This is a genomic window from Cryobacterium algoricola (assembly GCF_004402485.1).
GTDB lineage: Bacteria > Actinomycetota > Actinomycetes > Actinomycetales > Microbacteriaceae > Cryobacterium > Cryobacterium algoricola.
Map to the genome: position 1 here is coordinate 1 of NZ_SOFG01000016.1, position 57,039 is coordinate 57,039.

61 protein-coding genes (1 of these 61 only partly in view) are annotated in these 57,039 nt (G+C 57.1%); 42 read left to right on the forward strand and 19 right to left on the reverse strand.

Translation table 11 applies throughout. The features are described 5' to 3' along the window. Positions 1-257 precede the first annotated feature (257 nt). Positions 258-1,112 carry an RDD family protein gene (locus E3O44_RS12420; protein ID WP_134535095.1) on the reverse strand — a complete coding sequence of 285 codons (855 nt, stop codon included), beginning with the start codon at positions 1,110-1,112 and terminating at the stop codon, positions 258-260. A gap of 17 nt (positions 1,113-1,129) precedes the next feature. Here E3O44_RS12420 and E3O44_RS12425 point away from each other — a divergent pair, with 17 nt between their 5' ends. After that, a complete protein-coding gene (locus E3O44_RS12425) occupies positions 1,130-2,125 on the forward strand; it encodes a stage II sporulation protein M (RefSeq protein WP_134535096.1) in 996 nt (331 codons plus the stop codon). 149 nt (positions 2,126-2,274) lie between these two features. Here the strand turns inward: E3O44_RS12425 and E3O44_RS12430 are convergent, their stop codons facing one another. Genes E3O44_RS12430 through E3O44_RS12450 form a run of 5 tightly spaced genes read right to left on the reverse strand, consistent with a single transcriptional unit; the run spans position 2,275 to position 7,669 of the window. After that, on the reverse strand, positions 2,275-3,582 hold the full coding sequence (locus E3O44_RS12430; RefSeq protein ID WP_134535097.1) for a DUF58 domain-containing protein: 1,308 nt from the start codon (positions 3,580-3,582) through the stop codon (positions 2,275-2,277). A 1-nt stretch (position 3,583) separates the two neighbouring features. Continuing rightward, positions 3,584-4,555: an AAA family ATPase gene (locus tag E3O44_RS12435; protein WP_134535098.1), complete on the reverse strand. Its 972-nt coding sequence runs from the start codon at positions 4,553-4,555 to the stop codon at positions 3,584-3,586. After that, positions 4,552-5,841: a DUF4350 domain-containing protein gene (locus E3O44_RS12440; RefSeq protein ID WP_134535099.1), complete on the reverse strand. Its 1,290-nt coding sequence runs from the start codon at positions 5,839-5,841 to the stop codon at positions 4,552-4,554. The genes E3O44_RS12435 and E3O44_RS12440 overlap by 4 nt, the downstream gene beginning before the upstream one ends. Continuing rightward, positions 5,838-6,521, reverse strand: a complete 684-nt coding sequence (locus E3O44_RS12445) for a DUF4129 domain-containing protein (protein WP_134535100.1) — start codon at positions 6,519-6,521, stop codon at positions 5,838-5,840. The genes E3O44_RS12440 and E3O44_RS12445 overlap by 4 nt, the downstream gene beginning before the upstream one ends. Further along, complete coding sequence (locus tag E3O44_RS12450) at positions 6,518-7,669, reverse strand: DUF7847 domain-containing protein (RefSeq protein ID WP_134535101.1); 1,152 nt, start codon at positions 7,667-7,669, stop codon at positions 6,518-6,520. Before E3O44_RS12450 ends, E3O44_RS12445 begins: the two co-directional genes overlap by 4 nt. 135 nt (positions 7,670-7,804) lie before the next feature. Between E3O44_RS12450 and mtrA the strand changes: the two genes are divergently transcribed. The 6 genes from mtrA to secA all read left to right on the forward strand — a co-directional run bounded on the left by mtrA (position 7,805) and on the right by secA (position 16,607). Beyond that, the gene (gene mtrA / locus E3O44_RS12455; RefSeq protein ID WP_134535102.1) at positions 7,805-8,485 is read left to right on the forward strand and encodes an MtrAB system response regulator MtrA; all 681 of its coding nucleotides are present in this window, start codon (positions 7,805-7,807) and stop codon (positions 8,483-8,485) included. Between the two features lie 7 nt (positions 8,486-8,492). Next, positions 8,493-10,202, forward strand: coding sequence for an MtrAB system histidine kinase MtrB (gene mtrB, locus E3O44_RS12460; RefSeq protein ID WP_134535103.1), 1,710 nt, complete (start codon positions 8,493-8,495; stop codon positions 10,200-10,202). Continuing rightward, positions 10,195-11,958 (forward strand): LpqB family beta-propeller domain-containing protein, encoded by a 1,764-nt coding sequence (locus tag E3O44_RS12465; RefSeq protein WP_134535104.1) that lies wholly within the window; start codon positions 10,195-10,197, stop codon positions 11,956-11,958. The genes mtrB and E3O44_RS12465 overlap by 8 nt, the downstream gene beginning before the upstream one ends. Before the next feature lie 96 nt (positions 11,959-12,054). Then, positions 12,055-12,804 (forward strand): ComF family protein, encoded by a 750-nt coding sequence (locus E3O44_RS12470; RefSeq protein WP_134535105.1) that lies wholly within the window; start codon positions 12,055-12,057, stop codon positions 12,802-12,804. A gap of 99 nt (positions 12,805-12,903) precedes the next feature. Then, a complete protein-coding gene (gene hpf / locus E3O44_RS12475) occupies positions 12,904-13,611 on the forward strand; it encodes a ribosome hibernation-promoting factor, HPF/YfiA family (protein ID WP_134535106.1) in 708 nt (235 codons plus the stop codon). A 173-nt stretch (positions 13,612-13,784) separates the two neighbouring features. Beyond that, positions 13,785-16,607 carry a preprotein translocase subunit SecA gene (gene secA / locus E3O44_RS12480; RefSeq protein ID WP_134535107.1) on the forward strand — a complete coding sequence of 941 codons (2,823 nt, stop codon included), beginning with the start codon at positions 13,785-13,787 and terminating at the stop codon, positions 16,605-16,607. 275 nt (positions 16,608-16,882) lie between these two features. Here secA and E3O44_RS12485 read toward each other — a convergent pair whose 3' ends face one another. Then, entirely contained in the window at positions 16,883-18,409 is a 1,527-nt protein-coding gene (locus tag E3O44_RS12485; protein WP_134535108.1) for an MFS transporter, read from the reverse strand. 104 nt (positions 18,410-18,513) lie between these two features. On the opposite strand from E3O44_RS12485, the gene E3O44_RS12490 reads away from it, so the two are divergent. Beyond that, complete coding sequence (locus E3O44_RS12490) at positions 18,514-19,236, forward strand: TetR/AcrR family transcriptional regulator (RefSeq protein ID WP_241976304.1); 723 nt, start codon at positions 18,514-18,516, stop codon at positions 19,234-19,236. On the opposite strand, the gene E3O44_RS12495 is transcribed toward E3O44_RS12490, so the two are convergent. Next, positions 19,223-19,660, reverse strand: a complete 438-nt coding sequence (locus E3O44_RS12495) for an Rv3235 family protein (RefSeq protein ID WP_241976305.1) — start codon at positions 19,658-19,660, stop codon at positions 19,223-19,225. The genes E3O44_RS12490 and E3O44_RS12495 overlap by 14 nt on opposite strands. Before the next feature lie 235 nt (positions 19,661-19,895). Between E3O44_RS12495 and E3O44_RS12500 the strand changes: the two genes are divergently transcribed. Together E3O44_RS12500 and E3O44_RS12505 are read left to right on the forward strand one after the other, a co-directional pair. Continuing rightward, entirely contained in the window at positions 19,896-21,341 is a 1,446-nt protein-coding gene (locus E3O44_RS12500; RefSeq protein ID WP_241976312.1) for a recombinase family protein, read from the forward strand. A 262-nt stretch (positions 21,342-21,603) separates the two neighbouring features. Continuing rightward, on the forward strand, positions 21,604-21,891 hold the full coding sequence (locus E3O44_RS12505; RefSeq protein ID WP_134535110.1) for a hypothetical protein: 288 nt from the start codon (positions 21,604-21,606) through the stop codon (positions 21,889-21,891). A gap of 173 nt (positions 21,892-22,064) precedes the next feature. On the opposite strand, the gene E3O44_RS12510 is transcribed toward E3O44_RS12505, so the two are convergent. The 10 genes from E3O44_RS12510 to E3O44_RS12555 form a co-directional block, all read right to left on the reverse strand. Further along, entirely contained in the window at positions 22,065-22,550 is a 486-nt protein-coding gene (locus tag E3O44_RS12510; RefSeq protein ID WP_134535111.1) for a DUF3846 domain-containing protein, read from the reverse strand. Positions 22,551-22,613: 63 nt separating this feature from the next. Beyond that, positions 22,614-22,964, reverse strand: coding sequence for a VRR-NUC domain-containing protein (locus E3O44_RS12515; protein ID WP_166792646.1), 351 nt, complete (start codon positions 22,962-22,964; stop codon positions 22,614-22,616). Between the two features lie 44 nt (positions 22,965-23,008). Then, complete coding sequence (locus tag E3O44_RS12520) at positions 23,009-23,692, reverse strand: HNH endonuclease (RefSeq protein WP_134535113.1); 684 nt, start codon at positions 23,690-23,692, stop codon at positions 23,009-23,011. A gap of 587 nt (positions 23,693-24,279) precedes the next feature. Continuing rightward, complete coding sequence (locus E3O44_RS12525; protein WP_134535114.1) at positions 24,280-24,534, reverse strand: hypothetical protein; 255 nt, start codon at positions 24,532-24,534, stop codon at positions 24,280-24,282. Between the two features lie 166 nt (positions 24,535-24,700). Beyond that, positions 24,701-25,501, reverse strand: a complete 801-nt coding sequence (locus E3O44_RS12530) for an ArdC-like ssDNA-binding domain-containing protein (protein ID WP_134535115.1) — start codon at positions 25,499-25,501, stop codon at positions 24,701-24,703. Further along, on the reverse strand, positions 25,498-26,079 hold the full coding sequence (locus E3O44_RS12535; RefSeq protein WP_134535116.1) for a J domain-containing protein: 582 nt from the start codon (positions 26,077-26,079) through the stop codon (positions 25,498-25,500). The genes E3O44_RS12530 and E3O44_RS12535 overlap by 4 nt, the downstream gene beginning before the upstream one ends. A 286-nt stretch (positions 26,080-26,365) precedes the next feature. Beyond that, positions 26,366-26,797: a hypothetical protein gene (locus E3O44_RS12540; protein WP_134535117.1), complete on the reverse strand. Its 432-nt coding sequence runs from the start codon at positions 26,795-26,797 to the stop codon at positions 26,366-26,368. A gap of 1,002 nt (positions 26,798-27,799) precedes the next feature. Continuing rightward, complete coding sequence (locus E3O44_RS12545) at positions 27,800-28,069, reverse strand: con-10 family general stress protein (RefSeq protein WP_134535118.1); 270 nt, start codon at positions 28,067-28,069, stop codon at positions 27,800-27,802. Between the two features lie 2 nt (positions 28,070-28,071). Then, positions 28,072-28,536, reverse strand: coding sequence for a hypothetical protein (locus E3O44_RS12550; protein ID WP_134535119.1), 465 nt, complete (start codon positions 28,534-28,536; stop codon positions 28,072-28,074). A 245-nt stretch (positions 28,537-28,781) separates the two neighbouring features. Next, positions 28,782-29,426, reverse strand: a complete 645-nt coding sequence (locus E3O44_RS12555) for an ERF family protein (RefSeq protein ID WP_134535120.1) — start codon at positions 29,424-29,426, stop codon at positions 28,782-28,784. A gap of 744 nt (positions 29,427-30,170) precedes the next feature. Here E3O44_RS12555 and E3O44_RS20005 point away from each other — a divergent pair. The 8 genes from E3O44_RS20005 to E3O44_RS12595 all read left to right on the forward strand — a co-directional run bounded on the left by E3O44_RS20005 (position 30,171) and on the right by E3O44_RS12595 (position 36,545). Then, the gene (locus E3O44_RS20005) at positions 30,171-30,884 is read left to right on the forward strand and encodes a replication-relaxation family protein (RefSeq protein ID WP_134535121.1); all 714 of its coding nucleotides are present in this window, start codon (positions 30,171-30,173) and stop codon (positions 30,882-30,884) included. Positions 30,885-31,104: 220 nt separating this feature from the next. Then, positions 31,105-32,691, forward strand: a complete 1,587-nt coding sequence (locus E3O44_RS12565; RefSeq protein WP_134535122.1) for a DUF4942 domain-containing protein — start codon at positions 31,105-31,107, stop codon at positions 32,689-32,691. Between the two features lie 1,416 nt (positions 32,692-34,107). Next, positions 34,108-34,416, forward strand: coding sequence for a hypothetical protein (locus tag E3O44_RS12570; RefSeq protein WP_134535123.1), 309 nt, complete (start codon positions 34,108-34,110; stop codon positions 34,414-34,416). A gap of 85 nt (positions 34,417-34,501) precedes the next feature. Continuing rightward, entirely contained in the window at positions 34,502-34,987 is a 486-nt protein-coding gene (locus E3O44_RS12575) for a YdbT family protein (RefSeq protein WP_134535124.1), read from the forward strand. Positions 34,988-35,057: 70 nt separating this feature from the next. After that, on the forward strand, positions 35,058-35,594 hold the full coding sequence (locus tag E3O44_RS12580; RefSeq protein WP_134535125.1) for a hypothetical protein: 537 nt from the start codon (positions 35,058-35,060) through the stop codon (positions 35,592-35,594). After that, entirely contained in the window at positions 35,594-36,061 is a 468-nt protein-coding gene (locus tag E3O44_RS12585; RefSeq protein ID WP_134535126.1) for a YopX family protein, read from the forward strand. The genes E3O44_RS12580 and E3O44_RS12585 overlap by 1 nt, the downstream gene beginning before the upstream one ends. Next, positions 36,058-36,336, forward strand: coding sequence for a hypothetical protein (locus E3O44_RS12590; protein ID WP_134535127.1), 279 nt, complete (start codon positions 36,058-36,060; stop codon positions 36,334-36,336). The genes E3O44_RS12585 and E3O44_RS12590 overlap by 4 nt, the downstream gene beginning before the upstream one ends. Next, entirely contained in the window at positions 36,333-36,545 is a 213-nt protein-coding gene (locus E3O44_RS12595) for a hypothetical protein (protein WP_134535128.1), read from the forward strand. The genes E3O44_RS12590 and E3O44_RS12595 overlap by 4 nt, the downstream gene beginning before the upstream one ends. A gap of 26 nt (positions 36,546-36,571) precedes the next feature. On the opposite strand, the gene E3O44_RS12600 is transcribed toward E3O44_RS12595, so the two are convergent. Beyond that, complete coding sequence (locus tag E3O44_RS12600; protein ID WP_134535129.1) at positions 36,572-38,209, reverse strand: DNA methyltransferase; 1,638 nt, start codon at positions 38,207-38,209, stop codon at positions 36,572-36,574. 152 nt (positions 38,210-38,361) lie between these two features. Here E3O44_RS12600 and E3O44_RS12605 point away from each other — a divergent pair, with 152 nt between their 5' ends. From E3O44_RS12605 to E3O44_RS12715, 24 genes are all read left to right on the forward strand, one after another. Continuing rightward, positions 38,362-38,916, forward strand: a complete 555-nt coding sequence (locus E3O44_RS12605) for a hypothetical protein (protein ID WP_134535130.1) — start codon at positions 38,362-38,364, stop codon at positions 38,914-38,916. Positions 38,917-38,963: 47 nt separating this feature from the next. After that, on the forward strand, positions 38,964-39,473 hold the full coding sequence (locus tag E3O44_RS12610; RefSeq protein WP_134535131.1) for a terminase small subunit: 510 nt from the start codon (positions 38,964-38,966) through the stop codon (positions 39,471-39,473). Beyond that, the gene (locus tag E3O44_RS12615) at positions 39,436-40,788 is read left to right on the forward strand and encodes a PBSX family phage terminase large subunit (RefSeq protein ID WP_166792647.1); all 1,353 of its coding nucleotides are present in this window, start codon (positions 39,436-39,438) and stop codon (positions 40,786-40,788) included. Before E3O44_RS12610 ends, E3O44_RS12615 begins: the two co-directional genes overlap by 38 nt. A gap of 16 nt (positions 40,789-40,804) precedes the next feature. Next, positions 40,805-42,154 (forward strand): phage portal protein family protein, encoded by a 1,350-nt coding sequence (locus tag E3O44_RS12620; RefSeq protein ID WP_134535133.1) that lies wholly within the window; start codon positions 40,805-40,807, stop codon positions 42,152-42,154. Then, a complete protein-coding gene (locus tag E3O44_RS12625) occupies positions 42,129-42,923 on the forward strand; it encodes a structural protein (RefSeq protein WP_134535134.1) in 795 nt (264 codons plus the stop codon). Before E3O44_RS12620 ends, E3O44_RS12625 begins: the two co-directional genes overlap by 26 nt. A gap of 191 nt (positions 42,924-43,114) precedes the next feature. Next, positions 43,115-44,086 carry a phage protease gene (locus E3O44_RS12630; RefSeq protein ID WP_166792648.1) on the forward strand — a complete coding sequence of 324 codons (972 nt, stop codon included), beginning with the start codon at positions 43,115-43,117 and terminating at the stop codon, positions 44,084-44,086. 15 nt (positions 44,087-44,101) lie between these two features. Continuing rightward, positions 44,102-44,494, forward strand: a complete 393-nt coding sequence (locus tag E3O44_RS12635; RefSeq protein ID WP_134535136.1) for a hypothetical protein — start codon at positions 44,102-44,104, stop codon at positions 44,492-44,494. Between the two features lie 34 nt (positions 44,495-44,528). Then, positions 44,529-45,473, forward strand: coding sequence for a major capsid protein (locus E3O44_RS12640; protein ID WP_134535137.1), 945 nt, complete (start codon positions 44,529-44,531; stop codon positions 45,471-45,473). After that, complete coding sequence (locus E3O44_RS12645) at positions 45,473-45,820, forward strand: DUF7210 family protein (protein WP_134535138.1); 348 nt, start codon at positions 45,473-45,475, stop codon at positions 45,818-45,820. Before E3O44_RS12640 ends, E3O44_RS12645 begins: the two co-directional genes overlap by 1 nt. A 62-nt stretch (positions 45,821-45,882) precedes the next feature. Continuing rightward, the gene (locus E3O44_RS12650; protein WP_166792649.1) at positions 45,883-46,287 is read left to right on the forward strand and encodes a hypothetical protein; all 405 of its coding nucleotides are present in this window, start codon (positions 45,883-45,885) and stop codon (positions 46,285-46,287) included. Beyond that, positions 46,280-47,869 carry a right-handed parallel beta-helix repeat-containing protein gene (locus E3O44_RS12655; protein WP_134535140.1) on the forward strand — a complete coding sequence of 530 codons (1,590 nt, stop codon included), beginning with the start codon at positions 46,280-46,282 and terminating at the stop codon, positions 47,867-47,869. Before E3O44_RS12650 ends, E3O44_RS12655 begins: the two co-directional genes overlap by 8 nt. An 8-nt stretch (positions 47,870-47,877) precedes the next feature. After that, positions 47,878-48,279, forward strand: coding sequence for a phage protein Gp36 family protein (locus tag E3O44_RS12660; protein ID WP_166792650.1), 402 nt, complete (start codon positions 47,878-47,880; stop codon positions 48,277-48,279). Continuing rightward, positions 48,279-48,737, forward strand: a complete 459-nt coding sequence (locus tag E3O44_RS12665; protein ID WP_134535142.1) for a phage virion morphogenesis protein — start codon at positions 48,279-48,281, stop codon at positions 48,735-48,737. Before E3O44_RS12660 ends, E3O44_RS12665 begins: the two co-directional genes overlap by 1 nt. Beyond that, positions 48,730-49,227: a hypothetical protein gene (locus E3O44_RS12670; RefSeq protein ID WP_134535143.1), complete on the forward strand. Its 498-nt coding sequence runs from the start codon at positions 48,730-48,732 to the stop codon at positions 49,225-49,227. The genes E3O44_RS12665 and E3O44_RS12670 overlap by 8 nt, the downstream gene beginning before the upstream one ends. Positions 49,228-49,275: 48 nt before the next feature. After that, positions 49,276-49,452, forward strand: coding sequence for a hypothetical protein (locus E3O44_RS19245; protein ID WP_166792651.1), 177 nt, complete (start codon positions 49,276-49,278; stop codon positions 49,450-49,452). Then, positions 49,439-50,395 (forward strand): phage tail tube protein, encoded by a 957-nt coding sequence (locus E3O44_RS12675; RefSeq protein ID WP_134535144.1) that lies wholly within the window; start codon positions 49,439-49,441, stop codon positions 50,393-50,395. Before E3O44_RS19245 ends, E3O44_RS12675 begins: the two co-directional genes overlap by 14 nt. A gap of 65 nt (positions 50,396-50,460) precedes the next feature. Beyond that, positions 50,461-50,790 (forward strand): hypothetical protein, encoded by a 330-nt coding sequence (locus E3O44_RS12680; RefSeq protein WP_134535145.1) that lies wholly within the window; start codon positions 50,461-50,463, stop codon positions 50,788-50,790. Between the two features lie 297 nt (positions 50,791-51,087). Next, a complete protein-coding gene (locus E3O44_RS12685; RefSeq protein ID WP_134535146.1) occupies positions 51,088-53,355 on the forward strand; it encodes a tape measure protein in 2,268 nt (755 codons plus the stop codon). Continuing rightward, a complete protein-coding gene (locus E3O44_RS12690; protein ID WP_134535147.1) occupies positions 53,352-54,188 on the forward strand; it encodes a phage distal tail protein in 837 nt (278 codons plus the stop codon). Before E3O44_RS12685 ends, E3O44_RS12690 begins: the two co-directional genes overlap by 4 nt. After that, positions 54,189-55,325, forward strand: coding sequence for a hypothetical protein (locus E3O44_RS12695; protein WP_134535148.1), 1,137 nt, complete (start codon positions 54,189-54,191; stop codon positions 55,323-55,325). Then, entirely contained in the window at positions 55,318-55,746 is a 429-nt protein-coding gene (locus E3O44_RS12700; protein WP_134535149.1) for a hypothetical protein, read from the forward strand. Before E3O44_RS12695 ends, E3O44_RS12700 begins: the two co-directional genes overlap by 8 nt. Continuing rightward, positions 55,743-56,207: a hypothetical protein gene (locus E3O44_RS12705; protein ID WP_166792652.1), complete on the forward strand. Its 465-nt coding sequence runs from the start codon at positions 55,743-55,745 to the stop codon at positions 56,205-56,207. The genes E3O44_RS12700 and E3O44_RS12705 overlap by 4 nt, the downstream gene beginning before the upstream one ends. Continuing rightward, positions 56,204-56,653: a hypothetical protein gene (locus E3O44_RS12710; RefSeq protein WP_134535151.1), complete on the forward strand. Its 450-nt coding sequence runs from the start codon at positions 56,204-56,206 to the stop codon at positions 56,651-56,653. Before E3O44_RS12705 ends, E3O44_RS12710 begins: the two co-directional genes overlap by 4 nt. A gap of 71 nt (positions 56,654-56,724) precedes the next feature. Further along, positions 56,725-57,039: the beginning of a hypothetical protein gene (locus E3O44_RS12715; RefSeq protein WP_134535152.1), read on the forward strand. Its footprint extends 576 nt past the window's final position; only the first 315 of its 891 coding nucleotides appear in the window; the start codon lies at positions 56,725-56,727; its stop codon lies off the right edge, out of view.

Here is a 57,039-nt window from a genome sequence, read left to right on the forward strand (position 1 = left end):
TACTGCAGGGGGGACCCTGTGGGAGAGTAGGACACCGCCGGACTTAACTTAGAAACACCAGAAAAGCCACCCCACGGGGTGGCTTTTCTGCTTTAACCCACGACACGCACCCGACCCACAGCGCGCACCCACCACCACCCGCCGGCCCCGCATCAAGGCCGCGCTACAACACCGCCGCTCCGCACCAGGCATGCGGGGCGCGAAGCGGCGGAAGTGGCGCGCAGGCCGAAGGGCACAGCGCGCGCGGCGGCATCCGCTCAGCGGTTGGGGAAGTCGTGCGGGAGGCGCGTGAGGACCGGACGGAGGCGCTCGAGGCGCTCGCGCTCGAGGAGGAGTGCCGCATACTCGCGGCTGCGGCGCACGGCGGCGACGCCCGCCAGGAACACCTCGGGGGCGACGGCGGGAACCGGGGAGACGAAGGGCATCGCTTCGGCCGCGAGGTCCCTCGCGACGCGCACGCGCGTCTCCGGGGTGAGTCGTGCCGACTGGCGGAGGAACTGGGCGATGCGCCGGGACAGCCGGTCGGGTAGCCGCACAACATCGACGGTGTACGACCACGTAGCGAGCTCTGGCGGAAGACCGAGGACCGGCTCGTCGAACCGCGCCACCCGTTCGTACTGGCTGTAGGTGCCGGCCATCAGGTCGCCGAGGCGCTTGGACTTGCCGTTGAGCAGGGCTGTCGTCGCCGCGAGACCGCCGAAGGTGAGGTAGATCTCGAAGATCCCGATCAACGCCCGAGTGAAGGCGTGCCGCAATTGGATGGATCCACCGTCGTCGCGCACGATGCGGGCGCCGATCGCGAGCTTGCCGAGCGAGCGGCCACCGGTCACGGTCTCCACGACGGTCGGGAGGACGAGGATCGAGAACGCGAGCCCCGCAATCGCCAGCGCCTGGGTGAGCGCGGGGTCCAGGGCGTCGCCCATGACGAAGTCGACGGCGAAGACGAGTCCCACGAAGAAACCGAGATAGGCGAGCCAGTCGATGATGGTGCCGGCTGCGCGCAGGACGAAACTCGCCGGCCGCACATCAAGGGCGACCGCCTCGCCAGTGACGAGTTCGTACTCATAGGGAGAACTTTCTCCCTGATCCGCCGCGTTTCCGGGGTGTGCCATGTCTACTATTAGAGCAGATGGACCTCGACGCATATTCAACGGCGCACCGCGCCCAGTGGGACCGCCTCGCCGAGCTCGGCAGGGAGCGGCGACTCTCCGGCGCGCAGTCCGACGAGCTGATCGGGCTGTACCAGTCCGGGGCCACCCAGCTGTCCGCGATCAAGAGCACCGCGGGCTCTACGATTCCGGGCGACCGGCTCTCCGTCGCACTGTCCAGGGCCCGGCTGCGCTTCACCGGAGTCGGCGCCAACGTCGTGTCCCAGGTGCCCCGATTCTTCGTGCTGCAACTGCCCGCCGCGCTCTACCGCCTGCGCTGGCTCACGCTCTCCGTCGCGGTCGTGACGATCGCGGTCGCCACGCTCTACGCGGTCTGGATCACCGGCGATCCTCGCGTGCTCGCCAACCTCGGCTCCGACGCCCAGCTGCAACAGCTCGTGAACTCGGACTTCATCGACTACTACTCCGCGAACCCCGCAGCATCGTTCGCCGGCCAGGTCTGGACGAACAATGCCTGGATCGCCGCGCAGTGCGTGGCCTTCGGCATCCTCGGCCTCTACGTGCCGTACATCGTGCTCTCGAACGCCCAGAACATCGGTACGACGGCAGCGGTCCTGTTCGCGTACGGCAAGGGCGACGTGTTCTTCCTCTACATCGCACCGCACGGGATGCTGGAGCTCACCGCGATCTTCGTCGCAGCGGCAGCGGGGCTCCGCATCTTCTGGTCGTGGATCGCGCCGGGCGGTCGTTCCCGCGGGCAGGCTCTCGCGGAGGATTCCCGGGCCCTCGCGACGGTCGCGATCGGACTCGTTTTCGTGCTGCTGGTCTCCGGTGTGATCGAGGGCTTCGTGACCCCGGCGCCGTGGCCGTGGCCGGTCAAAATCGGCATCGGCTTCGCCGCGCTCTGCGCGTTCCTGACCTACATGCTCGTGCTCGGTCGACGGGCCGCACGTGCCGGCCAGACGGGCGACATCGGCGAGTTCGAGGCCGGCAGCACCCGGATCTACGCGTCCTGAGGGCTGCATCCGCTCGCCTCCGCGTCACGCACCAATCGCGCCGCTTCGCGCCAGGCACGCCTGGCGCGGAACGGCGCAGGTGGCGCACGAGACAGGGGGCGCGTTCGGGGAACGCAGTCATATCGGCGGCAGGCGGGCAGGGGAGCGGGCTAGAGGCGGCCGGCGAGCTTCAGGGCGAGGTAGTGGTCCGCGAGGCGGGGCGGCAGCTCTGCCGGCGGCCCGGTGACCACGTCGGCCCCCTGCTGGCGGATGGCCGCGGCGACCCTGGCGACGTCGAGCAGCGCCCGCTCGGCGGCGGCGGCCCGATAGACCTGTTCCCGGTCGGCGCGTTCGTGGGTCGCCTGCAGCGTCGTCGGGTCGGTGACCGACGCCACGACGACGGTGTGGCGACGGGTCAGCTGGGGCAGCACGGCGAGCAGAGCCGTCGACGCGCCCGCGGCATCGATCGAGGTCAGCAGCACGACGAGGGCGCGCTGGCTCGTGATGGCCCGCACCTGGGCGGGGACTCCCGCCCAGTCCATTTCGAGGAGTTCGGGGTCGATCACCGCGAGCGTGTCGACCATCCGCGAGAGCAGTTCGGCGCCCTGGGCACCCTGGACCCGGCCACGCACGCGGCGGTCGAAGGCGATCATGTCGACACGGTCTCCGGCCTTCGAGGCGAGGGCGGCGAGGAGCAGCGCGGCCTCGAACGCCGTGTCGAGCCTGGTCTCGTTGTCGATCCGCGCCGCAGAAGTGCGTCCCGTGTCGATCACGATGACCACCCTCCGGTCGCGCTCCGGGCGCCAGGTACGCACGACCACGTCGTGGTGCCGCGCCGTCGCCCGCCAGTCGATCGAGCGCACGTCGTCGCCGCGTACATACTCCCGCAGCGAGTCGAACTCGGTGCCCTGTCCGCGCACGAGCAGGCTCGTGCGTCCGTCGAGTTCCTTGAGCCGGGTGATGCGCGAGGGCAGGTGTTTCCGGGCGTTGAAGGGCGGCAGGACACGGATGCGCCCCGGCGCCTCGAGCGTCGCCTGGCGCGCCCACAGGCCGAGCGGTCCGTACGAGCGGATCGTGACCCGGTCCACCCGGCGTTCGCCGCGCCGGAACGGGGTCAGCGGGAGGGAGACGAGCCGGCGTTCCCCGGCCGGGACGGTCAGGGACGTGCGGTTGTTGCCGGCGCCGGCCGACGGTTGCCAGGCATCCCGCACGAGAGCCCTGAGCCGGCGCGGGCCGGAATTGGTGATGTAGAGCAGGCTCGTCAGCGTCTCGCCGAGGCGCACCCGCGTCGGAAGGCTGCGTTCGAGTCGCACGGCCCGGGGGGAGCCGGCCAGGGCGAGGTCGAGCACGCCCAACCCGACCGAGAGCAGCAGCCACAGGGCGAGGATGCCGCCTGCGACCGCCGGGCTGCTTCCGAGCAGCACGATCGGCACGACGCCGAGGGCGACGAGCAACGTGAACCGACCGGAGACTGTCACCTTAGATCGGAACCTGGACCTGCTGGAGTACGCTCCGCAGGATGGCGTCGACGGCGACGCCCTCGAGTTCGGCCTCCGGCTGAAGCTGGATCCGGTGCCGCCAGACCGGGAGGACCATCGCCTGCACATGGTCGGGGGTGATCGAGTCGTAGCCGCTGAGCCAGGCCCAGGCCTTCGTGGCCGCGAGCAGCGCGGTCGTTCCGCGGGGGCTCACGCCGAGCTTGACGGAGGGGCTGCGCCGGGTCGCGCGGGCGAGGTCGACGATGTAGGCGAGCACGTCGGCGCTCGAGCCGACCTCCATGACCGCTGCCTGCGCGGCCGTGAGCTGCTCTGCCCCGAGCACGGCGGTCACGCCGGCCGCGGTGAGGTCGCGGGGGCTGAAGCCGGCGGCGTGGCGGCGGAGCACCTCGAATTCCGCGTCGCGGTCCGGAATGTCGAGCACGAGCTTGAGCAGGAACCGGTCGAGCTGCGCCTCGGGCAGCGAGTACGTGCCCTCGTATTCGATCGGGTTCATCGTCGCGGCGACGATGAACGGGTCCGGCAGCGGCAGCGTCCGGCCGTCGACGCTGACCTGGCGTTCCTCCATGGCCTCGAGGAGCGCCGACTGGGTCTTCGGCGGTGTCCGGTTGATCTCGTCCGCGAGCAGGATGTTCGTGAACACGGGCCCCTTCCGGAATTCGAACTCGCCGGCCCGCGCGTCGTAGATGAGCGACCCGGTGACATCGCCCGGCATCAGGTCCGGTGTGAACTGGACCCGTTTCGTCTCGAGGCTGAGCGCCTGGCTGAGCGAGCGCACCAGCAGGGTCTTGGCGACGCCCGGCACGCCTTCGAGCAGCACGTGGCCGCGCGCGAGCAGGGCGATGATGAGCCCCGTCACGGCGCCGTCCTGGCCGACGACGGCCTTGCCGACCTCGGTGCGAACCTGCGCGAGCGATTCCCGGAGCGAAACGATGGTGTCGGTCGGTGTGCTCATAGGTCCATTCTTCCGGGGGCGGTGGGTGTGTCAGTGGCAGTGGTGGTGGCAGGAGGGGAGGCAGGGGGCGCGGCGGATGCGGCCGCGGTCGCCGGCAGGCCGCTCGCGTCGATCACGGCTCGCTCGAGGTCCTGGAGCAGGTCGGACTGGGCGATGAGGTCCCGGTCCCTGGCCGGGACTCCGTCGACGAGGACGAAGCGCACCTCGGCAGGGTCGCGCCCGGTCAGCGCGGACACGGCGAGCACGATGTCGTCGAGGCTCGCGAGCCTCGACAGCCCGACCCGGGTCGCGAGACGCTGGACGGTGGCGACCCGCAGGGAATCGAGGGCTCGGAGGCGCGCGTTGCTGCGGGCGTAGAGGCGGGCCCTGCCTTCCATCGTCTCGCTCGCGCGCACGATCACCGGCAGGTTCTCGGCGACGAGCGGCCCCAGTCGCCTGCCCTGCCATACGGCCGCGGCGAGGAAGACGACCGCGAACAGCAGGATCGAGGGCGTGACCCAGCCCGGCGTCAACTCGCCGAGGCTCGGCGGGCCGGTCACCGCGACATCCGCCAGGGTCGGCTGGTACCAGATCAGGTCGGCGCTCGCCCCGAGCAGGCCGAGTGCGAGCGCAGCGTGACCGGATGCCGTGATCTCCTCATTGCTGAAGATGCCGTCATCGGCGACGAGGGTGAGCTCCGTCGACGGCAGGGCCACTTCGACGACGGCGAAGGAGCCCCGACCGGAGGGGAAGCAACCGCGTTCCGCGGAGTCGGCGGGGAGGCTGAGCGTCTTCCCGCCGGGGGCGACGCCGCCCGCCCGGATCGCGGCGGGGAGGTCGCAGCGGGCGCCCGGCCCGTCGAAGCTGTCGGCGACCCCGCCGAACCCGACGGACGGCGCCAGCGTCTGGAGCAGGAGGAAATCGGGGGCGACCACGACCGTGCGGGGCGCGAGGCCAGCCAAGGTCGAGAGCTGGTCGTTCGACAGGTAGCCGTTCGGGTCCGTGAAGAACAGGGTCGGATCCGCGCTCGCTGCGGCGAGCGTGCGAGCCTCGTCGAGCGTTTTCGCCGTCGTGAGGTGCACGCCCTGCTGGCGCAGTACCTCGGCGAGGGCTCGGGCGCCCGCCGGTGCGGCGTTGTCGGCCGCGAGCGGGGTTCCCCCGCCCGAACCGGCACCCGCGAGTAGCGTCGCGGCGATGGCGACGAGCAGGGCGCCGACGCCGGCGAGCACCCAGAACCGGGAGCGTCGTGCGGCGGCGCGCAGGGTCGGAGTCGTCGCAACCGCGTCGGTGCCCGCGAGCGTGGTCACTGCGTTGCCGTCTGCGCCGGGTCTTCGCGGCTCGTGGGCGTCCGCGTGCGCAGGGCGCTCTCGAGTGCGGCGAGCGACAGGAAGCCGGACTCGGTGCCGGCCGCGCCGAGGTAGCGCACGCCGTCGAAAAGGTCGGCCGCCGTCCGCAGGCTGACTCGCTCCTCGGGGAACGCCGTTGCCGCCCGCTCGGCGAAGCTGTGCGCGGTCGTGCCGGGAGTGGAGAAGAGCACCGTGCGTTCGACGAGCGACCTGGCCAGGGCCCGGAACATCTCGCTGATGGCGAGATTCCAGTCCTTATGCGACGCTGCGGACAGCGCAGCCCTGCGCAACTCGTCGGCGGACCGGGCGTCGTTCCTGCCGAACAGGTCGTGCTGCAGGGCACTGCGGCGGTTCCACCGCGGCAACCCGAAGACGAGCACGGCCACGACGACGACGGCGACGATCACGAGCGTCACGACGAGGGGAACCCAGGGCCCGAGGCCCGCCCCGGATGGGGCGCCGAGGGAGCTGAACCAGTCGAAGAAGGCCTTGCTGACCCTGTCGAACCAGGTCGGCCGCGCGGCCTGGTACGGCGGCTTGGCGAGCTCGTCGCGCAACCAGGCCGTGGCCGTCGGGGCATCGGGATCGACCGGGATGCTCGCCAGGAGCTGCCCAGCCCACGTTCCCCCCGCACCGGTCATGACTGCGGGGCCGCCGGCATCCGCCCGGCCGGGATCAGGTACGGGTCGTCGGTGGCGCTGCCGGGGGCGGACTCGACGAAGCGCTGGAGGTCGAGGTCGAGGCCTTCCTTGCGCATCCGCAGGTCGATGTAGATGAGCGCGGTCGTGCCGGACTGGACGACCGCTGCGACGGCCCCGAGCACGAGGCTCACGATAATGGTCAGCACGTAGATCACGATCACCGGGATCCACGAGTCGATGGCGCCGGTCGGGTTGATGAGCGAGATCGCGACCCCGCCGAGCAGCGACAGCGGCGTCGAGACGATCTGGGAGACGATGTTCACAATCAGGGCCACGAGGAACTGGACCCCGAGCGTGCGCCAGAAGTAGCCCCTCGTGAGCGACCACGATCGGGCGATGGACGCCCCGATTCCGAGGCGCTCGAGCACGATCAGGCTCGGGACGAGGGAGGTCTTCGTGGTCAGCCAGGCCGAGAGCGCGAGGATGCCGAGCCCGCCGAGGATGCCGAAGATGATCCCGAAGACGACGCCTGCTCCCCCGAGCAGCACGCACACGACGACGACACCGGCGACGATGGCGAGGCCGGCGATGAGGGCGCCGCTGAGGATGGCCGCCCAGAGGGCGAGGGGCCAGAGGCGCCGGCCCGCAACCCGCCACAGCTGGCCGAGCCGGAGCTTCTGGCCGAGCATGGCACGGGAGACCTCGACGACGATGATGCCCTGGAGCAGCGCGGAGGCGATCACGGAGAGCAGGATCGGCACGATCGCCGACAACACGATGGTGAGGTTGGCGCCGGCCTCGACCGCGTCCCTGTCCGCGAGCGGGGCGCTGTCGACCCTGCCGAGGGCGAGCAGCGTCACCGGGCCGACGATCAGCAGGGTGACCAGCAGGATCGCGCCCTGCACGAGGAGTGCGCTGCCGAAGGTGGCCTTGGGATTGCGCCTGAGCACCTGGAAGGGCGCCCAGAGCAGGGAACCGAAGCCGAGAGGTCGCAGCGGGAGGAGGCCAGGGCGCGGCGGCGGGGTCCACGCGGGAGGGGGGCCCCAGGCTTGCGGCGCACCGGACGCCGGCGGCGGCGCGTATTCGCCGTATCGCGGTCGATCGTTCGCGTCACCTGTCGGTGCGTGCCAGTTCTGCGGGTCCGTCACGAGACCTATGCTGGCATACTCGGCATCGAAACGGGCGCGACGGGCAATGCCAGCCCCCCTCGACTACTCTGGTGTCAGTGATTGCACGACTCACCGGGAGTATTCCCCCCGGTGACCTAAGCGGAAAACGGTTGGATGAACGCACGCATTTTGGTCGTCGACGACGACACCGCGCTGGCGGAAATGATCGGCATTGTGCTGCAGGGTGAAGGCTTCGACCCTTACTTCTGCGAGGACGGCTCGCTCGCGCTCGACGCATTCCGGACGATCAAACCCGACCTGGTCCTGCTCGACCTGATGCTGCCCGGTCTCGACGGGATCGAGGTGTGCACCCTGATCCGCGCCGAATCGGGAACGCCGATCATCATGCTCACTGCGCGCACCGATACGACGGATGTGGTCAAGGGCCTCGAATCCGGCGCGGACGACTACATGGTCAAACCGTTCAACCCCAAGGAACTCGTCGCCCGGATCCGCACCCGACTGCGTCCGGTGTCCACGGAGTCTCCGGCGAACCTCTCGATCGGCGACCTCACCGTCGACGCCGCCGGGCACGAGGTGCGCCGCGGCGACCGGCAGATCGGCCTGACCCCACTCGAATTCGATCTCCTCCTCACCCTCGCGTCCCGCCCCCAGCAGGTGTTCACTCGGGAGATGCTGCTCGAACAGGTGTGGGGTTACCACTACAAGGCCGACACCCGGCTCGTGAACGTGCACGTGCAGCGCCTCCGCGCCAAGGTCGAGGACGACCCGGACAACCCCCGCATCGTGATGACGGTTCGCGGTGTCGGGTACCGGGCCGGCGCGGCCATCTAGGCTCCGCATGGCCGAACCGACCGGGTTTGCCCGGACATGGCGCAGCAGGTGGCAGGACTGGCGTGACTGGAGGTCCTGGCGAGCCCGCCTGCTTCGCAAATGGCGTTCCTCGCTGCAGTTCCGCACCGTGACGATCACCGTCGTGCTGTCCGGCATCGCCATCGTCATGGTCGGCGTGTATGTCTCGGTGAGCGTCGGCAACGACCTGTTCCAGTCCCGGCTCGGCCAGGTCGAGCTCGACTCGAACCGGGCGACGAGCGCGGCCCAGGGCATCCTGGACTCCTCGGACGCTGCGGACCGCGTCCAGGTGCAGAGCCTGCTGGCCTCGGCGCGCAGCGCGATCTCCGCGGCGTCCTCGAGCCGACTTGTCGCGGTGTTCCGGGTTCCCGGCCAGGACCCGTCGACCGCCGCGCCCCAGGACTTCTCGACGTTCGGCGACTCGACCGAGGTCATCTCGCCCGAGCTGCGCACCGCTGTACAGGGCGCGCCGGGCACCCAGTTCTGGCAGTCGGTGGCCCTCTCGACGGATGACGACGGCCAGGTCGCCGGGATCGTCGTCGGTTCGCAGATCACCGTCCCCGTCGCCGGACGGTACGAGCTCTACATCGGCTACAACCTCGGTGAGGCGGAAACGACGCTGCAGTTCGTGCAGCGGACCCTCGGCGTTGCCGGGCTCCTGCTCATCGTCCTGATCGGTGCGGTGACCTGGATCGTCGTGCGCTTCGTGGTGACTCCGATCCGGGTGGCGGCCGAGACCAGCCAGCGGCTGGCCTCGGGAGACCTCGGCGTGCGGCTGCCCGTCAAGGGCGACGATGTCATCACGACCCTCGCCCGGTCGTTCAACGGGATGGCGGACAGCCTGCAGAGCCAGATCAAGGAGCTCGCCGACCTGTCCGAGGTGCAGCAGCGTTTCGTCTCCGACGTGTCGCACGAACTGCGCACCCCGCTGACGACGATCCGGCTGGCCGGCGACATGCTCTACGACCAGCGGTCGGGCTTCCCCCCGGCGACGGGCCGCACCGCGGAACTGCTGCACGCCCAGGTCGAACGGTTCGAACTCCTGCTCGCGGACCTGCTCGAGATCAGCAAGTACGACGCCGGGTCCGTGGAACTCGAGGCCGAGCCGACGAACCTCGTGCACCTCGCCGCCGACGCCGTCGAGGGCCTGCGGTCGCTGGCCGAATCCAAGGGCACCCGGCTCAATCTCGTCGCACCGGGAGGGCACCTCGACGCGGAGGTCGATCCCCGTCGCATCCGCCGGATCATGCACAACCTGATCGGCAACGCGATCGAGCACGGCGAGGGCAAGCCCGTCATCGTCTCGGTCGACAGCAACGAGACCGCCGTGGCGCTGTCGGTGCGCGACTATGGCCTCGGCATGAGCCAGGTCGACGTCAACCACGTCTTCGACCGGTTCTGGCGGGCCGACCCGTCCCGCAAGCGCACCATCGGCGGCACAGGTCTCGGCCTCTCGATCTCCCTCGAGGATGCGACGGTGCACCGCGGCTGGCTCCAGGTCTGGTCGAGCCCGGGGAAGGGCTCGTGCTTCCGGCTGACCCTGCCGCGGACCGCGCGTGGCGAGATCGCGAGCTCGCCGAGCCCGTTGCCGCCGGAGGACGCCGGGTCCGACGGCACGCTGCCGCGCCTCACGGTCGGCGAGGTCGGCAGGGCCGGGATCAAGGGTGCCCAACACGGTGAGGGAGCGGTCCATGACTGACCAGGACGGCGGCATCCGCCGGGCGAACCGGGCGAACCGGGCGACCCGGGCGACCCGGGCGAACCGGGCCGACCGGGCAACCCGTGGGGGCGCGCTCGCCGCCCTGCTCGTGCTCGCAGTCCTGCTCAGCGGATGCTCGGGGATACCCCGGAGCGGGAGCGTGCGCACCGGGCAGGAGGTCGCGGCCGGGGACAACCCCGCACCCGTCTTCCTTCCGTCGCACCCGCAGGCCAATGCCAGCCAGGAAGGCATCCTGCGCGGTTTCATCGACGCCCAGACCAGCCCGGAGAACGACTACGCGATCGCCCGCGAATTCCTCGCCCCCGGTTTCAACGGATCCTGGGCGGCAGACGCCGGGGTCACGGTCGACGACGGGACGGCCCGCACCATCATCCCGGTCGACTCCCAGACCATGCAGTTCTCGGTGAATCCCGTTGCCGACGTCGACGCGATCGGCGAATACCACGAGGTCGAGTCGCCCGCGCCCGTCGTGCTGCGCTACCAGTTCCAGAAGATCGGCGACCAGTGGCGGATCAGCGCGGCTCCGAACGGCACCGTCGTCGACCAGACCACGTTCACCGACGTGTTCAGCCCTCAGGCCCTCTATTTCTTCGACTCGAGTTTCGCGTTCCTGGTGCCCGACCTGCGCTGGTTCCCGCGTGGGGGCGCCACCCTGACCAAGATCGTCAACGGCGTGCTGCACGGGCCGAGCCCGTGGCTGAGCGGAGCCGTCGTCACCGCCTTCCCTGACGGGACCAAGCTCACCGCGGATGCCGTGCAGGTCGTGTCGCGCGACGCGAAGGTCGATCTCAACGGCGAAGCCCTGAACGCAGACCGGGTCACCCTGCAGCGGATGCGGGCGCAGCTCATGAGCAGCCTCCCCACGGGCATCACCGTCACGATCTCGATCAACCAGAACTCCCAGGACATCGGCGACCTCGGCGCCAACGCCCCGATCGTCAACCCGCGGGTGGACGCCCGGGCGCTCGTGCTCCGGCAGGGCGCCTTCGGATTCCTCTCGGCCGCAGGCAAGACCGTCACCCCGATTCCCGGGCTCTCCGACCAGGTCGTCGCGCTCGGACCGACGGCGGTCACCCTTTCTCCGGGGCAGACTGTCGCGGCGGCGCGGGCCGCGACCGGGGTCTCCGCCGTGCGGGTCGGCGAGGTCGCGAAGCTGCTCGATCCGCGGCCGGGCCTCATCGCGCCGGCCGTCGACAACTTCGGCTACGTCTGGTCCGTGCCCGCGAGCCGTCCGGGTGAGCTGTTCGTGTACGGCCCGAACGGGGATGCGACGGCCGTACCGACCTCCTGGCCGGAGGCATCCGGAATCGTGGCGCTGCGCGTGTCCAGGGACGGCACCCGGCTGATCGCGCTGCTCACCTCCGGAACGGAGACCCGCTTCGTGGTCGTCTCGATCAAGCGGGACAAATCCGTCCCTGTCGCCCTCGGCGACGAGGTCCAGCTCCAGTCCGTTCCGGGCACCCCGCTCGACGCCACCTGGATCGACGAGCTCGCGGTCGCCTATCTCGTCGCTCTCCCGTCCGGCGAGGACCGGATCGTGACCCAGCAGCTCGGCGGAGTCAGCTCGAGCATCGAGTCGGCACCGGGCAGCACCACGATCACGGGCAGCAACACCGTGCGGGACGTGCGCGCACTCGTCGCAACGGGCAGCCTGATGATGCAGCGCGGAGTCGGCTGGCAGGAGCGCATCGACGACGTGACGCTTGTGGCCACCCAGCAGGGAATCGGCGGGTAGCAGCGGGCCTGTCCTCAACAGGCCGGCGCCGGACCGCGCGCCCACCGGTGTGCGCCGGCGGTCACCCGCCCGCGGCGGGCCGGCGAGTCTGGGGGCATGACGAGGACCGGCGCGGAACGAACGGCACGAGCCGCGCGGCGGGCCGTCCTGGACGCGTGGGCCGTTCTCCTGCCCACGGCGTGCAGCGGATGCGGGGTGCCGGACTCCGCGCTCTGTGCGGCCTGCCGCGCCCGCCTAGCGCCCGCCGTGCGCGTGACCGAGCGTGGCGGCCTGCGGGTCTGGGCGGGGCTCGACTATTCCGGCGTGCCGAGGCGCGTGATCGCGAGCTTCAAGGACGGCGGGCGAACGGATGCCGCCGCCGCGCTCGCCCCTCCGCTCCTGGCCGCCGTCGTGGCCGCGCTCGCCGCTGTGCAGCCGCACGGTGCTGTGGAGCCCCGAGGCACCCTGGAACCGGGCCGCGGCCGGCACCCGGACGCGGGCATCCACCTCGTCACGATTCCCTCGTCGCGGCGCGCCTGGCGGGCACGCGGATTCCTGCCCGTCGACCTCCTGCTCCGCCGGGCCGGACTCGCACCGAGCCGGGTGCTCACCAGCAGGGAGACCGCCGACCAGGTCGGGCTCGACCGTGCCGCGCGGGCCAGGAACCGGGACGGGTCGCTCCGCGCCGTGCGCCCCCTGACCGGGGTACGCTGCCTCCTCGTCGACGACATCGTCACGACGGGCGCCACCCTCCTCGAAGCCCGGCGGGCCATCCTCGCCGCCGGGGGAGAGGTCGTCGGTGGCGCCGCTCTCGCGGAAACCCGGAGACGCCATCCGGTCACACACCGTTCATCGGAAACGGATTGACAAATTGCGGTGACTTCTCCGCCGGGCAGGGCTACGGTGGAGCTAAAGGCGCGCAACAATCGCCCGGCACCGGGCGGTTCGCCAGATCTGGAGGTCGTCATGGAAACTAACATCGTCGGACGAAACCTGGGGATCACTGATCGTTTCCGGTCATATGCGTCGGAAAAGGCCGAGAAGATTGCCGGCCTCGCCGACAAGGCCCTCGCCCTCGAAGTCAAGCTCAGCCGGAACCGCGAAAAGGGTTCAGCCACCGGCAACGACAGGGTCGAGCTGACCCTGATCGGGAAGGGGCCCATCGTCCGCGCCGAAGCGGACGGGTCGGACAAGTACGCTGCCTTCGACGTTGCACTCGGACGGCTCCTCGAGCGCGTTCGCCGCGCCAAGGACCGCCAGAAGCTGCACCGTGGCGGAGCGCACCGGCCCACGTCGCTGCATGACGCGGCATCCGTGGACTTCAGCGTCGTCGACATCAAGCCGGCCGACGCCGAAACCCTCGACGAGGTGCGCACCGGTGTCATCCGGGTGATCCACCCCACCGAGTCCGAGGCCGCCGCTGCAGCGATCGTCGCAGAGGAGGAAGTGGACGAGGTGTACACGCCGGTCGTCATCCGCCGCAAGGTCTTCTCCGCTGCCCCGATGACCGTCGACGACGCCCTGTACTTCATGGAACTCGTCGGGCACGACTTCTACCTGTTCCAGGACTCCGAGACGAACCGGCCGAGCGTGGTCTACCGCCGCAAGGGCTGGGACTACGGGGTCATCGAACTCGATGAGAACAGCGAGGAGTTGCGGGTCGCCGCCGAGTAAGGCGTCCGGTAGGCCGTCGAGTGCACTCCCTGACCAACTAGCATTGTTATAGTTGCCGCACACCGGCGCACAACAGTGCCGGCGTGGTTCAATCCGTCGCGTGAGCAGCCAGACCCTGGTTCATCTCACCGAGACGACAGGCGTAACGGCGCCGTGACTAGTGGAGTGCATTCGTGGCCTCAATCCTTGAAAAGGTTCTTCGTGTTGGTGAAGGACGCGTCCTGCGTCGTCTTGAGCAGTATGCGAAAGCCATCAATGCGCTGGAAGAAGACTTCAGCCAGCTCACCGACGAGGAGCTGAAGAACGAAACCGTCGTGCTGCGGGAACGCTACTCGAACGGCGAGTCGCTCGACGACTTGCTGCCGGAGGCGTTCGCCGCCGTGCGCGAGGCCTCGACCCGCACACTGGGACTGCGTCACTTCGACGTGCAGCTCATGGGCGGGGCGGCCCTGCACCTCGGCAACATCGCGGAGATGAAGACCGGCGAGGGCAAGACGCTCGTCGCGACCACCGCGGCGTACCTCAACGCCATCACGAGCCGCGGTGTGCACATCATCACCGTGAACGACTACCTCGCGAGCTACCAGAGCGAGCTGATGGGCCGCGTGTTCCGCGCCCTCGGCATGACCACCGGGTGCATCCTCTCCGGCCAGACCCCCGCGCAGCGGCACGACCAGTACCTCGCGGACATCACCTACGGCACGAACAACGAGTTCGGCTTCGACTACCTGCGCGACAACATGGCGTGGCAGGCGGCCGACATGGTCCAGCGCGGCCACTACTACGCGATCGTCGACGAGGTCGACTCGATCCTGATCGACGAGGCCCGCACCCCGCTGATCATCTCCGGTCCGGCATCGGGAGAGGCGAACCGCTGGTTCACCGAGTTCGCGAGCCTGACCAAGCGGCTCGTTCCCGAGGTCGACTTCGAGGTCGACGAGAAGAAGCGCACCGTCGGCGTGCTCGAACCCGGCATCGAAAAAGTCGAGGACTACCTCGGCATCGACAACCTCTACGAATCGGCGAACACCCCGCTGATCTCGTTCCTGAACAACGCGATCAAGGCGAACGCCCTGTTCAAGAAGGACAAGGACTACGTCGTGATGAACGGCGAGGTTCTCATCGTCGATGAGCACACCGGTCGCATCCTGATGGGCCGCCGCTACAACGAGGGCATCCACCAGGCCATCGAGGCGAAGGAGGGTGTCGCGGTCAAGGCCGAGAACCAGACCCTCGCGACCGTGACCCTGCAGAACTACTTCCGCCTCTACTCGAAGCTGTCCGGCATGACCGGAACCGCAGAGACCGAGGCCGCCGAGTTCATGAGCACGTACAAGCTCGGCGTGGTCTCGATCCCCACCAACAAGCCGATGAAGCGCATCGACCAGTCCGACCTCGTCTACAAGAACGAGGAGGCCAAGTTCGGCCAGGTCGTCGAGGACATCGTCGGCAGGCACGAGAAGGGCCAGCCGGTCCTCGTCGGAACGACGAGCGTCGAGAAGAGCGAATACCTCTCCCGGCTGCTCGCCAAGCGCGGTGTCCGCCACGAGGTGCTCAACGCGAAGAACCACGCGCGGGAAGCCGCGATCGTCGCCCAGGCCGGTCGTCTCGGCTCCGTCACGGTCGCCACGAACATGGCCGGCCGTGGCACGGACGTCATGCTCGGCGGCAACGCCGAATTCCTCGCCGTCGCCGAGATGAACGCCAAGGGCCTCAGCCCCATCGAGACGCCCGACGAATACGAGACCGAATGGGACGACGTCTTCGCCGGAGTCAAGGCGAAGGTCTCCGAGGAGGCCGAGAAGGTCGTCGAGGCCGGCGGCCTCTACGTGCTCGGCACCGAGCGTCACGAGTCGCGCCGCATCGACAACCAGCTCCGCGGGCGCAGCGGACGTCAGGGCGACCCGGGCGAGAGCCGTTTCTACCTGTCGCTGACCGACGACCTGATGCGCCTCTTCAACGCGGGAGCCGCCGAGAGCCTGATGAGCCGCCAGGGCGTCCCCGACGACATGGCGATCGAATCCAAGGTCGTGAGTCGCGCCATCCGCTCTGCCCAGTCGCAGGTCGAAGGCCGCAACGCCGAGATCCGCAAGAACGTGCTCAAGTACGACGACGTGCTCAACCGCCAGCGCGAAGCGATCTACGGCGACCGTCGCCACATCCTCGAGGGCGACGACCTCCACGAACGCACCCAGCGCTTCCTCGAAGACGTGATCGACGAGGTCCTCACCGTGCACACCGGAGAGGGCAACGGCGACGACTGGGACTTCGACGCCCTGTGGACCGAGCTCAAGACCCTCTATCCCGTCGGCATCACCATCGACGAGGTCATCTCCGAGGCCGGCAACCGCGGCAGGATCAACCGCGACTTCATGCGCAGGGAGATCCTCTCCGACGCCAAGGTCGCCTACCAGAAGCGCGAGGGCACCCTCGGCTCCCCGGCCATGCGCGAACTCGAACGCCGGGTCGTGCTCTCCGTGATCGACCGTCGCTGGCGCGAGCACCTCTACGAGATGGACTACCTCAAGGACGGCATCGGCCTCCGCGCGATGGCCCAGCGCGACCCGCTCGTTGAGTACCAGCGCGAGGGTTTCGCCATGTTCCAGCAGATGATGGGGCAGATCCGCGAGGAGACCGTCGGCTTCCTGTTCAACCTCGAGGTCGAGGTCAACCAGGCGCCCGATGCCGTCGCCGCGCCGGTCGTTGTCGCGAAGGGCCTCACCCCCGGTGAGGATTCCGGCGCCGACAAGCTCAGCTACACCGCACCGAGCGATTCCGGTGGAGTCGAGGTGCGCAACCAGCGTGGCCAGATCCAGCAGGCCGCGACCGATCGTGCCCGCCGGGCCGAGACGGACGCGAACGCTGGAGACGTCCCGGCGGCCGAGACCGCGGCACCCGCAGGTCCTCCCCGTCGCGGCGCGTTCGGCCAGCGCGACTCCGGCACGCCGGCCGTTCCGGTGAACCGCGCCGAGCGTCGGGCCCAGGGCAAGAAGTAGCACCACCCGCTGCACACCGAAAGGCCGGGTCCCAGGGGACCCGGCCTTTCTGCGCGCCGGCCCCGCCCGCCGCATCCGCCGCCCCGCCCTGTTGTGTTCCGAATTCAGGAGTACGCGCGGCCGGCGGTGCGGATGTGCCGGACCAGTGCGACCGACGAGTGACGAATCGGCGCAACTCCTGAATTCGGAACACCCTGCGGGCCGGAATACGTAAGCCGCCCCGTACCTTGGGGTACGGGGCGGCGGTGGTGGTGCGGAGTGCGGGGTGGGAGTGCCTAATGCACCGGGAGCGGAGCCTCGGCGGGTGCGGCCGCAGGGGTGCCGTGCGGGTTCGAGAGCGATACGCCATGGCCCATCCTCCGGAAGAGCAGCCCCGCGAGGACGGCGCCGAAGGCGAAGAAGCCGGCGCCCCACCAGTACGCGACGGCGTAACTGTGGATCGCGGCATCCGCGGCCACCGCGGCGGTGAGCGGGGTGTTCGCGGCCAGGAAGTTGGTCGCAGCGGTCGCGGCGAGCGTGTTGAGTAGCGCGGTGCCGATCGACCCGCCGACCTGCTGGCTCGTGTTCACCATTGCGGAGGCGACCCCGGCGAACTGGCGGTCGACGCCGAGCGTCGCCGTCTGCATCGAGGCGGGCATGATCGAGCCCATCGCGAAGCCGAGGATCATCAGCGGCGGCAGCACGTCGGCGGCGTAGGTGCTGTTCAGGTCGAGGTGGGTCAGGTAGATCATTCCGAGTGCGCCGAGCGTCATGCCGAAGGGCACCATGATCTTCGGGCCGAACCGGGGCACGAAGATGTTCGTCGACAGCTGGGCCGAGACAACGAGCATCGCGATCATCGGCAGGAAGGAGAGGCCGGTCTGGATCGGGGTGTAGCGCAGCGAGACCTGCAGGTAGTACGTGACGAACAGGAAGATGCCGAACATGCCTGCACCCGCAATCAGCACAGACAGGTACGCGGCGCCGCGGTTGCGGTCGAGCACGATCGCGAGCGGCAGCAGCGGATGCGCGGCGCGGCGTTGCCACAGCACGAACGCGACGAGAAGCACGACAGACCCCGAGAGCATGCCCCAGGTCAGCGGCGAGTCCCAGCCGTCGGTCTCGGCGTTGGAGAAGCCGTAGACGAGGCCGAAGAGTGCTCCGGAGACCAGGATGGTGCCGGGGATGTCGAGCTTCGGGCGCGGGCCGGTGCGTTCGAGGTGGTCGACGAAGACGATCGCGCCGATCACCCCGATCACGGCGATGGGGATATTGATGTAGAGGTTCCAGCGCCAGTCGAGGTTCTGGGTGAGGAAGCCGCCGAGCAGCAGGCCGACGGCGCCGCCGGCACCGGCGATCGCTCCGAAGATCCCGAATGCGCGGGCGCGCTCCTTCGGGATGGTGAACGTCGTCGTGAGGACGGCGAGGGCGGTCGGGGCGAGCAGGGCGCCGAACGCGCCCTGCAGGGCGCGGGCGCCGACGAGCAGCCCGAACGTGCCAGCCGCACCGCCGAGCGCCGAGGCGGCGGCGAAGCCGATGAGGCCGATGATGAAGGTGCGCTTCCGGCCGATGAGGTCGGACAGCCGTCCGCCGAGCAGGAGGAGGCTCGCGAAGGCGAGCGAATAGGCGGTGATGATCCACTGGCGGTCTCCGTTGGAGAAGCCGAGGTCGGTCTGCGCGGAGGGCAGGGCGATGTTGACCACGGTCGAATCGAGCACGACCATGAGCTGGGCGAGGGCGACGGTGCTGAGGGTCCACCAGCGCCGGGAGTGCGGCACGGGCGTGCTCGTCAGAGGGGATGAAGTAGTGGAAGTCTTTGGCATGAAGGCGACTATATACGATACTGTGGAGTTCCGGATCTTAACAGTTCCTGAATTTACCTCCGGGTAACATTCGATCAGAAGGTCTCGATCAGAAAGTGGTGAGTGTGGCGAAGACGCAGCTCGATCCCGCCGTGGAGAACCCCGCCGTGGAGAACCCCGCCGAGGAGACGGAGCCCGTGAAGCTCGGACGGAGACGGGATCACACCCGCGATCCGGACATCCTCGCCGCAGCCGTCGACGTGCTTGCCGAGTGCGGGTACGACGGCATGACCATCGACATGGTCGCGACCAGGGCGAAGGCGGGCAAGGCCACCCTCTACCGGCGGTGGCCCTCGAAGGGCGAACTCGTCATCGACGCGGTCGCGTGCATGAAGAACGCCGACCTGAACCTGTCGCAGCTCCCGGACACCGGCACACTGCGCGGGGACCTCATCGCCATGATCAAGCCGCACTCGATCGAGGACGGCGAGAAGAAGCTCCGGGTGATCGCCGGTCTGATGTCCCTGCTCGCCCACTCGCCGGAACTCGCCGAAACCGCCAGGGTCTCCGTCGTCGAACCCCGGGTGACCGCGCATCGGTTTCTGCTGCGCCGGGCCGTCGAGCGCGGCGAGATCTCACCGTCGTGCGACATCGACAACCTGTCGACCGTGACCACCGCCATGGCCTCCATGCGGATCCTGTTCGAGAGCAAGACCATCGACAGGGAATTCCTGATCTCCCTGATCGACGGGGTGATCCTGCCCGCGGCGGGCCTGAGCCCCGGCACGGGGACCGGCCCGGTCGCGGAGCCGCCCGCCCCAGCGGAGACGGCCGTCACAGCACGTTGATCGCGCTGGCCCGCCAGCGATTGTCGAGGCCCTCAAGGCGTAACGCGACCGCGCGCACCCGTACCTTGCTGTGCACGATGACGACGGCCTCGACCACGCCGTCCCTCGGTTCGGTGATGGTGACCCTGCCGATGGAGATCGCCGGCCGCTGCGCCTGGAGGCCCTTGATCGCCCGTGCCCGGTTGGAGAGCACGACCCGTTTGAGCAGGTGACGGTAGACGTCGTCGCTCACCCAGCGCGCGAGCTGGTCGAGTTCGCGAGCCCCGGACAGCACCTCGATCACGCAGCGGGTGAGGTTGATGAGCAGCGGCTCGGGGTCGGGCAACTGCCCACGGGAACTCGGCTGCAGCCCGAAGTAGTCTTCGTCGGCGAACCGCTCCGCTCGGGCGCTCGCCTGCTCACTCTTACCGACTGATTCGCTCATGACTCCTCCGGGGGTTCCGGGCGCTGAGGTACAGGTTCGCTACTCAACCAGCGGATGCCCGTGGTGTCGAGCGCTTATATGTCCTGTGGATAACGTGGCTGCCCGATGTGTGCCGAGCTAGCGTCGTTCTGTGCGCTGGGACAACCTGTTCGACGACATGACCCCTCTACACATCGCTATTGACTCGATCGATCCGACCCCCCATAATCATGCCCAGAATGGCACGAAAATCCCGATGAGACCCCGTATAGGGGCATATGCACGAATCTCCCTGGACGCAGCGGGGGAGGCTCTTGGGGTTGCCAGGCAGCACAAGGCACTTCGCAGAATGGCACTCAAGAATGACTGGGAAATCGTTGCTAACTACACGGACAACAACCTCAGCGCCTTCAAGCGGAATGTTGTGAGGCCGGAGTTCGAACGCCTTCTGCGCGACCTGGAATCAGGCCTAATCGATGGCTTCATAACATACGATCTTGATCGCCTAGCGAGACAACAGTCGGATCTTGATCGAGTGATCAAGCTGTATGACGCAAAACCGAGCTTGGTATTCAGCTCTGTCACCGGAATTAGCAACCTAAATACGCCTACGGGTATCTTGATCGCCAATATTATGGTGACGGTCGCGAACAATTCGAGTCGAGTTGGATCAGATCGCGGCAAGTTTCAGGAGCTTCAGCGCGCTGAAATGGGCAAGCCAAAAAAAGGTCCGCGTCCATTTGGATATGCAGCTGATCAGATGACACTAGATCCCACTGAGGGTCCAATTGTTCGCCGTATGGGCATGGAATTTTTGTCAGGGAGTTCTTATGGCGAAATTGCCGACGCCCTTCATAGTGCCAATATCAACATGCGCAGTGGCAAGCGCTGGTATGCGGAGGGTATCCAAATCCTTCTCACGCGCCCAAGAAATGGGGGACTGAGAGACTTCCGCGGGCAAATCTACAAAGGTACCTGGACACCGATCTTCACCCCCAATGAATGGGAGTCGATTCAACATGCCGTCAAGCGTCGTCGTGAGCGCTTTGGTATTGTTCCTGTCTACCGGAAGTATGTCCTTACTGGATACCTTTTATGTGGCAAGTGCGGAAGCTATCTCAGCGGCATGACTAAGAGGGATTCTAAAGACCGCCCACTGCGTACGACATACCAATGCGCTTCAAGTACCGCTTCCTATCGTCATCAAGGCTGTGGCGGCGTCTGTGTAGGATCAGGGTCACTAGAACACTTCATTCGGGAAGCTATCTGCTATCGACTTGATACTGAGGGCGTCTCGTCGATGATTAGCGCAGCTGCTCAGGAGACAACTGGAGTGCAGGCTCTTATCCTGGAGCGCGACCGCCTACTCGCTCGCCGTGTATCGATACGAGAGGACTATGCAGATGGCACTCTCAGTAAATCTGACTTCGTATCAGCTCGTGATCGCATAGATGGTCATATCACTCGGATTGATCGGGAGTTAGATGCGCACCACCGATCATCATTCAAACTGGGTCTCCACGCAGGTGAGTCGGTTCGAGAAGCATGGAACACCCGCCCGCTTGGTTGGCGTCGAGCACTTATCGATACGTTAATTGACTCAATCACGATCAACGGAAGCAGAAAACTCCCGATCTATGATCTCGATGGGGAGAAAGTTCGGTTTGATCCGAACCGAGTAGATATTAGTTGGAAGGTGTAAGTAGCGCAACAATGCAGCGAATGACATTCTTGTTTTTGAGTTTCAAAGGCACTCCGCATTTTTGAGTGGAGTTGAGCATATATTCACTCATATTGAAGGACTTATTCATTGGCGCTTATTATGCGCTCATCTGTTGTTTAAGTCTGTTGTAATTTCCACAATTTACGGACCCACTCCGATATGTGTAAATGGGGTCAAGTGGTAGCACCCCGCTATCGCTCGTAGATTGATTGGAAGTGACCTAATGGCAAGAGTTTCAAAGATGGTCAGCGATATCAGCGGTACAGAAGCGCCGGAAGACGACTTCGTGCAGCTGGTCGTTCGGAACCACAAGGCCGTCGACGAAGCCAAGCAGCTCGACGTTCTCCCTGGTGAGATCGCAGCTTTGAAAGAAGCCGCAGATCTCGTCATCCTCGAAGTCAAGAACAACGGTGACTCGCGCCAGATCGTGACAACGCTCGCCGAGTTTCGGAAGGTCGTTCCTGACGAGATCATCGTCGGCGCGCAGGGAACTCGTGGGCGTCGAATCGGCGTCAGCCCCAAGGCATAACCCCTCACCCATCTTCGAAAGCTCAGTTCAATTTGAGTCAGAAAAGAAGGACGAGGTGATCACATCTACCGCCCCTACTTAGCTTGAGAAGTTTTCTCGCTAGGTAGGGGCTTTTCCTTTCTCTCGGCCTAAAGGAAATAGCCACCGTCTTTCAACGGTGGCTCTTCCACGAATTAGGCAGGAACTACTCTGGCTCGGATCACCGCTTCCCAACGGTCAAACTTCACCAGCGCTGCTTGGACTGCTTCCCAGTAGTCCTCGTAGATCATGGAGTTGCCATTGAACGTGTCGTTGCTATCTGCCGTCTGGTACTCAGCCTTGTAGGCCTTCGTAGTGAACAGCAGAGCTATCAGCTCGTCCGGGACGCTCTTTGTGTCTCCCTCGGAGTCAGGCAGACCAACAAGTACAACGTCACCGCCGATGGTGTCTCGGTGCCTCATATAGGGGCAGGCAAGCCACCAGGCGAGTGTTGCACGTCGGTTGATCGGTGAACCGATGAGCTTGCTCTCGTCGTGGGCAAAGAACGATGCACCTAGCGGTCCAAGATCAACGGCTTCGATGTACCCGCCGACTACCTCTTGATACTCGCTGAGACGCTTGAACTCTCTTTGAAAGATCGGCTGACTCTCATCAGCTGGGATCACGATGCCAGTAACCATGTGCTCCACATCCTTATCGTGGGTGTTTAGTGCAGCCAATTAGCTACACACAGACATCCGCGATCAGAACGGACTGGTGCTGACGTCTTTCAAGAAGCTGCTGATGTACTCGATTGCTTCTTCCGAACCATGCGCTACAACCGAGTCAATGTTGACGCTTCCTAGTGCGTTCAGCGCTGCTATCCACTCACGCTGCTGAGGTGACACCACGCCGCCCTTGATCCGCTTCATTTCAGGTGCTAACAGACGACTAATACCGTCTTTCGCTCTAGCTGGCGGGATGAGGACGATGAGATCTGGAAATCCAGCGCGGAGGCCCTGAGCGGTATTGGCGCTCTTCTGTTTCCAGCTCTTGGTGAACGTTGAGTTCGGAACGCTGGTAAACTTCAAGCCCTGCAACTCAAGCCATTGCACGACGGCTATCTGTTCGGTCGCTTCTAATGGGACGGGTAGGTTGACTATGCCGTTAGCTCCTTCGCATCGTTCAATGCAATCACATTTAGTCTTGCGTAGATGCCGTGATACTTTTTTGCTGCACTGTTATAAGCCATGGCTGCATCGACCTCGTTATCGAAGTAGCCAATATGGGTGTATTGATGATCGTGACCGATCTTCACAAGCCACTTATTGTTCGCCTTAGCCCAAAATACCCCTTTGTATTGTGAGGGTTTCGAACGACTGATCTTTGCTCTATTGATATTGTTTTTGCCTCTTGGAACTAGACGTAAGTTCGCACAACGATTGTCAAGTTTATTGCCGTCTATGTGGTCAACGACTAAGCCATTCTTCTCGCCAACCACAACGTCGTGAAGGTAAACGCTCCTACCTCTTGGGATGGCATTTCGGATCACGTAGCCACCGGTATCGACGTGCCACTTGTGACCTGCGATACTTTCTAGGTGGATAACGTCAGCGAGTCCAAAAGTTCCCATAGCTCTACCGCCAAGCGGTATCTTTAGCACGCCTGCTTCGGCTACCAGTGGACGCGGGTCAAACCCGGTTGGTTTATGTGGGTCTGTCCCTTTCCATTGGCGCTCGTAGTGCTTTCGACAGAAGCCTTTTGCTAGATATTTGCGCTCACAACCATCGACAGCACATCTTTTGTTCATTTCGTTGTTCCCCTGTTTAGTTATAAATTGCAATCAGATCCCCACCTCTCAACAAGGGCGGCGATCTGATCTGACTGACTTACTGAACAAGCATCGTGAGTGTTGGGATTCATCCCAGCATTTCGGAGCTTTATAGGACAGTGGGAGCTGCCCTCGTGTTCGTCTCCGGTTACACACTCATCGGCTTTCTAATTCACCTAGGGTTCGTGCTACCCGCTATCTCACGACGCTTGTTCAATAAATCATCTTTTAAAGGTACGACTCGGCAGTGCTTAGTACGTTGCGCACCTGATACGTCTGCCACGTTGGTTGACGCTCGCCGAGTACGTGCTACTTGTAATTGCTAGAGGCGAACAAGGTTGCACAAAATTGAACGGTACCGGCTATCTGTTTTTGCAGCTTGCGTTCTCTAGAACGACGATTCAGCTGTGCCACTCTGCGCGGGTCTGGTTCGCTCTCAAGTCGCTCGAAGTAAATCGTTAGCGGCCCGTATTGGTTAGGTATCACCATAGGATCTCCTGCGGCTATTTTCTCATTTTCACCTAATAGCTGCAATGCTAATTTGTGAGAATAGAACTTTGCCCAGTCAATGATGTCCTGTACGGGGTCAGATTGAGGCGTCATTGCTGTTCTTCATTAGTAGTGCCATAGAGTGCTCGACGCATTGCCGCACGAAGAATGTTCTGTGTTCGTAATGCCACCCATATATCTGACGTTGAACTATTTAAGGGTGCATCTTCTTTTATCACATACTGGGAGAAGGCTTGCTTGATAGCTTCAATATCTGCATTAGATAGTAATTCGCCAAGTGTTATACCGTAGTCTTCTGGCTGAAAAGCCCTTAGTACTGCATCAAACGTGGTGGGAGTAGTCATAGTGCTATTACCCCATAGGTCAATGCTGTGAATCCGATAAAGAATACCCAGACCAGTTTCCATGTTGGTTCAGCAGTGTAGCCATTATTATTAACATTCCTGCTCCAGTGATGCATAAAAATTGCTGCACAAAGTCCAACGATTAAGCTAATAGTTATTCGCATCATTACTGTGTCTCCTTTGGCGCTTCACGCCCTGCGTTTAATACTTTTGTGCTCACATTTAGGACGCCCACGACGCTGGCCTCCGTCGGCTGGTCGTTGACCCAGCTCTGCGCATAACCGCGGCTGATTCGCGCTGTCTCTTTGTCTAGTTCACCTAGCTCATTTAGGCAGATGAAGGCACTCGCTTCTGCCTGATACTCAAACTCTCCACGATGGCCTTGATACTGAGCGATCTGATCTGGTGACGTATGGCCGTGCTCAATATGTGAAATCTCGTGCAAGGTAGTGCGCAGTGGATTAGGTGCCAGGGGATTGAGAGCAATCGTCCTTCCCACCGCGTACCCACCGATATTGCCGTTATACGACTCGAATGGCACGCGCTCGATGGCTAGAGCGCCCAGGGCGCGATCTACGCTCCAATGCAGCGGCTCATAGGGAGGAATCTCTTCGCCCTCCGTCTGGCTCAGTGGGAACAGCGCACGCACTACCTTGAAGCGCCGGATCATCTTCTGCTCTTCGTCATCGTTCTTTGACTCAACCTTGACTGCAATTGGCCGCAGGATTGAGAACGCTTTGCTTCCCTTTTGAACTTGTCGGTTTAGTTGGGTCCAGCGTTGGTAAGTGGCTACAGGCTCAGGCGGACAGCCTTGCAGCGCTAGGAAGCCGATATTGCGAGGTGAGTAGTTCCAAAATCTTCGGTACGTCTCACCTGTTGATCCCTCAATCGTGAGCAAACCCTCGAGTAGCTCTCTGTTACTTGGCGTCTCAAGTTTCGGCCGGCTGTTGGTTAGAAGCTCGGTCATACAGTGGCCTCTTTGTAGGCCTTCTGGATCTCGTTGAACCGGTACAACTCACCTCCCTGGTCTGGGTGGTTCTTCAGTAGAAGAGAGCGGTATGCGGCTTTGATCGTCTCGGGACTTGCTGATTGAGATACCTCAAGCACATCCCACCAGGTACGTGACTGGTACGGAGTGACTATGGATGTCGCTGGTAGTGCTTTGAAGCCTCGGAAGGCAGCATTAACCATTTCCTTGGCACCCCAGCGCTCAAGTCCGCGTAGGGCTTCGACGGTCTTGTGAATTGCCCGCATATTCTCGCGGATCGTGTACCACTTATCGCAAGGTATGCACTGATCTTCACCATTGAGCTTGAAGTAGACGGCAACCCCACGGTCATCTGGATCACGTCTTGAGGCATATGGTGCGCCATCGCGACGAAGCGCTACGTTCGTCGATATGACGATGTCTTTTGCACCGAGAAGTTGTAGCTCACGAATTAGGCCGTTCTGTGCTTCATTCTGACTTACCTGAAATTGTGATGTTCGAGGGTGTTGCGTTCGTGGCCAAGCACTGGGCCATTGAAGTGGGTATGCGTCAATCATTCATGTGGTTCCTGTTTAGTTTGATTCTCTATTGCTCGTTGGTCGCATTCAAAGTCCCTTCGGTTCCTGATTAGAGCAACGATGCTCAGTAGGGCAGGGAAGTCTTCAGCGAATTGACCGATTATGTCTAGGTGCTGCTCCACTGTCGCGAGTGCGCTATCACTGAACTTCTCCAGGTCCGCGTAGTCCGTTGACTTGTGAAGCTCTCGCGTCGTGAGCTCAATGGCTACGTCTTGCTTCATTGAACGAAGTTGCCTACTGCTCAGATGTTCAGTGGGACCCATGGCTAGGCATCTTTGCTCTTTTCTTGGGTAAGTTGATTAATGCGGTCACGCATATATTGACCATCATTGTCATCACTATCAAGAAGGTGTGAAGAATGTGGACACCATTTTTTAATGAATAGATTGAAGGCGTCAATGTCGGATGCTTGCGACTGTAATTGGTTCTCGTAGGCGTTGAGGTCTAGTGGTGGATCTATAGCTTCCCTTACTGCCTGAGCTGCCTCTGCGCGTTCTGCTGTAATAGCAGCGTTCCATTCGTTCTGTAAATCTTTCGTGACCTGCGCTGTATGGGAGTTAATATGAGGCAAAAGTATCCTTGCGAGTTGTGAAGCCTTTGTTTTGTCAGCTCCACCAAATCTGGCTATCTCGGCGATTAGTTGTCCGAGTAGGCTATCTTGCTCTAGTTGTACAGCTAGTGGTTCAATTCGTGGCATTCAATGTATCTCCTATTTAGTTGTATTGTGTGGTCCTGGCCTGAATCGATCAGCGCGGTCGTAGCACTATCAGCAGGTAGAGGGTTCCCTCCATGTTTCCTTTAGTTAGTCCGCGCTGATCGATCCAAGCCAGGAAGGCTGTGGAAAACTCCGGGGAATGCGTCGTTTGACAGTTTCCGAAGTTGAGTGCTCTTATTACGTTATTTCGCCAGCATTCGGCACGTTTGTCCACACTGCTGATCTAATGGACTTTTGCGGATTATGTTGTGTAGTTATGCGACGTTTGGCTCCTTGGGGTCAGAACGTCACACAACCTACATTTCAACACTCGACACTATTCCGACAATTCGCGATATGCGATCTAGTCGCTCATGTCAATCTTCCAAAATATGCGGTGTGCGTCACAGACGTAATCGACGTCACTGCCACTCGGAGTGTTTTGCTTAGTGCGCCAGCCTTGCGGTTCGCTGGTGTGATTGTGTCGCTGAGCAATACAGTCAGCTAGTGGCTCTCCGTGAACTTGCCACCCAAGGAACTTGTACCCCTTTGACAAAGCCTCCTGTTCTAGTTCTGATGGCTGGCGATATGGATACTGATTATCATGAAGTGCTTTCACCTCGTCTCCTTTGTGTTTAAATAGTTATATTGATGACTAGCCCTGAATCACTAGACGAAATCCTTTACCTCTCCGAAGAGAAGGGGATGTCAGCTGCTTTCATAAGAGAAGAGCTGAGCCTTCCGATCAGTGAGCGCCAGGTGCAGCGCTTGATCGCAAGTCGCCTAGGTCGTCGTCCAACGCGGGGGAGTGTCAGGCGTGCTGATCCAGTTCGTAGCCGCGTGGTGGCCTATATGGAGATGCAAGGACTGGATCAGTACTATTGCTCGTCTTGTTTGAAACCTCGCTTAGAGCCTGGCTTCATTCGAGCGCTGAATCGTGATCTCAGCCTTGATGTCCTGGTGTTCGTATGTCGTCACTGCTCTGTAGCAAGCGACCGGTAGCTTCTAGCGTCCGAGCATCGTCTTCCAGATCGAATGCTTGATAACCACGGGCTGCGCATCTTCCTGGACGACTTCGATCACTTTCACTGCTGGTCGTCGCTTAGAGATATGACCACCTTTGGCGCCTGCAATACGTGCCAGTTCAGGATTAGTGGCAAATCCACCAGTGTGCCCATTTTGACCACCGATGCGACCTGCTCTGGCGAAGTGTCCTGGATCACGCGCCAGTATCGTCGCTACTGCCTTGCGTGATCCTTCTTTTGTTCCAGTCATCGCTAGACTCGCGCCTTGAAGATTGAACGTCGTGGTGCCTTGTCTTGCTTCGCTTGGATCAGTTTGAGCTGGGCATCCATTCGCTCATGAAGGAACCTAATCGCTGTATCGAACTCATCACGAGTCGGCGCAGCGGCAAGCTTGTCTAGGTCTATAGCTAGCTGTTTCTCCTGTGCTTCGGCAGCCCGCTTAGCGGCGGGGATAAGCACCCCTTTGTAGAATCCTGCATCCTTTGCGTACTCATCAGCCTTGCGCTGTTCAGCCATGGTTGCTCGTAGTTGCTTAGCGGTGACGAACGCTGGCCAGGTCTTGCAACGTGCGACTGCTTGGATAGTTCCAACGCTGACATGGTGCATCTTTGCAATGTCAGCAGATTTATAGCTGTGCCGTTCTTGCGCGTGCCTTATGTCCTGTTTGATCGATAGGAACTTGATGCGCGTGATCTTGGTAGCTCGTGTACGTGACATCTATGCATTCTCCTGGGCGTTCGGCCCGTTAGTTTTTAGCAGTGCAAGCAACTCTGCTCGGCTACCGCTGTTTCGTTTGTTGCACGGCTCACAGAGGCCGTCTTTGTCTACTGATGTAAAGGTGAGACAGGCGATGCACTTGGCATCATTCGGGTACCGCTCGTTGTGTACCAGGTCACGGGCTTCTAGCTCGCGCTCTTGCTCTTCTAGTGACTCTGCTGTGTAGTCCAGATCATCAACGTGCATTAGACGTCTTCCAGAGCTTCGAGCTTGGCGATGGCTTCTGCCGCAGCCTTAGTGGTTGTCAGCTTTGGACCTAACAGCTTTAGCCACTCGACATCTTTGCCCTTTTGCGGTGCCAACTCTTCAATGCGGTCGAACTGTTCTTCTGTGGGTCCATCTGCTACTGGTGCGGCCGGCTGCGTGATAGCTGTTGGACTCTCAGCGTCTGGATCTTCACCCTTCTCACTGATGTTGAACTGGCGCATCAAGTAATACTTCAACGCGGACGTTGCGGCCTTGTTGGTTCCCTTGTCATCAAATGACAGGGCTTCACCTGTCCACGGCACCGTGAACTTGTCGTCAGGTTTGTCTGCATTGACAACATTGAATGAGAAGTCGATGAGCGCGTGATTTCCCTTTGCTCCGTACTTACTCTCTACCTCGTTGCGGCTCTGTTTAGAGGCGACTTGCATACGGGGGACAATCACCACTCCGTACTTCGCAAAGAGGCTTCGGAGCTCGCCTGCAACGGCTGCATACTCGATGAAGGCGTAGCCCTGGTCTTTGTTCGTGCCACCCTTTTTTATGAGGCCTACTTCGCCAGTGATCTTTGCTATCTTCTGGTAGATATTCAGCTGTGGGTAGTCCTTTAGATCAGAGTCGGCCATACATTCGTCCTCAGCGCTGTTGTGAGCGCTTCTCGTACACGTTGACGTGGTGTGGTGAAGTCATGTCGCTTCGGTGTGAATGCGGCTGATTTTGCCTCTGCAATGCTGCGACGCAGGTTGATACGCTCTGTTGTAGCCTTACTCAGTTGGACTCGTTTGCTTTGTAGATGTTTCATGTTGATCTGTTCCCTTTTTTAGTTGTAAGTAGTTCCTTAGTAGTCCCGAACGTACTGGGATGAAGACGTTGCCGTTTCGGAGGATTAGGTTCGCTGCAATTACTGCTGGCGCTACCTTCTTACCCTGGCGGATTGTCTCTTCTCTAGCTGCTTCTGTAAGGACCTGAATAAGTTCTGACTCGAAGCTGTACCCTGGGTTGGCGAGCTTTCGCCCCTTTTTCTTTTTCGGTATCCACCATTTGATTAGTGCCATTGTCGTGTGTCCTTAATGCTTCCCCCTTAGAAAATGTTGTTAATGTGATGCAGACTAATCGCTGTCGAACCAATCAATTGATGTTCCGCTTTTGTCTGGGTCGTATTATGAGCTTGAGAGCTTTAATAGTCAAGTGTATTAATGATTGAATACACTAGGCTATGTGGATAACTCGAAGTAGTGCGTCTGAGTCATCTGTCGTGGTGTGTAAATGGCTGTGTGGCTGTTGTGGCATTCGGCCCACACCAGATTCCCGTAATCACGGGGCGCGGCGGCAGTTTGACACGCGTACTTCGTTGCTACATAGTGACTCACATGTTCATACTTGATCGTGACCGTCAAATTGTCCTGTCTATTGCCCAGTTCGGACAGCTACCATCAGGCCACATTAAAGTCATGCACTTCAACAGTCATAAGTCAGTCACTCCTATGTACCGCGCCTTAGACCGTCTCGTGGCCTTCCGCTATATCAAACGACTAGAGCGTCGTCCTATAGGTGGGAACGGCTCAGGGAGTGGTCAATACGTCTATCAGCTGGGGAGCGCGGGCTGGGCGCTGAGCGGGCGAGAGGGTAGGTACTGGCCTACTAGGTCGGTCAATCACCACACCATAGGAATTGCCGACGCCTACCTTGAACTGCTGTACCTACAGCACCAGGGGAGACTGACTATAGATACAGTCACCACTGAGCCTGATACCTGGCGAGTGATCGCGGGAGCTGACCTGCGACCTGACCTACATGTTGAGGTATCTGACATTGGTCGTCAACGCTATTTGAGTCTCTGGCTAGAGATTGACTTAGGCACGGAACGAGAAAGCGCCATCAAGGACAAGCTGGCTCGATATCTCCATGCCTTTGAGAATGCGGATAGCGAGACGCTTCCAGTCTTTCCGCTGGTTGTATTCATAGCGCCAGACGATGCACGAGCGCGTTGGTTGCGTTCGGTAGTTGAACGTGGGCCGAAAGACGCGCAGGCTTTGTTCCTCGTTTCTACGATGTCTGAGTTTGCGCCTTTGATATTCTCTTAAGTTGTTTTAACCACTACGGAATATACTTGCTTATTAAAGGTGTTGAGCGCATAATACCTATATAACTAAACAAGGTCAAACTTATGAACACAATTGAACTCAACGGCGCGAATCCAGAGGCAATCGCAGAACTAATCGGTGGCACTCTAATCATGGTAGATGCCACTGCCGACACTGCGATGATAGCTGGCGGTGATCTCAACAAGTTAGAGGTCGCGTAATGTTCGGCAATGACTTTTACCCCACGCCGATAGAACTCATCGACAAGATGCGACGAGCCGTTGACATGAATAGAGTCCGCACTATCCTTGAGCCATCGGCAGGCCGCGGTGATATTGTCGAGCGTATAGCTGCTATGGACGGGGTATCCTCTCGCAACGGTGAACCGACGCACGCTATAGATACCATTGAACTAGATGAAGAACTTTGCATGATATTGACTGGCAAAGGATATAAGCCAATTGCCCGTGACTTCCTGAAGTTCAACACTTATGGGTCATATGACTTAATAGTCATGAACCCCCCATTTTCAGATGGTGACGCCCACCTCATCAAAGCGATTAACATGCAGCGGCGCGGCGGCCAAGTGGCTTGCTTATTGAATGCCGAAACACTGCGGAACCCGTACACGAACCAACGTAAAGAGCTTGCGTCACTCATCAAGAAATATCAAGGCACGGTTGAATACATGGGCAATGCCTTTGGAACAGCTGATCGAACGACAAAAGTTGAGACGGCGCTTGTGTATATCAACATTGAACCAATGACTGCGCCCAGTGACATACTCAAGAACCTTGCAGAGGCTGAAGTCTTAGAGCGCCAAGAAGAACAGAGCGCAACTGACCTAGTCGATGGCGACTATACAACAGGAGCGGTGCGTCGCTATGAGATCGAGATGAAGGCGGGACTTAAGCTCATTGATGAATACCAGGCATTGAAGCCACTTCTAAGCCGGAGCTTCTCTGGTGATAAACATCCGATTCTTGAGCTAACAATCGGGCGTGAAGCCTTCACTAATATTCGTGACGAGTTCGTGAAGGCCATGCGCATCAAGTACTGGAGTGAATTATTCCAGTCCAGCGAGTTCACCAAAATATTTACCTCGACAACTCGTGACGCCTATCACAAGCAGATCAAAGACCTAGAACGATATGAAGTGACAACAGCAAACATCAAACAAATGCAGCTGGAAATTTCGCAGTCAATGATAGGAAATTTAGATGAGTCAATTGTTTACCTCTTCGACGAGTTCTCAAGCCACTACTATGACGAGCAATCAAACAACATCCACTACTACAACGGATGGAAGACCAACAAAGCGTACATCATCAATAAGAAGGTCATTACCCGGCTCAATGCGTACTCAGGCTGGAATGGTTGCAATCCCTCAGAGTGGCAAGTGGTCCAGAAGCTGGAGGACATCGAAAAGGTATTCGCCTATCTCGATGGGAAGATCTCGAAGGACATGGATGAGCTGAGGGCAACGCTTGTATCTGCTACCAACTCCCAAGAAAGCCGCGGCATCGTTACTAAATACTTCACCGTCGACTTCTACAAGAAGGGGACAACACACATCACCTTCACGCGCCCTGACTTGTTGAAGAAGTTCAACCTCATTGGATCGCAGCGCAAAGGTTGGCTTCCACCTACCTATGGCAAGAAGGCCTACACCGATCTAGGCGAAGAGGATCGTGACCTGGTTGATGAGTTTGAAGGTAAAGCGTCCTACGCAGAGACAGTGGCTAATACCGAGTTCTACACAGACCGGCCACAGCTAGGTACAGTACGTCTCGGCCTTATAGCGTGATCGTGAACACAGTGACAGGGGAGATCGTTGACCTCTCAAAGCTTAGGAGATCCCCCAGGCGAATAGTCCATAGGGTTGCACGGCGTCCAGTTGTTCGGAATTACCGAACTACTGCCAGGAACGATGACACAGGCGTATGGCTCGGGATACTTGCTCTCCTGGTCGCCTCTATGGCACTCATCAGATAAAGAAGAACCCCGCTACTTGGCGGGGTTTATTTCTTCTGGCAGTGAGGTTGAAGGACGCCGCCTGCGAGGGGGTTGGCCTTTCATTCTCTCGACTAATTGTGACAGATAGCGGATCTTTTTCCTATCCTCTTCACGGTCAGCATCAATGGCGCTTTGTGGTCGGGGGAATACTAGATCCGGCACGTCGATAACTCTGAACAGTGATTGTTTGTTTTGCCCATTCTTCATGTCCCGCATTATGCGGTGTCGTAACAGATTTGCATAGAGTGAAGTGCGGGAGTTATCCACTTAACGTCACAATTGCACAGTGATTGAGCATTGACTTAATCTGTGACTTTCCGCATACTTCAGTCATAACCGTTTGCCATTCTCTACTGTTTGGCATTCGGCTGATATAAGTAGGCAAAAGAAAAGCCCCGATTGCTCGGAGCCTCTAATGCCATTCTCTACTGCTCTTATTTTAACAGTTTTGAAATCTTATGCAACACCCGTGGGGAGCTTTCGACTAGGTAGGTCAGGATGCGGGTATAAACAAATGACTGAATATCTAGCTCAACGTTTTCGGCTACCGTAAAGCCTGCTTTGTACTGATGAACTGTACCTTCACAATTCGGATCAGCGTTATATACGGCACGGGGGTAAAACCCTACTTGTATCTCCTTAGGTACTTGTTTAGCTCGGGGTCTTATGGCACTACACCACGGTGGACCGAGAGGCACATAAGGCTCCCGTGCTGTCTATAACGATTGAAGGTAACTGTGAGCCAGTGTCTTGAAGTCTATACGAGTCTGAAAGCATGCAAGTGATAGAACAGGCACCCTCGGTTATGGAGATTGCAACCTGACATCGAGAGACTAACCATCGGTGCTGGCACTGGCTCTCACATACCTTCAATACCTATACATGTTTAATATGTTCTGTTGATACGTTAAAGAATCTTCAAAACAATAACATGAGGGGGGAGTTAGTAATCAAGCTAACCCTGATCCAACCGAACTGCTACACCTCACTCAGGGAATGCTTGAATATCAACTCCCCGCGCTTACGCTGCGGTTTAGGGGTTTGTTTGCGTTGGTCCAAAGTACACGAAGTTGTGTTTTTTAGATGCGCGCAGCTCCCGTCGGTCGAAAGTCTAAGAGAACAGGTGAAGTGTTGCAATGTCCCATCTCAGCGGCTAGCTAGGGAAGGGGGGCTTATGATTTAGGGAAGGTATACAGAAGGAGACCTCATGACCCTGATCGGATCTGCGCTACTGAATGGAAAGTGGGTCAAGTTAACGAGCCATGGCTACTCATTTATTGTCACTATCTCCTACGCAGGTTTTATTGAGCATGACGTATTTAGTGCTGATGGCACTCATGGTTTAACTGGAACAGTCCAGATTGACATTGATGAAGATGAAACAGTTGCCCGACTAAGCTCTAATGGATATATCTCTATTGTCCGGGGGAGTAAAAATGAGTTGATTGGGGTGGAAACGTCTGAGACTAACCCAATGCATTCAGTCGAGGTCCGATATTTTCGTTATTCATTCTAGTAAGGTCCTCAATGCGTTTTCTAAAGTACACGAATCCGTGTTGTTTAGAATTGACGGACTAAACGGGATCAATCATATTTGAGACATGATCCCACTACCCGCACGAGTCTATAAATCCTTCTTCGGCTACGTCATTATCGCCGTCGCTTCTGCCTCGACGCTCGGGCTTGTATACGTCGGCCTGGTATCGCTCATTGAAAGCGGCACCGTTGATCCCTACCTTGTCTTCTGGATCGCCGTAGTCGCCGTGCTATCAATCGTGACGGTTGCCATCATCCAAACATGGGTCTACAGCCTTAGCTACATAGAACTCAACTCAGACGGCATTGTCATTAAGAACTGGATCACACTATTCGTTAGCAAGGATGAGAAGTTCGAGTGGGTGCGTGTCTCGCGCTCGACTGCTGCTAAAGGCGGCATCTTTGGCCAGGTATTGAATTACGGGGCCATCAGCATTGAGACAAACGGTGGATCGGTCCAGGCGAAGATAACGATGGTCCCTAAGCCTGAGTACTGGCAAGACCAGATAAACCTCAAGGCGGATCAAGCAACTATTGACGGCTCTAATTAGTAGCGAAATGTCTTGACTTTTCAATCAGGTAAGCGCATAGTAACGCCACAACTAAACAAGGAACATCAATGTGCTCGATAATAACCCAGATACTACATTCAAACCACTACACGTCATAGGTGCAATCTTTGCTGTCCTTATCGTGCTTGGTGGTATTGCAGTTCTCATCACGAACTACATCGCCCAGGTCAATGCGCCCACACCGATTACACAAACAATCGCACCAGCTGAGCAATCTAAAGAACTCACGAAAGCGGCCGCAGTAGAAGCCGTGCAAGCCGTCGATGCGCCAAGTGTTGATACAGCAGCCACCTCACCCGCGCCTGTCGCACCTGAAGCCCCAGCAGCTACCCTACAGCCGGCCTTTGCCTATGCAGCCGAGATGAGTGCAGCTGGTATTGCTCCTGCTGACCAGAGCTATGTAACTGACATGGTCCTAGGCGATCACGGTTGGCGCACTGTTGGACCTGGTCTTTGGAAGTATGCAACTCGCAACGCCTCAGAAGGACTCTTTTGGAACCTTCAGCGCGTCGACCACTACGTTGCTATCAACTACGGGTCATGGGCAGCAGCTCACGATGCATGGGTGAGTGGGGGTGACTTCTAATGCGTGAGATCAAGTTCCGCGCGTGGGACAAAGTGAATAGAGCGGTTTATGAAGTCGTATCAGTTGCGTGGAGCTATGGAGACATCCTACGTAAACACAGCGATTCCCGCATTAGAGGTGACTGGGTGCCAGAAAAGATCGTTGTTGTACTAAACAATGGAAGAGCGCGTACCTTCGACTATAGAGATACCTCTAATATGCCGCGTGGATATACGACACGTGATATTCGTGACCTTAAGTTACTCCAATACACCGGACTTAAAGACAAGAACGGTGTGAAGATATACGAAGGCGATGTTGTTATGAAGCAAGGCGGTAAGCGCGGCAAAATCTTCTTCTATGCTGCCGGATTCTTCTGGGAGAACAGAGACACCACTATGACTCCTCTCGCTGAGTTCGGCTTTGGCACAGGTATGCACTACGAGGTAATAGGAAACCTCTATGAGTCACCGGAGCTACTGAAGTGAGTACTCTTTCCCAACTGATTCAACTTTGCAAATGCGGTGTCACGGTTGAAGTGAACGAGCACAGGAACTATTACGAGAGTGCGGAGAATTATCTATCCCGTTGGAATGATGAGGACATTGTGCCTGAGATGCGACGTCGGATGATCGCCTCGAACACCATCGCTCAGGTGCAGTTTTACCCACACACCGCAGTCGGCTTCTACGTCCTATTCGGCATCGATGTTGATGCCGTTCTTACTGAAGCACTTGAACTTGCCGAAGAGATCGCATCATGAGCGAGCACCTACCAACACCAGAAGAGAACGGTCAGCCTGACGTCTCGAAGATGGCCGAGTCGGAACTAATCGACATCATTGCGGACATCTCAACAGCTCTCACTCCGCTTGGTTCGGATGCCTTTGATGAGTACATGCGACGTAGAGGCGAAGTGCTCAATCGCGCCATTGCAGAACAGAGCGACAAGCAGATTGAGGACCAGGAATGACGCAGAGGACGTACTTTTCAGGCGTCCTACATGTCAAAGAGTGAGGTCTTACCTGTCGGTAGTTTTTGTTTCTTAGCTTCAATGTATGGAGAAAGTGTCGGCGGCATTTGAGGACGCTTCCCGCTCAGTAGCTCTGCGATGGTGATGTGTTGCAACAGTGGATACTGCTGACCGTTCGCAGGGTGAGTGAAGACTCCACCGTGATCAATCGCGTCTTTGACGCCGCGTGTGGGATCAGTCAATGAGACGAGTATCCCCATTTGCGCCTTTTGTGTTTCGACCGTCCCTTTGAGGTCGCGCACCATTGCGGGGTTAAGGGTCTTACCGCCCTTGACAGAAACCAGAACTTTACCGATCTTGCCACCACCGTCGAGTGGGAAACGTGCAACTCCGTCGATGCCCTTATCGCCGACCTGTTTCTGATTCGGTTCGGCGCGCACCAATGAAACAGCCCAACGCTCGAACTCAAATGGAGACCGTTCAAACAGCGCATGGGCACTGAATACATCCTTTGGAATGCCGTTCAGCTCAAACGTATCGATGATGTCGTCGCCGTAGGTATGTTGTAACCGCTTCACGATGAGGTCGACAGCGATGTAGGTGACGTCAATGCCAATCCACTGTCGATCAAAGCGCTGCGCAGCGTCCACAGCTGTGCCACATCCGCAGAAGGGGTCAAGAACAACGTCGCCAGGATTCGTACTGCTCTTGATAATCCGTTCAAGCAATGAGACAGGCTTTTGGGTTGGATAGCCCAACCGCTCCGGACTTGTGCCACCGAGGCTCACGATATCGTTCCAGACATCTTGAACTGGCACACCAAGACCCTCATCGAGGTAGTTCTTCATGCGCAACCGTCCGCCGTCTTTGGCAGGATAGTGAAGCTTCCGCTTGGTATCTAGGTCAGCCATCTTCCCTGGCTCTACCTTCCAGCCGTTAGCCGGTGGCTGATAGGTAATTCCGTTAGAGGCAGTATATGGATACGTCAGGTTCGGCCGGGGATTGGGGCTAGCGAGGTTTTGCTCCATCCAGCGCCGTCCATCTGTGTCCTCAAAGCGAAACCTCTGTTTGATGTACGCCTCGTCGTACTCGATGTATTGCTTATTGAATGTTGGGTTCTTGCCTTTGGAGTAGAACAAGATGGTGTCATGAACAGCGCCGTAGCCCTTGGCGTCGTTGTGAGATCCGTAGCGCCGCCAGACAATCTCCGACCGAAACTTGTCAGGGTCAAAAATAGCGTCGAGCAGTATCTTCAAGTAGTGGCTCATGGTGGGGTCGCAGTGCAAATACAGCGATCCAGTCTTCTTGAGTACACGGTGTAGCTCAACAAGTCGTGGGGCCATATTGACGAGGTAGGCCATCGCGTCGTTCTCACCTAGCAACGTCCGGAACGCTGATAGGGCATCGACTACCTTGCCGGGACCTGTAGCAACAAAATCGTTGTATTGACTCTCTGTGGCGTGCGTCCACGTCCATGTGTCCTCAAACGCTTCAATCTGCGCAGAGTTATCGTCATCAGTCCGCCCATTGCGAGAGAAGATGACTGAGTAGTTGCGGTTGGAGTTGAACGGTGGATCAAGGTACACCAGGTCGACTGACTCGTCTTTGATGTACTGCTTCAAGACGACGAGATTGTCACCGAAGTAAAGTTCGTTCTTCCCCATGGACTCAGGATAGCTGAGCGCTCGTGGGCTACTGGTACGGCCTGGCCGCGGAACACCACTCTCACTCTGCAAGACAATCCCGAACCGTGGAAGAAGCTTGCACCGCGGGTCGGACGCAAATTTTCATCTGATGCTTGCTCTACCTTTGGGGTATGGATCTTGGGTGGTTTGGCGCATGGTGGATTACACAGAGCTGGGGCACTGTTGCTGATTGGGTGACCGGACTGCTGACGGCTCTCACGCTGTGGCTTGGTTTCTCTATCTTGGCGAGTGATAGGAAGCGAGAAAAGCAACGTCTGGCAAATCGCTTTATGACTCACGCGATGCTAGGTGCGAAAGCAAGCTCGGGAAAACCTCAGACCTGGTTCATAGAGGTACGTGCGTTCAATGGTGGGGATATGCCGATCAATGAAGTGCTTGTATCGATGCCGTATCACCCTGTCGAATTTATGGTCGACACGTTTCGAGCAGGCATGAATGTTGAGCCGATAGCTCCACAAGAAACGCTGAAACGTACATTTGACTTCGCTGATAGCCCAGTTAATAAGGGTCTAATGATTGCCTTCTATGATGCTGATGGTATTAAATGGCATCGAGATTTGCTCAAAGGGAATTATCTGTCAAAGCGGGAAGTGAAACGCTATAGCAAGCCTGTGACTCCCTGGTACTTGAAAATATTCAAACTCCGGAAATTGATTGTTCGCTAAGTCTCCCTTTCATATTGCATGGTTTTATGCATAAATAGACACAACATATGGCCGACAAAGAAACACCAGTAGAAGCACAACTAGAAAAACACCCAGGCGGTCGTCCTTTAGCTTTTGCAACTGTTGGAGAACTAAAACAGGCTGTCGATTCGTACTTCAACAAGTGCGACCCTCATACAGAAATGCGACAGGTGGAAGCAGGTGTAAATCAAGCTGGTGAGACCATTTGGCAACGCCGCGAGATCATGACTGAACAACGTCCATACACGATGTCCGGATTGGCTCGCCATCTCGAAATTGATCGCAAAACCCTTCTCAATTACAAGAAAATAGAACAGTATTTCCCCACGGTGGAAGCTGCTAGAGAGCGTGTACACGAGTTCGCAGAAGAGCAGCTGTATGGGAAGAGCGCTGGCGGTGCTCAGTTCGTGTTGAAAAACAACTTTGACTGGAAAGACCGCAGCGAAGTCGATCTAACAACTAAAGACCAGCCACTCGCAATGGTGGAGTTTATTGGCGGTGGATCAACGACCAACAGTCAAGATCCAGTTTCTTAACGAGTTTCGTGAGCTCTTCAATGAAGCCTGGCGAAACATCGTCTTCTACGGTGGGCGTGGCTCCGGCAAGTCGAAGCACGTAGCTCTAGCTCTCATACTTCGCGGCCGGCAGAAGCGCTTACGCATCCTCTGTACGCGTGAGATCCAGAACACCATTAGCGACTCTGTTCACAAGTTGCTGCGCGACATTATTGATGAGAACGGTTTCACCGACTATGAGGTGACCGACAAGCTCATTCGTAACAGGGTCACAGACACTGAATTCCTATTCGCTGGCCTTCGGCACAACGTCAACGAGATCAAGTCGATGGAAGGTATCGACATCGCCTGGGTAGAAGAAGCCCAGAGCATCAGCGACGCCAGTCTGAAGGTCCTAGCGCCGACTATCCGTAAAAAGGGTAGCCAGCTGATCTTCACTTTCAACCGTTTCAAAGAGCTGGACCCTGTGTATGTGCGCTACGTACTGAAGAAGCCAGCAAAGACATACAGCGCCCAGGTGAATTATGACGTTCTGGACCGCGCAGGGCTCTTCCCTGACACGCTGCGGCTTGAGATGGAAGAAGATCGCAAAGACCCAGCTGCGTTCGCGCACGTGTGGCTAGGTGAGCCAGTAAACCAGGCAGACAACGCGATCATCAGCCGTACAGCCGTGCTCGAAGCGATGGATCGAAACGTAGATGATGAAGGGGCGGTCCAGGTCGGCGTCGACGTTGCTCGTATGGGTGATGACCGCACCGTGTTCAAGAAGCGCAAGGGACTCAAGCTGGTTGACAGCGCATCACATACCCACCTACGGACCACTGAAGTCTGCGACGAGCTGGAAGTCTTCGTTGGATTTCAAAAAGCCTCCCTTCCAGACGGCGGCCCGAACCCGGATGCGGTGTTGATCAAGATTGACGACACGGGTGTTGGTGGGGGAGTGACTGACGAGATGATCCTGCGCGGCTACTGGGTTATGCCGATCAACTTTGGTTCAATGTCATCAGACCCGGATAAATACCCCAACCTCATCAGCGAGATGTGGTTCTATCTAGCGACGATCATGCCGACGATCGACCTTCCGCTAAGCGACGGGCTTTTAGGTGAGCTGACAAGCCGTCTTTGGAAGATGGACACCAAAGGGCGCCGCGGTGTTGAGAGCAAGGGCGACTATAAAAAGCGCGGGATGCGATCACCTGATGAGGCTGATGCAACGATTCTCGCCTTCTATGAAGCCAATATCGAGTTCGTCTATGAAGCCTCTGTCGACCACGATGAGCACGATGATGAACCTACTCCGACATTTGGCGGGTCATTGTTAAATAAAAGGTTCTAGTTTAAATTAGTGATAAATGGCAAGTAAGACTAAGAACTCCAACCAAAGGATATCGCCCGAGATAGGCGATACTGGTGTTCAGATCTTTAATGGCATCATCACAGGCGAAGAGTACAACCCTGATCTATCTGGCAAACGGGGGATAAAGATCTGGAACGAGATGCGCGATGGTGATGCATCTGTAAAGGCTTCACTCAAGGCTATCAATGAGCCGATTAAGGCCCTGCCGTGGTTCATTACGCCAGCATCTAACGAGCAGGTCGACCTAGACGCCGCAGAGCTTGCAGAGCGAGTCATATTCACAGTGCTGCGTTTCAAGACTTCGCTGGGCGAAATCCTCACATGCCTACCTTTCGGCCACTCGGTCCAAGAGAAGGTACTTGGTGTTGTGGAACTAGATGGCGTAGAGCGTGTTGTATTCACCAAGCTCTCATTTCGAAAGCAAATCAGTATCAGCTCTTGGGAGACGTTGGAGCACACGCCAGGCATTACTCAAATCACGAGCGGTGGGAAGTTTAAATCGATCCCACTAGAGAACCTCGTCGTCTACACAAACGAGCAGGAGGGCGACAACTACGCGGGCAAGAGCATCCTTCGTCCTGCCTATAAGCACTGGTTCTATAAGGACAAGATTTACCAAATTGATGCGATCGGTTCAGAGCGACAGTCTCTCGGCGTCGTGAAGATCAAGCACCCTAAGAATGCGACTCCAAAGGAACTGAACGCAGCACACGACGCTGCTCGCAACCTACGCGCAAATGAAGAAGCCTTCATCGATGAACCAGACGGCTGGGACATCAACTTCATGGATATGCAGGCGAAGACGCTCAAAGACAACGAGCCATCGATCAATCACCACGACCGTCAGATCGCAAAGAACGTCCTGGCGACCTTCATGGACCTTGGTGCTACGAGCGGCAGTGGGTCCAGGGCTGTTGGTGGTACTCAGATGCAGTTGTTCGAGATGGCTGTTCAGTCGGTAGCAGACACAATCGCTGACACCTTCAACCAGTACGTAATGAAGGATTTAATCGACCTTAACTTCAACGTCACTGACTACCCGAAGCTCACGCCTGGTCGAGTAACGAAAGAGAACCTTCCCGAGATCGCAGCTGCATTCAAGGTCTTCGTTGACGCAGGAGCCATTACCCCTACTGAAGAAGATGAAGCACACATCCGCAACCTGATCCGTTTCCCTGACATGCCTGATGGCGGCCAAGCGGAGAAGACGAGTGTCAAGAAGACCACTCCAAAGAAACAACCAGGAGACAACGGTGATACGACAAATGAAGCCCTCACGAAAGCAAAACAGGCTCACGCTGAGCTAACGAGGGTCCTCTATGGCGACGCGACAAGAGCTGCTTAGCGCCCGCGAAGATCTGCACGTACACATCCACGCTGCGGAGGATTGGCAAGAGAGCTACAAGGCGAGTCCTAATACGTTTGTTCAACTACTGCGCCTCGAGGCCGCGTTAGAGAGCGCTGCAGGGGAGTACTTGCTTGGCCTGGCGACTCGTTCGCTTGGCTACGTTGATTGGTCCCGTCTACCTGACCCCATCAAGGCTGATGCTGGTCCCGTGGTCAACAATGATGACCCGGCTTGGAAAGAAGAGCAGGTCATACTCACGGCCGCGGTCCTCTCGACCATCACTGAACTAATCACCACCGGCGCCGAAGCTGGTGAGTACGTCTACAAGATCCCCGCCGGCTACACGTCTTTAGACGAAGCGATCATGGAAGCAGCTCGCAATCACGTAGGTGGTTTGGTCAAAGGTGTCACCGAGACGACACGGAAGCTCATACGCGAGTCTGTAGCCACCAGCATCGCAATGGGAGAAGACCTCAGCGCGTCTAAAGCCCGTCTCATGAAGATCATGAACAATCCGGTGCGTGCCGAGATGATCGCAGCTACAGAGTCTGTGAACGCCTACCAGACAGGGCTGTACCACTACGCCAAAACGACAGGCGCGAAGAAGAAGACATGGGATGGGCTGAGAGGCGCATGCAATCTGTGCTTCCCGCTCATCGGTAAGACCATTGGCATTGATGAACTATTCGATGTCGGCAATGGTACTAAAGCCCTATTCCCAGCGATTCATATCCGTGATCGCTGCGGTGTTATCTATATTTACTAAATCTTATTGACATACATACCTGCATGGTTCAAATTATGCAGTAGATGAACACACGACTAATTACACACGTAAAGATCTCAGCGGACGCAAATGGTGATCTACCTAAGTCGGTTGTACTACTTAAAGCCGGTAGCTGGAACACTCCATGGCACGGCGACTTCGAACACACTGAATCTGACATCCAGGAGTACGTGAACAACGCGAAGGCGGGCGTTGGACTCCCGGAGGACGACCCTCGCATCGTCATCAACTACAGCCATAAGGGTGCAGAGAAGGCAGCGGGATGGATCAGTCCTTCAACGCTGCGCGCTGAGATCGTTGATGGAATCCTGTCCGTTGTTGGTGATCCTGAATGGACACCAGCTGGAATTCAGGCCCTAAAAGACAAGGAATTCTGCTACATCTCTCCAGAGTTCAACCCACGTGCACTGCCGTGGGAGGACCCAGAGCAAGAGTGGCACTTCGTGGCCAACGTCCTTACGGGCGCAGGGCTCACGAATATCCCACTGTTCAAGAAGCTCAAGAAGGTTTCGGCCTCTGAGCGACCGGCCAGTAATAAACCAAATGAAGGAGAACCTATGACGTTCAAACTAGAAGAAGTACGCGTACTCAAAGCAGACGCACTAAACACCGAACAAAAAGCATTCTTGGTCGAGCACAAAAATGAACTCACTAAAGAAGAGCGCAAAGAGTTCGGCATCAAAGCTGACGCAAAGCCTGTGGCAGCAAGTGTCACTGGCCAGGTCATGATCACAGCCAGTGAGCTGAGCCAACTGAAGGCAGACGCAGCACAGGGCGTCATCGCAGCTCAAAGACTCGAACGCAACGAAGCAAGCTCATTCGTGAGCGATCAGATCAAAGCTGGCCGTGTAAAGAGTGGTGAGAAAGAAAGCACCATCGACATGTTGATGGCAGCTGACGAAGGTACTCGCGCAACCATGAAGACCTTCATTGAGAAGCTTCCTGAGAACAAAGCGATCAACGCAGAAGCGCTTGGTGATGGTGGTGAAGCGGCAGCCGCAACTGCTAGCGACGAGCTCAATGTAGAAGCAGACAAGGTCGTCGCTAGTTCAAATGGCAAGACTCGCTACAGCGAAGCGGTCAAACAAGTTCTCGCATCAAACAAAGAACTTCGTACTCGCGTAGACGCGGAACGAAAGTAATAAGGAAGGAATCACATGACCACATTTCGACAAGGTAACTATGACAGCCGACAAGCTGGTGTAGACCTCACAACAAAGCAGTATTACGTCGCTAAAACCGACGCACTTGGCCAGTACATCGTTGCTGCATCCGCTTCTGACAACCTCCGCGGCGTTTTTTCGAATGCAGCAAAGATCACTGAAACGGCAGAGGTCGCCAATCTCAATGGCACAGGTTCGTTCAAGGTGATCCTTGGAGCAACAGTCCTGAAGGACGCATACCTAACCTCTGATGCGAACGGTAAAGCAGTAACAGCGGTCCAGACAGCAGCCGGTGCTCAACCAGTAGTTCGTGTATTCGGTCGAGCACGTACAGCGGGAGTACTAAACGACATTGTCGAATACGACAAGCTCTCGATCTTGTACTAACAGCAATTCATAATTTAATAAGGAATAACTCAATATGGCTAACGGACCTTCATACATTGACCCAGTTCTCACGAATCTGAGCCAGAAATACACAAACGAATCTGAGGACTTTATCGCTCGGAAATTGTTCCCAGTGATTACAGTTCCAAAACCTAGTGGTAAGTACTGGGCATACAACAAAGATAACCTTCGTGCTGGTGGAACAAACATCGACCTACGAACTGGTCGCAGCAAGACATCTGAAGTCACCTTCGGTAAGTCTCTTAAAGACTTCGGTCCTCTTCAAGAGCACGCACTGAAAGACTTCATTAGCAAAGACGAACTTGCATTCGTCGATTCACCACTCGACATCGAGACTGACTCTGTCGAGAACCTAAACGAGATCATGACCCTTGCTGAAGAAATCAGCCTGGCAACGATGCTCCGTGACATCACGATCGTCACGAACAACATCACCCTATCTGGAACGAGTCAATTCAGCGACTACGTGAACTCTGATCCATTCACAACGATCAAGAACCGTGTGATCGCGCAGCGCAACAGCTCATTCAAACGACCAAACACCATTGCCTTCGGTTGGGACGTGTGGCTTCAACTTGTTGACCACCCAAAGCTTCTCGCTCGCATCCAGTACAACCGCGACGGTGTGCTCTTACCTGCCGACCTAGTGAAGTTGTTTAGTCCCTACGGGATTACTCAAGTATTCATCGGTGCAGCAATGTACGACGCCACTACAGAAGGTCAAACTGGAACGCCAACATCTGTCTGGGGCAAGGACATCATCATCGGATATGTCACTTCAACTCCATCATTACGCGCAGTAAATGGTGGCTATACGCTCCAACTTCGTGAAGGCAAATATGTGGACAAATGGTTTGAGACAGACCCCAAGGGTGAGTACGTCCGAAATAACGACTACTACGACCAAATGCTCTTTGCCAGCGAACTATTCTCGCTAATCAAGAACGCGGTGCTCTAATGGTAGCGATTACAGCCCTATCAGCCATCCTGCACGATGGTGAGACGTATGCAGAAGGTGACAGCCTCGAAGTCACAGCCGACGAAGCAGCAGCGCTAGTTGAGGCTCAAGTGGCCTCAACCGGTCGCCAAGCCCAGGAAGCTGAAGTCGTTGCACCTAAGCCACCAACCATAAAGGAAAAGATCGAAGCAGCTGAAGCTGAAGGCCTAACCCTTGATGTGACTGGTCTAAGGACACACGCAGAGATCGATGCTGCTATCGAAGCAGCTCGCACACCTGAAGTAGAGGAACCAGTTGTGGAAGTCCAAACTGAGACTCCAACTGAACCACCTGTAGTAACTGAATAAACTCAGGTCATCAAAAGCCTTAAGAGCACTCCACGACGGGGTGCTCTTTTTAATTATTGGTGATGGCCTCATTCACCTTAACAAATTTCGGCTCGGTCTTTACATTTCCGGCCTGTTCATTCATATTCAGGTCAGATATGAGCGGCATCTACAACTTCACCATCGAACAAGGAATCACTTTCATCAAGACGGTGACTTGGAAAGATATAGACGGCTCACCAATCGATATGACGGGTATGGAAGCGAAGTGTGCAATCCGTACTCGTGATGGTGTTGCGATCGCTGAACCAAGCTGCATGGTGAACGGCGTTGCTGGCGAGATCGTGATCGGCCTCACACACATCTCAACTGCTGAACTTGATTTTGGCACCGCTGTGTATGACCTCGATATTCTCCAAGGTGGAGTGCCGATCAAGCGGCTACTGAGAGGAACGGTAACACTGTGTAAGGACATCCTAGATGTCTGATCTGCTCGAGATTACTGAAGACCTCACGATGGTCACTACGGATGACAAGCAAGTAGAAGTTGTCTCAGTTGGGACTCAAGGACCATCCGGCCCTAGCTACCAAGTGAACGTCAAAGACTTTGGCGCTTACGGAGACGGTATAACTGATGACACAGCAGCTATACAAGCTGCGATCAACTCACTCACAATGGGTGGTTGTGTCACGATACCTGCCGGAACCTACATCGTTGATCCTGCGGTCAGCATCAACCTCGTATCTGATACAACCATAGAAGGCTCTGGTAGGGCCACAATTCTGAAAATCAAGGCTAACTCAAACGTCCTCAATAACCTTGTTAAAGCCGAAAGCGTATCGCGGGTCACCATTCGAAACCTCGTGATCGATGGAAACAATGCCAACCAGAATGCAAGTGACTCTATAGCCGTGCACTACGGCGTCTATCTTGCTCACTCAAACGATAGTCGCGTCGAGAATGTCTACGTCCACCACACGACAGGCGTTGGTATTCATATCTACGACAGCACAGGCACGGTCATTAGAGGCTGTGAAAGCTCGTATAACCGCTACCACGGCTTTGAGTGTGAACAAGATACGTCAACTATCTGGCAAGGCAACCGCGGACATCACAACACGCGTCACGGTATATTTGTCAGTCCTGGTGAGGTAGGTGGCACAGGTTCCATTGGAAATATCATCAACGGCAATAGTTTTGACCATAACCTGAGCTACGGTATTGCTTTTGGAATCGACGCAGCTGGTGGATCGATTGGTCTGACGAAGAACAACTCTATTACCAACAACTCTATTATTGGCAACGCTGAATATGGCGTTTCTATTTACAGAGTGAATGATGTGCTAATGAGCAATAACATCATCGGGCTCAACGGCTTCTTTGGTCTGTACTTATATCGGGCTGAGCGTAACCAAATCACTAGTAACCGCTTCTACAATGACTCACAGGCGAGTAATGGTGCTTACGACGAGATGCTGCTGGAAGGTGCTAATGACGGCCAAGCTTCCCAACATAACCTGATTGCCAACAATTTCATTCTTATCGATAGTGCGAAAAAAGCCAACTGGGCTATCCGAGAAGCAACAGCTAACGACGGCGCAAACGTCATCAAGAATAACTACATTCCAAATGCTGGTGTATCGGGCAAGGTATTGGCTCAGCACGTGAATACTGCCTATGAACTACTTAGTGACACCCCGAAAGAAAATACTTCGAGCCTCAAGACTTTCGATGACGGAATCATCATTGCACCAGGCGCAACACTCCCCGGCGCGACGATGGGACTTGATGCTCCATTTGGTGACGCCGTGCTTCGAATGTTTAGCGACCAACATGGCCTTCAGTTCGTGGCTCCCAATGGGGCACTCGACATGTATATCGGCGGTGTCAACATGCTCAGCGTCACTGGGGCAAAAGCAACTGCCCAGAAGTTACGTATTCAGTCACCAAATGTTCCGACATCGGCCACATCAGCAGGGGATGCAGGTGACGTGGCTTGGAATGCAAGCTACATCTTCATCTGCATAGCAACTAACACATGGAAGCGAGTCGCGATAGCGACTTGGTAAGGAGGCCCATGACAACAATCAACTACGCAACTATTGAAGACATCCGCATGAAGGCTGGCTTTGAGAAGGCGACAAACCTAGCTGACCGCCACGTGCAGGCTGCACGCCGTGAAGCTCAAGCCGAGATAGACGCTGCACTTGGTACGCGTTATACAGTGCCATTTGTTCTAGTCCCCGAGAAAATTAGAACGCTGACGATCAAGCTGGCCGCCTACAGCCTGAAGTACGACGCCTACGGAGATGTTGGCAGTCAAAAGGCATTGGAAGCACTCCGGTTGCAGCTCCAAGCCCTGGTTAACGGTGATACCGCGATTACTGATGATGCTGGTATCAACTTATCGACCTACGAAGGTGTCACCAGTTACTTCGGGGAAGAGCCTCGTGCGTTCACGATTGGACAGAAGTTCTAGTGGCCGAGGTAAATATCAAGATAAGCGTTGAGGGATCAAGAGAGTTCCGCGCTCGCTTTGAAAAGTTCGGTGCCAAGATCCTCGACCTCGACCAGGCGATGAAGAAGTCAGGTGACTATCTGAGCAAGTTCTTCTCGGGTGAAGTGTTTGCATCCCGTGGACAGATCATCGGCAAGCCTTGGCGACCACTAAATGACGCATACGCAGCAGACAAAGCGCGTCGGTTCCCAGGGCGACCGCCACTCATCCGTAGCGGAGCCATGAACCGTGGGTACAAGTACGACGCTACGTCGAGCTCGGTGTTCCTGTTCAATAGTCAGTTCTACTTCCGCTTCCACCAGAACGGTGAGGGTGTACCGCAGCGCATCACGATGGCTACAGATGGGCCGCGATTGACACGAGTAGGTGAATTCATCGGCGACAACATTAACAAGAACATGGAGGAAGCCGGTGTCTAACGAAACCTACAGCGACAACGTAACTCGGGTCATTGACCTACTCAAAGAGACATTCAAAGAGACTCCCTTCAAGGCGTACTTCGATGACGACCCTGGCGACATCGCCAAGTTCGATCTGCCGGCCATCATTGTTAGCGAGAACTCAGACGTCACGAGTGCTGGATCTATGGCGCAGGACGACATCGAAGAGCAGATTCTCATCAAGGTCGTATTCGATAAAGCTGATGACTACAAGAACGACGCAGATGAACGCTCAAACGACACTCAGCGCAAGCTTCGGAAGATCGTGGGGGAGCGTGACTCCGTAACCGGTGACTACTTGCCCCAAACCATCAAGGGTGCAATACGTACCTTTGGGCAGCTTGATCTGAATGAGATCGCTGACACTATGACGACTGAATATGGTGTCCAACCCCGCGACGATGGCCTCATGACTATCGAGGCGCATGTGACATTTGGCCTTCAGTACTCGGTGGACATTCGCCACTAGATCGAAATGGCTATTTAAAAGTCAAGAGCTTTCGTTTATATTGTGGACATGACCAAACCGAGTAATACAACGACTGATGAAGTAACGATTGACGAAGTAGTTGTATCTACTAAGAATTTCTACTTCCCATACGAAGGCATATCCGTTCAGGCAACTGATCAAGCGGACGCCGAAGCACAATTACAAGTAATCAAAGAAAGCGAAGGCGGTGATGTCAGCTCATAATCAATATATTGGACGAATTGAAACAGTTCAGTTTGGAGTTGAAGCAACACCAGGTGTCGCCGTTGCCCCAACAATCGCAATGCGATGGTTAGATAACGACCTGCAACCAAAACAGAACATCATCGAAAATGAGAGCGCTATGGGTTCTCCTGTCAAGATCAGCGACAGTGAGGGAGTCGGCGTTTGGGTTGAAGGTACCCTTGGCGGAAAAGTCAACAGCATCGGCATCTCTTACCTCCTACTCGGAATGTTCGGAAGCGTTGTAGATGCGGGCTCTGTCGGTGCTTATACGCACACGTACTCCGTCCTGGCATCAACCGTTCCAAAGACGCTGACGGTAGCTCTCACGAGTCCTGCCCACAGCAAACGTCACACATTCGGTGTCATCGACAGCCTTGAGATCAGTGGTGAGACTGGCGGCTGGATCATGGCATCGGCTGCGATCAAGGCTCGTCTTGGTGCAGTAGTCGCTAATACTCCTGCCTTTGTCACTGAGAGTGAATTTACTGCTAAGCACGTCGCTCTCAAGTTCGCACCGCTCCTTAGCGGCCTGACAGCTGCCGTAGCGATTGACGCAACTAGCTTCAAGTTCAAATTCGCTCGTCCCGTTGGTGATCCATATTTTCCATTGGGACCAGTCACTGTTCCTGAGTTTGATCGCGGACCTTGGGAAGCAACCGGCGAGATCACCATGCGTTACAAGAACACTGACTTCGAGGATGGATGGCTTGCCAACACTATCCAGGCCTTGCGGTTCACCCTTACAAATGGTGCTTCGATCATTAACTTCGATGCTGGCCGTGTACGTATCCGCGAACTAACTAAGTCAATGGGTCGCGACGACACCGTTACTCAGACGGTCTCCCTCTACTTTGAACCAGATCCAACAACAGGTCTGACGATTACCCCAGTAGTGACTAACACTCTCGCGGTCATCGCCTAACGACTTCCTTGATAAAAATGTGCCCCTATGTATAAATAGGGGCACTATTTAATGGAGCAACAAACATGTCACGATTGGACCTTATAAAAACATACTCACTAGACGGATTAGCGGATGGCTTTGACGAATCTACATACCTGACGTTTCAACCGCTGAGCAATGACTACAGCAACGAAATCATGGACAAGCTAAAGCACCTGCGCAAAGACGACGAAGAAGGTGCCGTAGCAATCTTCCTAGAGGCCGCTAAGCACTCTTTCCAGGGTGGACGCGTAGTTGTGGGAGGACAAACAGTTGACGCCGAAGTCGACGACTTAGACGCGCTAGGCAAGATCGTTCTGACTGACATCTTCACCACAATCAACCAATCAAAGTTTGTAGCCCCAAACGCCTAGAGGACCATCAAGCCGAAGTAGATGAGCTATGGGATCAGTATCGGAAGATATTGGTCCTAAGCGAAACTCAGAAGGCTGACCCAGATGTGGTCCGATCAATCTACGAATACCGTTATCGAGAGAAGTTCCAGCTATCGAAGCTCGCATTTCAGCAGGAGCCACGAGAGGCTATTGATGAGTTCATTATGTTCTGGTCACTAGATAACGAGCGTGTTAAATTGGACGAAGGAAGACAGCACGCTCAGAATCATCAAGATTCACCAGTATAAAAACTAAACACTGTCCATTTGAAACGTAGTGGCACAGAATCGCATTGGCATACTTATCGAGACAAAGGAAAGCGGCAGTAAGGCCGCATCCGATGTTGTCTCAAAAAGTCTCAATGGTGTAACTGAAGCTGCAAACTCTTCGAGTCGCGCGACACAAGCAGTCGGCGACTCCTTTTCGTCTCAAGTCCCAAAAGCTAGTGGCTTTAGCGACTCACTAGCTCGCATTCGTGACGTGGCGTTAGGTGTCTATCTACCTCAACTCGGACTCAAGCTACTAGAGCTGGGCAAGGACGCCTTAACTAGTACCGGCAACTTCGAGCAGTCACGAGTTGCATTCGAAACGATGCTTGGTTCTGCTGACAAGGCGCAGACCATGCTCACGCAGATCTCGCAGTTCGCCAAAGAAACACCGTTCACTCTGGATGGTGTTGTCGATGCATCCAAGCAGCTACTCGCTTACGGCTTCGCCCAGGACGAGGTACTCCCAACCATGCGCAAGCTCGGTGACGTTGCTGCTGGTGTCTCAGTCCCTATCGGGCAGCTGACTGGTGTCTATGGCCAAGTACGCGTCGCAGGCAAGCTCATGGGCCAGGACCTCTTGCAGTTCACCCAGGCTGGTGTTCCTCTCCTCGACTATCTGTCACAGACCATGCACAAGACCACTGCAAATATCAAGAAGGACATGGAAGCTGGCGTCGGTCCGACTTTCAAGGACGTGCAGGCCGCGCTTGAAGCAATGACCGCCTCAGGGAGCAAGTTCGGCGGCCTGATGGATAAGCAGTCGCATACCTTCCAAGGCGTCATGAGCAACATCGGTGACTCATTCGGTCAAATCGGCCGTGCAGCACTTGGTATGGATACAGCGGGAAACATCGTCAAGGGGAGTTTCTTTGACCGCATTAAGAATGCTGCGGCTTCTGCAATGCCAGTCCTACAAGACTTCGCAACCAAAGTTGGTCCTGCTGTCCAGGACGGTCTTAATGGCCTCATCGACTTTGGTAAAAAGGTGTCAGATGGAGTCAAGTGGGTCACTCAATATAGCGATGAAATCAAGATCACTGCGATTGTCCTTACGACGCTCTTTGCTCCGGCAATCGTTGGTGCAGCCGTAAAGTCAACGGTAAGTGCCGCTACTATGGTCGCCAGTGCTTTCCAGGCTCGGACAGCATGGATCGTTTCAGCTGTTCAAGTATCAGCCGCTTGGTGGACTAGCTCCATCAAGTTGATTGCTTTTGGCGTCACCACAGCTGCAAAGTCGGGCGTAAGTGCGGGTATCACATCAGCGACATGGGTTTCTAGCGCTGTCGTAACTAGTTCGAGCTGGTTGCTCCATATGGCAAAGGTCTCGGCTGCGGGTGCCCTAGTCGCCTTGAAAGCTGCTCCATACGCTGCCGACACAGCGCTTGCTTGGACCATCAACGCTGTCCGCGTTTCATTCGTATGGGTAACTCAAGAGCTTCCAAAACTCATTGCCGGCTTCGTTGTCACTTCTGTTCAAGCTGCTATTCATGCCGCAGCCGTGTCCGCTTCTTGGATCGCATCAGCCGCGGTTACGTCATTCACTTGGGTCACCACAGAGCTGCCAAAGATCGTCATGGGATTTGTGATCACGAGTGCAGGGGCAATCGCTCAGGCAGCTGTAACAAGCGCGGCCTGGATTGCTTCAGCATCTACTTCTTCTATTGCCTGGGTAGTGACTGAGCTGCCAAAAATAGTTGGTGCTTTCATCGCTATGTCCGCCTCAGCAGTAGTTCAAGCCACCGTGGCATCAGCGGCCTGGATTGCTTCAGCAGTTGCAAGCAGCCAGTCAGTAGCAGCTCTCCAGCTGCTTGTCGCTACACCAATGATCATGCCAGCCATCGTTGTGGCAGCTGCTGTTGCATCTTTGGTCCTAGTTATTGATGCAGCAAACCGAGCCAAGGCCGCTATCGATGGCGCTCAGGCAGCACAAGACAAAGACCTCGCTGATAGCACAGCGCTAATTAGAAATGCCCGAGTTCAATTTGACCAAGGAAAGATCAGTGGAGGTGAACTCAGCCGACTACTCAAGATCTATTCAAATGCTCTAGGAACAAACAGCTCACCTGGTGGACAAACGCTCGTTGGTGAGCATGGTCCAGAGATCGTCGATATGCCAAAAGGCGCAGTAGTAACTCCGGCATACCGAACAAGAAGTGAGCCCCAAGCGCAGTCAAGCAATGGTGGCATGACTATTACTGGTGGCCTACACGTCTATAACAACCTAGATGAGCAGAAGTTCCTAGCCAAGATTGGCTGGAGGCTGGCACTCGCATGATTGTAGCCGTCAACGGATTCGTACTAAATGACCCATCGGCTATCAACCGTGTCTATCTCGATGAGCCAATTTCTGGGCTTTCGATGCCACCTATTCGCACAAGTAGTGGAACCTATTCAGGCCGTGATGGTGGCTACGTCGGCGCACAGTTCTACGGCGCGCGATTAATCAACCTCACTGGGCGCGTCTGGGCTAATGACGTGAATGGCCTTGAGACAACCCGTCGAGCCTTTGAGTCCGCCGTCTCTGCTGGATCAATTCTTCTAACTATTACAACTGATGCAGGTAATCAGTACGTGCTAAATACCTATCTTGACGAGTTAGACATGAACATCATCCGATCGCAGCGCAGCGCTCCATTCAACTTGACTTTGATCGCACCTGACCCAACTATCTACGACAACTCAGCGGGTGGGCTTCAAACGGCGACCGTCGTCCCTGTAACTGGCGGGGGAGTCACTTGGCCTATCACCTGGCCTATCGTTTGGGCGCCAGGCGGCTTGCCGACGACGATTACCAACACAGGAAACCTTGCAAGCTACCCGCTGATCACGCTGACAGGCCCTGCTACGAACCCAACGATTACCAACGTCTCAACTGGACAGTTCTTCACCCTCCAAGGACTCACGACGACTGGTACCGACGTGATCGTCATCGACATGCTCAATCGAACAGTCCTTCTCAACGGTGGACCAATCCTGACGTACATGACGACGACAAGCAGTTGGTGGCCTCTACTATCAGGCTCGAACTCGATCAAACTAACCACGACGAACTCACTCGACACTGTTACAGGTGTGCTCTCCTGGAGAAGTGGCTACCGGGGAATCTAGGTGGATCTCGGAAGCTCACGCCGATACGAGATTGAACTGTGGAGTTCAACTGGCCTGCGCATCGCTGACATCAGTGCTCTCGCTTTCAATCGCCACTACGTCCTCACTCGCAACGATGCTGAGCAGCTGACCTTCTCCCTTGATCTGTTTGCCTTTGAGAACTACTGCGCCAACAATCTTGGTGGCACTGATCCAAAGACTCTCATCGCGCCATATGTCACTGACATCAAAGTGAAGCGAAACGGGCAATACCTCTTCGGCGCCCAGGTCGTTGATGTCTCGTTCGACCTACAACAAGACTCATCACGAGCTGGTAGTGCAGGTGGGACAGGACAGAACTACACGGTCAGCATCACAGCCACGGGCTACCTAAACCTCCTGAAGGACCGTTACGTCACAAAGACATACATAGCCACTGAACGCACCGCGATAGCCACAGACCTCATTACGACGACGCAGGCGCAGACAAATGGAAGCGTTGGTATTACCAACTCGGGATCGCAGTACCTAACAACACAGCTGAGTGACCGCACGTACCAGCTCGACGAGGTGAAGAGCAAGGCCCAAGAGCTGGCCGCCCTCAGCGACTCACCCTTCGACTTTGACTTCTCTCCGTTCAAGGTATTCAGAACATACGCAAAGATCGGCGCTCGTCGCCAGGACATCAACCTCATCTACGGCGGACCACTTGGTAACGTGGCCGGCTTCTCCCTTGATCGCAGCGCTATCAACCTCTACAACAAGATCTACGGGATCGGCTCAGGCTTCGGCACAAGCCAGCTCACATCAACTGCGGGGGACAACATTAGCCAGCTGAACTACTACCTACGCGAGCAGATCCAGCAGTTCAATAGCGTTCTCTTGCAGCCGACCCTTGACCAAAATACGGCAACTGCATTGAACCTTGAAAAAGACATTCTCGAGTTGCCTATCGTCACGATCACAGGCAAGGAGCTTCCGGCGACCTTCCTAAGTGTTGGTGACCGTATCCCGCTGAAGGTCATGGGACACAAGTGGCTCGACAACATCAACGGCCTCTACCGCATTGAACAGATCGACGTCTCGATTGATGAGAACGACTTCGAAAATGCGATCAAGCTGACGTTTGATAGCTACGGAGTCAACCAAAGTGAATAGTCGACTGGATCGTCAAGTCGAGAACGTACCTGGCGCCTGGCTTGTTGACCTGGCGAACGATATCAACCAGATCAAGGTTGGAAGGCAGTCTTTTGGTCCTGAGAGCCTTATCGTGCAACGCACAGTCACAGGTAGTACGTGGGATATCAACGGGGATGCAATCGCGGCCTACGCCGTGCAGCAGTACCGGGTTGTCTTTGCCCCGAATAAGACGATAAACCCCTACGCGGAACTGACCTATAACCAGACGATCACAGGAGCTGACGGCTTTGAGAAGACCTTCCTCTGGCCTGATGGCTCACTCCCTCAGACAATCGAGTGGAGATTCACCGTGGCAAACGATGCGAATGCGATCAGCCTCTATGTGCAGTTCTCAATCAAGTGCGTCGATGCCGGAACGATCAGGGTGACGAGACTATGAACCCTCGTATTGAGAACACACCAGAGAATCAAATGGTTTCAACCATCGCGAACATGCGCACCACTGTGAATGAGCTACGAGCAGTGCAGAACACGTCGACAACAGCTCTCAAGACCTACCTCAACCAAACTCCAAGCGCCTATGACAAGTCATTTACCATGTCAACCTATGGGCAGGTAGTCACCTTCTCTGTCACATTCACCGGGGCTATCCAGACCTACCCAATCACCAGCCTCATCTATCAGGTCTTCATGAACAGCATGAGCAACGAGGTCTATCCAGGTTCTTCAACTGCGGCGCCTACCTGTCCATTAGTTGATATTCATCAGCGGCCCCCATCAACTGGATCCAAGGCGACAGTGTGGGACGTTAAGGTCACGATGAATGACTCAGCGACTGAGACATGCTTTTTCAAGTTCTTCGTACAGTCCACAGATAACGGTGGGATTACCGTCTCATGAGCCGCCTAGTACCCCCTCAGATCATCAGTGACCTGCAACAGCTACGTACTGATGTTGATGAACTCAAGCGCACACAGCTCATCAGCGGCGATAGTCTTTTCGGCTACCTGACGCAGAGCAACAATCAAAGTGACTACTCGTTCGTCCTAGCTGCCTATGCAAAGCGGACTCTCATTGTCACCTTCACCCCGGCGATACCTAACAGCTCTTCAATTGTCGAGATGATGCAGTTCAATACCGTCAATCAACCGATGGTGTTACCGAATGCAGTCCCACCCTGGGCTGACTCAACTTACTCGAACATCTCATTTGTCCAGAAGTTGCCCCCTATTGGCAATGCAAGCCGCTGGCGGATATGCGCACAAGATTACTCAGGCGCATCACGTACTACCTATCTGAAGTTTATCTTTGACGGGACTGATACGGGAACCTGGACAGTTGTCTAATAAGGGCTGGTCAGAAGCTAGTACATGTTTTATATTGAACTCATAACCAAAACTAAATAGAGATCAACACCTTGGCAAAGCTCGTAGCAAATTACAACGGCGGAAGTTCAGACGAATACGGCACGTTCAAGGCTTTAAATGAAGCGTTTACTGGTCAAGTCTTCAAAGGGTTTGATGTAGCACCAAATAGCACGCCAAACATGACTGTCAAGGTCAACGTCGGAAGCGGCCGCATACCAACGGGTGCAGCGCCAAGTGACTATTACTACATGGTGAGCCACGATACAACTGCTGGGGAGTCCGTGACGATCCCAACTGCTGCGGCCTCACCTCGTATTGACTACATCGTCGCCTACATTGACAAGAGCGTGACTGGTGCTCTCTCA

Excerpts from the sequence above, each read along its gene's own strand:
- E3O44_RS12435 (WP_134535098.1), bottom strand. The coding sequence starts at position 4,555 with ATGAGCACACCGACCGACACCATCGTTTCGCTCCGGGAATCGCTCGCG.
- E3O44_RS12680 (WP_134535145.1), top strand. The coding sequence starts at position 50,461 with ATGTCACGATTGGACCTTATAAAAACATACTCACTAGACGGATTAGCG.
- E3O44_RS12710 (WP_134535151.1), top strand. The coding sequence starts at position 56,204 with ATGAGCCGCCTAGTACCCCCTCAGATCATCAGTGACCTGCAACAGCTA.
- E3O44_RS12465 (WP_134535104.1), top strand. The coding sequence starts at position 10,195 with ATGACTGACCAGGACGGCGGCATCCGCCGGGCGAACCGGGCGAACCGG.
- E3O44_RS12595 (WP_134535128.1), top strand. The coding sequence starts at position 36,333 with ATGAGCGAGCACCTACCAACACCAGAAGAGAACGGTCAGCCTGACGTC.
- E3O44_RS12690 (WP_134535147.1), top strand. The coding sequence starts at position 53,352 with ATGATTGTAGCCGTCAACGGATTCGTACTAAATGACCCATCGGCTATC.
- E3O44_RS12650 (WP_166792649.1), top strand. The coding sequence starts at position 45,883 with ATGGCCTCATTCACCTTAACAAATTTCGGCTCGGTCTTTACATTTCCG.
- E3O44_RS12675 (WP_134535144.1), top strand. The coding sequence starts at position 49,439 with ATGTCAGCTCATAATCAATATATTGGACGAATTGAAACAGTTCAGTTT.
- E3O44_RS12540 (WP_134535117.1), bottom strand. The coding sequence starts at position 26,797 with ATGCCACGAATTGAACCACTAGCTGTACAACTAGAGCAAGATAGCCTA.
- E3O44_RS12620 (WP_134535133.1), top strand. The coding sequence starts at position 40,805 with ATGGCAAGTAAGACTAAGAACTCCAACCAAAGGATATCGCCCGAGATA.
- E3O44_RS12425 (WP_134535096.1), top strand. The coding sequence starts at position 1,130 with ATGGACCTCGACGCATATTCAACGGCGCACCGCGCCCAGTGGGACCGC.
- E3O44_RS12575 (WP_134535124.1), top strand. The coding sequence starts at position 34,502 with ATGATCCCACTACCCGCACGAGTCTATAAATCCTTCTTCGGCTACGTC.
- E3O44_RS12535 (WP_134535116.1), bottom strand. The coding sequence starts at position 26,079 with ATGATTGACGCATACCCACTTCAATGGCCCAGTGCTTGGCCACGAACG.
- E3O44_RS12610 (WP_134535131.1), top strand. The coding sequence starts at position 38,964 with ATGGCCGACAAAGAAACACCAGTAGAAGCACAACTAGAAAAACACCCA.
- E3O44_RS20005 (WP_134535121.1), top strand. The coding sequence starts at position 30,171 with ATGTTCATACTTGATCGTGACCGTCAAATTGTCCTGTCTATTGCCCAG.
- E3O44_RS12505 (WP_134535110.1), top strand. The coding sequence starts at position 21,604 with ATGGTCAGCGATATCAGCGGTACAGAAGCGCCGGAAGACGACTTCGTG.
- E3O44_RS12550 (WP_134535119.1), bottom strand. The coding sequence starts at position 28,536 with ATGTCACGTACACGAGCTACCAAGATCACGCGCATCAAGTTCCTATCG.
- E3O44_RS12555 (WP_134535120.1), bottom strand. The coding sequence starts at position 29,426 with ATGGCCGACTCTGATCTAAAGGACTACCCACAGCTGAATATCTACCAG.
- mtrA (WP_134535102.1), top strand. The coding sequence starts at position 7,805 with ATGAACGCACGCATTTTGGTCGTCGACGACGACACCGCGCTGGCGGAA.
- E3O44_RS12605 (WP_134535130.1), top strand. The coding sequence starts at position 38,362 with ATGGATCTTGGGTGGTTTGGCGCATGGTGGATTACACAGAGCTGGGGC.
- E3O44_RS12470 (WP_134535105.1), top strand. The coding sequence starts at position 12,055 with ATGACGAGGACCGGCGCGGAACGAACGGCACGAGCCGCGCGGCGGGCC.
- E3O44_RS12565 (WP_134535122.1), top strand. The coding sequence starts at position 31,105 with ATGTTCGGCAATGACTTTTACCCCACGCCGATAGAACTCATCGACAAG.
- E3O44_RS12510 (WP_134535111.1), bottom strand. The coding sequence starts at position 22,550 with ATGGTTACTGGCATCGTGATCCCAGCTGATGAGAGTCAGCCGATCTTT.
- E3O44_RS12655 (WP_134535140.1), top strand. The coding sequence starts at position 46,280 with ATGTCTGATCTGCTCGAGATTACTGAAGACCTCACGATGGTCACTACG.
- E3O44_RS12445 (WP_134535100.1), bottom strand. The coding sequence starts at position 6,521 with ATGACCGGTGCGGGGGGAACGTGGGCTGGGCAGCTCCTGGCGAGCATC.
- E3O44_RS12640 (WP_134535137.1), top strand. The coding sequence starts at position 44,529 with ATGGCTAACGGACCTTCATACATTGACCCAGTTCTCACGAATCTGAGC.
- E3O44_RS12500 (WP_241976312.1), top strand. The coding sequence starts at position 19,896 with ATGAGACCCCGTATAGGGGCATATGCACGAATCTCCCTGGACGCAGCG.
- E3O44_RS12600 (WP_134535129.1), bottom strand. The coding sequence starts at position 38,209 with ATGGGGAAGAACGAACTTTACTTCGGTGACAATCTCGTCGTCTTGAAG.
- E3O44_RS12660 (WP_166792650.1), top strand. The coding sequence starts at position 47,878 with ATGACAACAATCAACTACGCAACTATTGAAGACATCCGCATGAAGGCT.
- E3O44_RS12485 (WP_134535108.1), bottom strand. The coding sequence starts at position 18,409 with ATGCCAAAGACTTCCACTACTTCATCCCCTCTGACGAGCACGCCCGTG.
- E3O44_RS12625 (WP_134535134.1), top strand. The coding sequence starts at position 42,129 with ATGGCGACGCGACAAGAGCTGCTTAGCGCCCGCGAAGATCTGCACGTA.
- mtrB (WP_134535103.1), top strand. The coding sequence starts at position 8,493 with ATGGCCGAACCGACCGGGTTTGCCCGGACATGGCGCAGCAGGTGGCAG.
- E3O44_RS19245 (WP_166792651.1), top strand. The coding sequence starts at position 49,276 with ATGACCAAACCGAGTAATACAACGACTGATGAAGTAACGATTGACGAA.
- E3O44_RS12525 (WP_134535114.1), bottom strand. The coding sequence starts at position 24,534 with ATGACTACTCCCACCACGTTTGATGCAGTACTAAGGGCTTTTCAGCCA.
- E3O44_RS12545 (WP_134535118.1), bottom strand. The coding sequence starts at position 28,069 with ATGACTGGAACAAAAGAAGGATCACGCAAGGCAGTAGCGACGATACTG.
- hpf (WP_134535106.1), top strand. The coding sequence starts at position 12,904 with ATGGAAACTAACATCGTCGGACGAAACCTGGGGATCACTGATCGTTTC.
- E3O44_RS12495 (WP_241976305.1), bottom strand. The coding sequence starts at position 19,660 with ATGAGCGAATCAGTCGGTAAGAGTGAGCAGGCGAGCGCCCGAGCGGAG.
- E3O44_RS12585 (WP_134535126.1), top strand. The coding sequence starts at position 35,594 with ATGCGTGAGATCAAGTTCCGCGCGTGGGACAAAGTGAATAGAGCGGTT.
- E3O44_RS12420 (WP_134535095.1), bottom strand. The coding sequence starts at position 1,112 with ATGGCACACCCCGGAAACGCGGCGGATCAGGGAGAAAGTTCTCCCTAT.
- E3O44_RS12635 (WP_134535136.1), top strand. The coding sequence starts at position 44,102 with ATGACCACATTTCGACAAGGTAACTATGACAGCCGACAAGCTGGTGTA.
- E3O44_RS12530 (WP_134535115.1), bottom strand. The coding sequence starts at position 25,501 with ATGACCGAGCTTCTAACCAACAGCCGGCCGAAACTTGAGACGCCAAGT.
- E3O44_RS12705 (WP_166792652.1), top strand. The coding sequence starts at position 55,743 with ATGAACCCTCGTATTGAGAACACACCAGAGAATCAAATGGTTTCAACC.
- E3O44_RS12645 (WP_134535138.1), top strand. The coding sequence starts at position 45,473 with ATGGTAGCGATTACAGCCCTATCAGCCATCCTGCACGATGGTGAGACG.
- E3O44_RS12570 (WP_134535123.1), top strand. The coding sequence starts at position 34,108 with ATGACCCTGATCGGATCTGCGCTACTGAATGGAAAGTGGGTCAAGTTA.